The 55,418-nt window shown below is 73.2% G+C and carries 48 protein-coding genes and 1 pseudogene (1 of these 49 only partly in view); 25 read left to right on the top strand and 24 right to left on the bottom strand.

The genetic code is table 11. The annotated features are described in order from the left end of the window. Both AB0G84_RS09920 and AB0G84_RS09915 read right to left on the bottom strand, forming a co-directional pair. Positions 1 to 1,100, bottom strand: partial view of a glycosyltransferase gene (locus tag AB0G84_RS09920; protein WP_361318046.1) — the 5' portion only. The gene continues 163 nt to the left of window position 1, outside the view; only the first 1,100 of its 1,263 coding nucleotides appear in the window; its start codon is at positions 1,098 to 1,100; its stop codon lies beyond the left edge, outside the window. 56 nt (positions 1,101 to 1,156) lie between these two features. Then, on the bottom strand, positions 1,157 to 1,960 hold the full coding sequence (locus AB0G84_RS09915) for a MerR family transcriptional regulator (protein ID WP_361318044.1): 804 nt from the start codon (positions 1,958 to 1,960) through the stop codon (positions 1,157 to 1,159). 326 nt (positions 1,961 to 2,286) lie between these two features. Here AB0G84_RS09915 and AB0G84_RS09910 point away from each other — a divergent pair, with 326 nt between their 5' ends. Beyond that, complete coding sequence (locus AB0G84_RS09910) at positions 2,287 to 2,913, top strand: LysE family translocator (RefSeq protein WP_361318042.1); 627 nt, start codon at positions 2,287 to 2,289, stop codon at positions 2,911 to 2,913. Positions 2,914 to 3,160: 247 nt separating this feature from the next. Here AB0G84_RS09910 and AB0G84_RS09905 read toward each other — a convergent pair whose 3' ends face one another. The 4 genes from AB0G84_RS09905 to AB0G84_RS09890 all read right to left on the bottom strand — a co-directional run bounded on the left by AB0G84_RS09905 (position 3,161) and on the right by AB0G84_RS09890 (position 6,346). Then, the gene (locus AB0G84_RS09905; protein ID WP_361318040.1) at positions 3,161 to 3,556 is read right to left on the bottom strand and encodes a GntR family transcriptional regulator; all 396 of its coding nucleotides are present in this window, start codon (positions 3,554 to 3,556) and stop codon (positions 3,161 to 3,163) included. Between the two features lie 103 nt (positions 3,557 to 3,659). After that, positions 3,660 to 4,790 (bottom strand): ABC transporter permease, encoded by a 1,131-nt coding sequence (locus AB0G84_RS09900; RefSeq protein ID WP_361318038.1) that lies wholly within the window; start codon positions 4,788 to 4,790, stop codon positions 3,660 to 3,662. Then, on the bottom strand, positions 4,787 to 5,722 hold the full coding sequence (locus tag AB0G84_RS09895) for an ABC transporter ATP-binding protein (protein ID WP_361318036.1): 936 nt from the start codon (positions 5,720 to 5,722) through the stop codon (positions 4,787 to 4,789). The genes AB0G84_RS09900 and AB0G84_RS09895 overlap by 4 nt, the downstream gene beginning before the upstream one ends. Positions 5,723 to 5,836: 114 nt before the next feature. Continuing rightward, on the bottom strand, positions 5,837 to 6,346 hold the full coding sequence (locus AB0G84_RS09890) for a GNAT family N-acetyltransferase (RefSeq protein WP_361318034.1): 510 nt from the start codon (positions 6,344 to 6,346) through the stop codon (positions 5,837 to 5,839). 81 nt (positions 6,347 to 6,427) lie between these two features. Here AB0G84_RS09890 and AB0G84_RS09885 point away from each other — a divergent pair, with 81 nt between their 5' ends. Further along, the gene (locus AB0G84_RS09885) at positions 6,428 to 7,231 is read left to right on the top strand and encodes an exodeoxyribonuclease III (protein ID WP_361318032.1); all 804 of its coding nucleotides are present in this window, start codon (positions 6,428 to 6,430) and stop codon (positions 7,229 to 7,231) included. A 357-nt stretch (positions 7,232 to 7,588) separates the two neighbouring features. On the opposite strand, the gene AB0G84_RS09880 is transcribed toward AB0G84_RS09885, so the two are convergent. Continuing rightward, positions 7,589 to 8,098, bottom strand: a complete 510-nt coding sequence (locus AB0G84_RS09880; RefSeq protein WP_361318030.1) for a stress protein — start codon at positions 8,096 to 8,098, stop codon at positions 7,589 to 7,591. 344 nt (positions 8,099 to 8,442) lie between these two features. Here AB0G84_RS09880 and AB0G84_RS09875 point away from each other — a divergent pair, with 344 nt between their 5' ends. Beyond that, positions 8,443 to 10,473 (top strand): AfsR/SARP family transcriptional regulator, encoded by a 2,031-nt coding sequence (locus tag AB0G84_RS09875; protein ID WP_361318028.1) that lies wholly within the window; start codon positions 8,443 to 8,445, stop codon positions 10,471 to 10,473. A 60-nt stretch (positions 10,474 to 10,533) separates the two neighbouring features. Here AB0G84_RS09875 and AB0G84_RS09870 read toward each other — a convergent pair whose 3' ends face one another. Beyond that, positions 10,534 to 11,427 (bottom strand): MerR family transcriptional regulator, encoded by an 894-nt coding sequence (locus tag AB0G84_RS09870; RefSeq protein WP_361318026.1) that lies wholly within the window; start codon positions 11,425 to 11,427, stop codon positions 10,534 to 10,536. 207 nt (positions 11,428 to 11,634) lie between these two features. Here AB0G84_RS09870 and AB0G84_RS09865 point away from each other — a divergent pair, with 207 nt between their 5' ends. From AB0G84_RS09865 to AB0G84_RS09850, 4 genes are all read left to right on the top strand, one after another. Continuing rightward, on the top strand, positions 11,635 to 13,152 hold the full coding sequence (locus tag AB0G84_RS09865; RefSeq protein WP_361318024.1) for an NAD(P)/FAD-dependent oxidoreductase: 1,518 nt from the start codon (positions 11,635 to 11,637) through the stop codon (positions 13,150 to 13,152). Further along, positions 13,149 to 14,183 (top strand): alpha/beta hydrolase, encoded by a 1,035-nt coding sequence (locus AB0G84_RS09860; RefSeq protein WP_361318022.1) that lies wholly within the window; start codon positions 13,149 to 13,151, stop codon positions 14,181 to 14,183. The genes AB0G84_RS09865 and AB0G84_RS09860 overlap by 4 nt, the downstream gene beginning before the upstream one ends. Continuing rightward, complete coding sequence (locus tag AB0G84_RS09855; RefSeq protein ID WP_361318020.1) at positions 14,180 to 15,061, top strand: SDR family oxidoreductase; 882 nt, start codon at positions 14,180 to 14,182, stop codon at positions 15,059 to 15,061. The genes AB0G84_RS09860 and AB0G84_RS09855 overlap by 4 nt, the downstream gene beginning before the upstream one ends. A gap of 113 nt (positions 15,062 to 15,174) precedes the next feature. After that, positions 15,175 to 15,435: a hypothetical protein gene (locus AB0G84_RS09850; RefSeq protein ID WP_361318018.1), complete on the top strand. Its 261-nt coding sequence runs from the start codon at positions 15,175 to 15,177 to the stop codon at positions 15,433 to 15,435. 137 nt (positions 15,436 to 15,572) lie between these two features. Here the strand turns inward: AB0G84_RS09850 and AB0G84_RS09845 are convergent, their stop codons facing one another. Both AB0G84_RS09845 and AB0G84_RS09840 read right to left on the bottom strand, forming a co-directional pair. Then, positions 15,573 to 16,211, bottom strand: coding sequence for a hypothetical protein (locus AB0G84_RS09845; RefSeq protein WP_361318016.1), 639 nt, complete (start codon positions 16,209 to 16,211; stop codon positions 15,573 to 15,575). Between the two features lie 218 nt (positions 16,212 to 16,429). Beyond that, positions 16,430 to 17,059, bottom strand: coding sequence for a hypothetical protein (locus AB0G84_RS09840; protein WP_361318014.1), 630 nt, complete (start codon positions 17,057 to 17,059; stop codon positions 16,430 to 16,432). A 238-nt stretch (positions 17,060 to 17,297) separates the two neighbouring features. Between AB0G84_RS09840 and AB0G84_RS09835 the strand changes: the two genes are divergently transcribed. After that, positions 17,298 to 18,314: an XRE family transcriptional regulator gene (locus AB0G84_RS09835; RefSeq protein WP_361318012.1), complete on the top strand. Its 1,017-nt coding sequence runs from the start codon at positions 17,298 to 17,300 to the stop codon at positions 18,312 to 18,314. A 156-nt stretch (positions 18,315 to 18,470) separates the two neighbouring features. Here AB0G84_RS09835 and AB0G84_RS09830 read toward each other — a convergent pair whose 3' ends face one another. Both AB0G84_RS09830 and AB0G84_RS09825 read right to left on the bottom strand, forming a co-directional pair. Continuing rightward, complete coding sequence (locus AB0G84_RS09830; protein ID WP_361318561.1) at positions 18,471 to 21,818, bottom strand: S41 family peptidase; 3,348 nt, start codon at positions 21,816 to 21,818, stop codon at positions 18,471 to 18,473. Positions 21,819 to 22,087: 269 nt separating this feature from the next. Next, the gene (locus AB0G84_RS09825; protein ID WP_361318010.1) at positions 22,088 to 22,297 is read right to left on the bottom strand and encodes a DUF397 domain-containing protein; all 210 of its coding nucleotides are present in this window, start codon (positions 22,295 to 22,297) and stop codon (positions 22,088 to 22,090) included. A 439-nt stretch (positions 22,298 to 22,736) separates the two neighbouring features. On the opposite strand from AB0G84_RS09825, the gene AB0G84_RS09820 reads away from it, so the two are divergent. The 4 genes from AB0G84_RS09820 to AB0G84_RS09805 all read left to right on the top strand — a co-directional run bounded on the left by AB0G84_RS09820 (position 22,737) and on the right by AB0G84_RS09805 (position 26,818). After that, positions 22,737 to 23,894: an energy-coupling factor ABC transporter permease gene (locus AB0G84_RS09820; RefSeq protein WP_361318008.1), complete on the top strand. Its 1,158-nt coding sequence runs from the start codon at positions 22,737 to 22,739 to the stop codon at positions 23,892 to 23,894. Between the two features lies 1 nt (position 23,895). Beyond that, entirely contained in the window at positions 23,896 to 24,696 is an 801-nt protein-coding gene (cbiQ, locus tag AB0G84_RS09815) for a cobalt ECF transporter T component CbiQ (protein WP_361318006.1), read from the top strand. Then, on the top strand, positions 24,684 to 25,475 hold the full coding sequence (locus tag AB0G84_RS09810) for an ABC transporter ATP-binding protein (protein ID WP_361318004.1): 792 nt from the start codon (positions 24,684 to 24,686) through the stop codon (positions 25,473 to 25,475). Before cbiQ ends, AB0G84_RS09810 begins: the two co-directional genes overlap by 13 nt. A 128-nt stretch (positions 25,476 to 25,603) precedes the next feature. Further along, positions 25,604 to 26,818 carry a serine hydrolase domain-containing protein gene (locus AB0G84_RS09805; RefSeq protein ID WP_361318002.1) on the top strand — a complete coding sequence of 405 codons (1,215 nt, stop codon included), beginning with the start codon at positions 25,604 to 25,606 and terminating at the stop codon, positions 26,816 to 26,818. A gap of 142 nt (positions 26,819 to 26,960) precedes the next feature. Here AB0G84_RS09805 and AB0G84_RS09800 read toward each other — a convergent pair whose 3' ends face one another. The 4 genes from AB0G84_RS09800 to AB0G84_RS09785 all read right to left on the bottom strand — a co-directional run bounded on the left by AB0G84_RS09800 (position 26,961) and on the right by AB0G84_RS09785 (position 32,429). Continuing rightward, positions 26,961 to 27,743: an SDR family NAD(P)-dependent oxidoreductase gene (locus tag AB0G84_RS09800; RefSeq protein ID WP_361318000.1), complete on the bottom strand. Its 783-nt coding sequence runs from the start codon at positions 27,741 to 27,743 to the stop codon at positions 26,961 to 26,963. A gap of 52 nt (positions 27,744 to 27,795) precedes the next feature. Beyond that, a complete protein-coding gene (locus AB0G84_RS09795; protein ID WP_361317998.1) occupies positions 27,796 to 28,647 on the bottom strand; it encodes an EamA family transporter in 852 nt (283 codons plus the stop codon). Positions 28,648 to 28,822: 175 nt separating this feature from the next. Then, positions 28,823 to 30,478 (bottom strand): penicillin-binding transpeptidase domain-containing protein, encoded by a 1,656-nt coding sequence (locus AB0G84_RS09790; protein ID WP_361317996.1) that lies wholly within the window; start codon positions 30,476 to 30,478, stop codon positions 28,823 to 28,825. Positions 30,479 to 30,689: 211 nt separating this feature from the next. Then, a complete protein-coding gene (locus AB0G84_RS09785) occupies positions 30,690 to 32,429 on the bottom strand; it encodes a phospholipid carrier-dependent glycosyltransferase (RefSeq protein WP_361317994.1) in 1,740 nt (579 codons plus the stop codon). Positions 32,430 to 32,519: 90 nt separating this feature from the next. Here AB0G84_RS09785 and rsmI point away from each other — a divergent pair, with 90 nt between their 5' ends. The 6 genes from rsmI (at position 32,520) to AB0G84_RS09755 (ending at position 38,296) form a co-directional block, all read left to right on the top strand. Further along, positions 32,520 to 33,410 carry a 16S rRNA (cytidine(1402)-2'-O)-methyltransferase gene (rsmI, locus tag AB0G84_RS09780; protein ID WP_361317992.1) on the top strand — a complete coding sequence of 297 codons (891 nt, stop codon included), beginning with the start codon at positions 32,520 to 32,522 and terminating at the stop codon, positions 33,408 to 33,410. A 304-nt stretch (positions 33,411 to 33,714) separates the two neighbouring features. Then, positions 33,715 to 34,194 (top strand): hypothetical protein, encoded by a 480-nt coding sequence (locus AB0G84_RS09775; RefSeq protein ID WP_361317990.1) that lies wholly within the window; start codon positions 33,715 to 33,717, stop codon positions 34,192 to 34,194. Between the two features lie 33 nt (positions 34,195 to 34,227). Further along, positions 34,228 to 35,103, top strand: coding sequence for a TatD family hydrolase (locus AB0G84_RS09770; protein ID WP_361317988.1), 876 nt, complete (start codon positions 34,228 to 34,230; stop codon positions 35,101 to 35,103). A 219-nt stretch (positions 35,104 to 35,322) separates the two neighbouring features. Then, positions 35,323 to 36,477 carry a ubiquitin-like domain-containing protein gene (locus AB0G84_RS09765; RefSeq protein ID WP_361317986.1) on the top strand — a complete coding sequence of 385 codons (1,155 nt, stop codon included), beginning with the start codon at positions 35,323 to 35,325 and terminating at the stop codon, positions 36,475 to 36,477. Beyond that, positions 36,474 to 37,388, top strand: a complete 915-nt coding sequence (rsmA, locus tag AB0G84_RS09760; protein WP_361317984.1) for a 16S rRNA (adenine(1518)-N(6)/adenine(1519)-N(6))-dimethyltransferase RsmA — start codon at positions 36,474 to 36,476, stop codon at positions 37,386 to 37,388. Before AB0G84_RS09765 ends, rsmA begins: the two co-directional genes overlap by 4 nt. Then, positions 37,385 to 38,296 carry a 4-(cytidine 5'-diphospho)-2-C-methyl-D-erythritol kinase gene (locus AB0G84_RS09755; protein ID WP_361317982.1) on the top strand — a complete coding sequence of 304 codons (912 nt, stop codon included), beginning with the start codon at positions 37,385 to 37,387 and terminating at the stop codon, positions 38,294 to 38,296. The genes rsmA and AB0G84_RS09755 overlap by 4 nt, the downstream gene beginning before the upstream one ends. A 454-nt stretch (positions 38,297 to 38,750) precedes the next feature. On the opposite strand, the pseudogene AB0G84_RS09750 reads toward AB0G84_RS09755, so the two are convergent. Beyond that, positions 38,751 to 39,005: pseudogene (locus tag AB0G84_RS09750) on the bottom strand (Uma2 family endonuclease); the annotation flags it as partial. 56 nt (positions 39,006 to 39,061) lie between these two features. Then, a complete protein-coding gene (locus tag AB0G84_RS09745; protein WP_361317980.1) occupies positions 39,062 to 39,823 on the bottom strand; it encodes an alpha/beta hydrolase fold domain-containing protein in 762 nt (253 codons plus the stop codon). A gap of 147 nt (positions 39,824 to 39,970) precedes the next feature. Between AB0G84_RS09745 and AB0G84_RS09740 the strand changes: the two genes are divergently transcribed. Then, positions 39,971 to 41,770, top strand: coding sequence for an ABC-F family ATP-binding cassette domain-containing protein (locus tag AB0G84_RS09740; RefSeq protein ID WP_361318559.1), 1,800 nt, complete (start codon positions 39,971 to 39,973; stop codon positions 41,768 to 41,770). A 224-nt stretch (positions 41,771 to 41,994) separates the two neighbouring features. Here AB0G84_RS09740 and AB0G84_RS09735 read toward each other — a convergent pair whose 3' ends face one another. After that, on the bottom strand, positions 41,995 to 42,432 hold the full coding sequence (locus AB0G84_RS09735; protein WP_361317978.1) for an SMI1/KNR4 family protein: 438 nt from the start codon (positions 42,430 to 42,432) through the stop codon (positions 41,995 to 41,997). A gap of 727 nt (positions 42,433 to 43,159) precedes the next feature. Here AB0G84_RS09735 and AB0G84_RS09730 point away from each other — a divergent pair. Continuing rightward, positions 43,160 to 43,873, top strand: coding sequence for a LuxR C-terminal-related transcriptional regulator (locus AB0G84_RS09730; protein WP_361317976.1), 714 nt, complete (start codon positions 43,160 to 43,162; stop codon positions 43,871 to 43,873). 22 nt (positions 43,874 to 43,895) lie between these two features. Here the strand turns inward: AB0G84_RS09730 and AB0G84_RS09725 are convergent, their stop codons facing one another. Next, complete coding sequence (locus tag AB0G84_RS09725; protein ID WP_361317974.1) at positions 43,896 to 44,207, bottom strand: hypothetical protein; 312 nt, start codon at positions 44,205 to 44,207, stop codon at positions 43,896 to 43,898. Between the two features lie 30 nt (positions 44,208 to 44,237). Then, entirely contained in the window at positions 44,238 to 45,908 is a 1,671-nt protein-coding gene (locus AB0G84_RS09720) for a sodium:solute symporter family protein (protein WP_361317972.1), read from the bottom strand. Between the two features lie 281 nt (positions 45,909 to 46,189). Here AB0G84_RS09720 and galT point away from each other — a divergent pair, with 281 nt between their 5' ends. From galT to AB0G84_RS09700, 4 genes are all read left to right on the top strand, one after another. Next, on the top strand, positions 46,190 to 47,290 hold the full coding sequence (gene galT / locus AB0G84_RS09715) for a galactose-1-phosphate uridylyltransferase (RefSeq protein ID WP_361317970.1): 1,101 nt from the start codon (positions 46,190 to 46,192) through the stop codon (positions 47,288 to 47,290). Then, positions 47,287 to 48,267, top strand: coding sequence for a UDP-glucose 4-epimerase GalE (galE, locus tag AB0G84_RS09710; protein ID WP_361317968.1), 981 nt, complete (start codon positions 47,287 to 47,289; stop codon positions 48,265 to 48,267). Before galT ends, galE begins: the two co-directional genes overlap by 4 nt. Positions 48,268 to 48,290: 23 nt before the next feature. After that, positions 48,291 to 49,493, top strand: a complete 1,203-nt coding sequence (gene galK / locus AB0G84_RS09705; protein WP_361317966.1) for a galactokinase — start codon at positions 48,291 to 48,293, stop codon at positions 49,491 to 49,493. Between the two features lie 281 nt (positions 49,494 to 49,774). Further along, on the top strand, positions 49,775 to 50,548 hold the full coding sequence (locus AB0G84_RS09700) for a response regulator transcription factor (protein WP_361317964.1): 774 nt from the start codon (positions 49,775 to 49,777) through the stop codon (positions 50,546 to 50,548). A gap of 30 nt (positions 50,549 to 50,578) precedes the next feature. On the opposite strand, the gene AB0G84_RS09695 is transcribed toward AB0G84_RS09700, so the two are convergent. From AB0G84_RS09695 to AB0G84_RS09685, 3 genes are all read right to left on the bottom strand, one after another. Beyond that, positions 50,579 to 52,582 carry a beta-galactosidase gene (locus AB0G84_RS09695; RefSeq protein WP_361317962.1) on the bottom strand — a complete coding sequence of 668 codons (2,004 nt, stop codon included), beginning with the start codon at positions 52,580 to 52,582 and terminating at the stop codon, positions 50,579 to 50,581. A 64-nt stretch (positions 52,583 to 52,646) separates the two neighbouring features. Then, a complete protein-coding gene (locus AB0G84_RS09690) occupies positions 52,647 to 53,441 on the bottom strand; it encodes an SDR family oxidoreductase (RefSeq protein WP_361317960.1) in 795 nt (264 codons plus the stop codon). A 386-nt stretch (positions 53,442 to 53,827) separates the two neighbouring features. Beyond that, positions 53,828 to 54,325: a MarR family transcriptional regulator gene (locus AB0G84_RS09685; protein WP_361317958.1), complete on the bottom strand. Its 498-nt coding sequence runs from the start codon at positions 54,323 to 54,325 to the stop codon at positions 53,828 to 53,830. A 179-nt stretch (positions 54,326 to 54,504) separates the two neighbouring features. On the opposite strand from AB0G84_RS09685, the gene AB0G84_RS09680 reads away from it, so the two are divergent. Beyond that, positions 54,505 to 55,329: a trans-aconitate 2-methyltransferase gene (locus AB0G84_RS09680; RefSeq protein WP_361317956.1), complete on the top strand. Its 825-nt coding sequence runs from the start codon at positions 54,505 to 54,507 to the stop codon at positions 55,327 to 55,329. Positions 55,330 to 55,418: the final 89 nt, after the last annotated feature.

Genomic DNA, 55,418 nt, shown 5'->3' with positions numbered 1-55,418 from the left:
GCGAAGGGGACCGGGGCGGTGGCGACGCCCAGGGACGCCAGGCGGGCGGCCCAGAAGGGTTGGTCGGCGGTAACCGGGACGGGCACCGTGGGGACGCCCGCGCGCAGGCTCGCGGCGGCGGTGCCGGCGCCGCAGTGGTGGACCACGGCGGCGGTGTGCGGGAAGAGCAGGGCGTGCGGGACCTCGTCGACGGTCAGGAGGTCCTCCGACGGGTCCGCGGCGAGGCCGGCCCAGCCGGACTGCAGGATGCCGCGGAGCCGCGCGCGGCGGAGCGCGTCCACCGCCAGGGCGCTCAGCCGCTCGCCCGCACCGCCCGCCATGCTGCCGAACCCGATGAACACCGGAGGCGGGCCGGCGGCGAGGAAGTCCCGGATATGGGAGGGGAGTTGGGCGTCGGGGGCGTGCCACGGCCACCAGTTGCCGACGACGGTCAGGGCGTCGGGCCAGTCCGTGGGGCGGGGTAGCAGGACCTGGCTGAAGCCGTGCAGCACCGGCCGGCCGGCGGCCTCGGTGCGGCGGCGGACGGCCCGCGCGGTGGCGGGCGGCAGACCGAGCCGGGCGCGCAGGGCACGGGTGGCGTCCGCGTAGAGGCGGTCGACGATGCGCAGGGAGAGCCGGCCGATGGCGCGGTTCGCCCGGGGGCCGAGGGACCGGCCGCCGCTGACGATCGGGGGGAAGTCGCCGGTGGGTGCCTGGGGCACCACGGGCAGCTCCAGGGCGGGGATGCCCAGCGCCTCGGCGAGGTGCCGGCCGAGCGGCGCGGTGGTGGCGGAGAGCAGCAGCAGGTCGGTGTCGGGCTCCTCGGCCACCGCGTCGGCGAGGCCGTCGCCCAGCTCGTTGATGAAGGCGGTGGCCCGGCGCATCAGGGCGCGCCGGCTGGTCGGGGCGCCGTCGCGGGGCGCCGGGTCGCCGGGGCGCGCCGAACGGGGGTCGGCCGGCAGTCGGCGGAAGCCCAGGCCGGCGGCGCGGACCAGGGGTGCGTAGGCGTCGTGGGTGGCCAGGGTGACCTCGTGGCCGGCGGCGCGGAGGCGGGCGCCGAGGCCGGTGTAGGGGGCGACATCGCCGTGCGAGCCGGCGGCGGTGAGCAGGATTCTGGGCATGGCTGAGCCACCTCGGTGGGTCGGGAGGGAGGAGGGCGGGGCGTGGGGCGCGGGGGTCAGGCCCGGTCGGCCGGGGGCGGCGGGGCGGTCGCCGCCTGCCGTACGGCGTTGGCGTGCACGGCCGTGCGCAGGTACGCCGCGAGGCCGGGGCGCTGTTCACCGGGCGGGACGACCAGGGCGAAGGCGCGGGGGTCGGCGGCGAAGTCGTCGGCGATCCGGCCGTGCATATCGGTGGGGCACGGGGTGAACCAGCGGCCGATGTGCTGCCGGTGTTCCTCGGCGAGGTCCATCGCCCGCTCGCCGTCCGCCGGTGCCCCGGTGTCGAAGGCGGTGAGCAGCCGCCCGCGCCAGTCGGTTCCCTCGGCCATGATCTGCGCCCAGTCCTCCTTGGTGTGCGCGGCGGCCCGCGCCATCGAGCGCTGATGGCCCTCGTGGTGCTGCCACTTCAGATGGGCCTGGGTGGCGTAGGTGAGGTCGAAGGTCACCTCGCCGAAGACCTCGAACCGCTCCTCGGGGGTCAGCTCCACTCCGGTCTGCTGGACCTCCATGGCGTGCTCGGCGACCTCGACCAGCCGTTGCAGGGTGGCGATCTGGTCGGTCAGCAGGCGGTGCCGGGCGCGGAGGTGGTCCAGGGCGTTGGCCTGCGGGTCCGCAAGGATGGTGGCGATCTCGTCGAGGGGGAAGCCGAGCTCCCGGTAGAAGAGGATCTGCTGCAGCCGGGCGAGGTCGGCGTCGCTGTAGAGGCGGTAGCCGGCCGGGCTGCGGTCGCTGGGGGAGAGCAGGCCGGCCTTGTCGTAGTGGTGCAGGGTGCGCACCGTGATCCCGGCGAAGCCGGAGACCTGCCCGACCGAATAGCTCATCGCAGCGCCTTTCGTCCCTGTCGTCACGCCGGGGGCAGCCGGCTTCCGGCCGCGCCGGTGCCGTGCCGTCTCCCCCGTCCACGGCACGGCCCGGGCCCCCGTACGACGTTCAGGGTGCGGCCTGACGTTACGTGAGGGTCAAGCGGCCGGCTTCGTGCACTCCCGGTGACAGCGTGTGTCGGTGGATTCCAGTGTCCGGGACGGCCGGGTGTGGCCCTGGAGCCCTGGCCCAGGCGTCAGCCGCAAGGTGGTTGCCGGCTCTTTGTGACCGTGGTCCTCTGGACTCCCTTGCCTACCGACCCCTTGGGAGCCCCCGAACGCATACCATGATCACCGCCGGGCTGGCCTTTGCCGGCGTGGCCATGCTCATCAACATGGCACCCGGCCCCGACTCGCTGCTCGTTGTCCGAACGTCCGTGACCCAGGGCAGGCAAGGCGGACTGGCCGCCGCCCTGGGCATCCTCACCGGCTGCATGGGCTGGGGCATCGCGACCGCCGCCGGCCTGACGGCCCTGCTGACCGCATCCCACCTGGCGTACGACACGCTCCGCTTGGTCGGCGCCGCGTACCTCGTTCTCCTGGGGGCCATGGCACTCTGGCGTTCCAGAAAGCCGGCCGATCCCGAACCGGCCGCGCGGACCACCGCCCCGGCCAGCCGCTGGGTGGCATTTCGCGTCGGCGTGGGAACGAATCTCCTCAATCCCAAGGCGGGCGTGTTCTACCTGAGCCTGATCCCGCAGTTCGTCCCGCCAGACGCAGAGATGTTCAGTGCGACGCTGTTCTTCACCGCCATTGATGTGATCGAGCTGGCTGCTTGGTACTGGCTCCTCTCCCGTGCCGCATCGACGGTCAGCGAGCGCATCCAACGCCCCGCGGTCCGCCGCCGCCTCGAACAGATCACCGGCCTGGCCTTTTTCGGCTTTGCCGCCAACCTCCTCACCGACCGCTCGTAGATCTCCCGCCCCTTCCGCCCCGCAGTAGCGCTGGCCGGCGCCACCGGGCTAAGGAGATCTCCCCGTCGGCGCACGGGCCGTGGACCTCGGCACGGCTGACCCGCGGCAGCGTCATGGATGTGGGCTGCGGATTCGCATCAGGCACGGGAAGCCTCTGCCCGTTGCTGCCGGGGCCATGGTCGGCACGACCGATCCGGAAAGGGGAAGTGGGCCGCGGGAGGGTCCCTCGTCAACACGGTCAAGCGGCTCAGTCCCGTGTGTACCGCTCCTCCAGGACGGAGTTGACCAGCGCCTGGACGTCCTCGCGGGCCAGGCCCTGGTCCTGGGCGCGCGCCATCCAGGAGCGCAGCTCCTCGCGCAGCCGGGCGTCCGCGGCGGAATCGGGGCGGGCGAGGGTGCGGCTGACGAAGGTGCCCAGGCCGGGGCGCGGCTCGACCAGGCCCTCCCGCTCCAGCTCGCGGTAGGCCTTGAGGGTCGTATTGGGGTTGACCTTGGTCGTGGCGGCGACCTGCGCGGCGGTCGGCAGCCGGTCCCCCTCCACGAGGATGCCCAACCGCAGCGCCTGCTGGACCTGTTGGACGATCTGGAGGTAGGTGGCGACACCGCTGCGGCGGTCGATGCGGAACTCGACGACGCTCACCACCTCTCTGCTGCTTCCACCGGCGCGGCCGTGTGGCCCGACCGCTTGATGATCGGGCCGCCCGTGCCGGGTGTCAAAGCGCCGCCCGGGCAGCGGGCCCGGGGGTTCAGAGCGGCCGCCGGTGGGCCCGCCACACGACGAACGCCAGCACCGCGACGGCCAGCGCCAGCAGGATCCCCGCGCCCAGCCACTGCATCCCGGCCATCTGGGAGAGGTCGAAGTACTGGGTCACCCGGTTCACGATGCCGAGCCGGGCCCGGCAGGCGTCGCTGGCGCCGTCGACGCAGGTGCCGAAGCCGTAGAGCCGGCCGTCGGCGGTGGAGACCCAGTCGTCGATCCGTACCGAGCCGGGCGGCAGGGCGGGGCCTTCGCCGTCGTAGGGGTAGCTGGTGCTGCGGGGCGTGCCGAGCCGGGGGATGATCTTCTCCGTCCAGAGCACCGAGCCGACCGCGGTGAAGACGGCGGTGGCCGCCATCGCCGGCACCACCCGCCGGATCACGGTGCCGAGGGCGATGCCACAGGCGGTCAGGAAGAGGGTCATCGCGACCGGGACGGGCCCGGTGCCGTCGAACGCCCCGCTCTGCAGCCAGTCACCGCCGCCGACCAGGTTGCGGGCCGGTGACCACAGCCAGGTGAAGGCCGCCGACAGCAGGACGGCGCACCCCGCGGCGACGGTCAGCGGCAGGCCGAGCGCGGCCGTGATCCACCGGGCGCGGCTCACCGACTGGGTGGTGACCAGCCGGATTGTGCCCTGCTCCTGCTCACCCGCGATGAGCGGGGCGCCCAGGAAGATCCCGGCGAGCACCGGCAGGGACGTCACGAGCTGGAGGTCGCCACTGAACATCGGGCCGAAGAGGCTCTGGAAGTCGGCTTCCGCCCGCCCCCCGGGCTTCGGAGCGGCGCCGTGGGCGTGCAGGAAGTCCACCACACCGATCCGCTGGTACGCGAAGAGCGCGCAGCCCGCGACGGTCACCACCAGGGCGATCCACAGCAGCGTGCGGTGCCGGCGCCAGACCAGCCAGGGCAGTCCGCGCAGCGGGCCGCGGCGGGGTGCGGCGGTGCCGGTCCCGGCGGCGGGCCCGCCGCCCGCACCTGCCGTCACGGAGGGACCGTCCATCGCGGGGGTCCCCTCCGCCGCGGAGGAGCCGTCCTTCGTGGCCGCCCCGGCCGTGACCTCCCCGGTCCCGCCGGCCGCTCCGGTCCCGCCGGCCCCGCCGGCCATTCCGGTCCCGGTCATGCCGCCACCGCCCGGTCCGCGCCCCCGTCGACCCGGGCCTCGGCCGCGATCAGGGCCGGCGCCTGCGGCGAGCGCAGGCAGCCCAGCAGGACCTCCTCCATGCTGGGCACCATGCACTCCCAGCTGTCGGAGAGCGGTCCGCCGGGCCGGACCAGGGCGGTGAACTGCCGTCCGGTGACCCGGGACTCGACCACGGTGTGCTGCCGCAGCAACTCCTCCGGTACCCCGTCGGCCCCCTCCGCCACGCCCGTCACCAGCAGGTGCGCGGGCACCAGCTCCTCGGTCCGGCCGGCCATCCGCACCCGGCCCTCGGCAAGCACGACGAGGTAGTCACACATCTCCTCCATCTCGGAGAGCATGTGGGACGACATCAGCACGGTCGTGCCGTGCTCGGCGGCCTCGGCCAGCAGCAGCCCGGACAGCTCGTGCCGGGCCAGCGGGTCCAGGTCGGACATCGGCTCGTCGAGCAGCAGCAGCTCGGGCCGCTTGCCGAAGGCGAGGGCGAAGGCGATCCGGGTGCGCTGGCCGCCCGAGAGGCTGCCGATCCGGGCGGTCAGCGGCACGTTCCCGGACCGTACGATCCGCTCGGCCAGCTCCTGGTCCCAGCGCGGGTTGAGCTCGCGGCCCAGCCGCAGGGTCTCGGCGACCGTGAAGCGCGGATAGAGCGGCTTGTCCTGTGCGAGGAAGGCGACCCGCTCCAGGACGGCGGGGTCGTTGACCGGCACCCCGAAGAGCCTCAGGGTCCCGGTGGTGGGCTGCACCAGCCGGGTCGCGGTGCTCAGGAACGTGCTCTTGCCGGCGCCGTTGGGGCCGACCAGCGCACAGACGTGGCCGGCGGGGAGCCGGAAGGAGCAGTCCTGCAGCGCCCAGCCACCGCGGTACTTCTTCCCCAGTCCCGCGGCCTCGACGGCCCATGGGCTCGGGTTGCCCATCCGGATCCCCCCTTTAGCTAGTTGATTAGTGGAATGAGTATGGAGAGCGGCCCGGAATCCTGTCAACACGATCGGCGGGCCCGGGCCGGGTCGCGGCCGAGCGGCCCGGGCCGTTCAGCCGGCCGGCTCCGCCAGCAGCTTGGCCATGCACCGGCTGTCCTCGTAGGTCCGGTACAGCCCGAACTTCGTCACATGGACATAGCCGCTGGAGGCGTACAGCTCCAGCGCCTCGGGCTGCTTGATGCCGGTCTCCAGCACCATCCGGGTACGCCCCGCCGCCCGGGCGTCCGTCTCCAGCGCGGCCAGGATCCGCCGCGCCAGGCCCCGGCCCCGGGCCTGCGGCAGCACGAACATCCGCTTGATCTCGGCGTCCCCGGCCGCATAGCCCTCGGCCGCGTCCTCCTGCACCCGCCACCCGCCGGTGGCCAGCGGCCGGCCGTCCTCGTAGGCGATCAGGTACGCCCCGCGCGGCGGGGTGAACATCTCCGGATCCAGCGGCGTCATATCGCCGTCGCCGTAGCGCTGGACGTACTCCTGCTGAACCAGGCCGTCGAGCGCCACCGCATCGGGGTGGTCATAGCGGACGGCGCGGATCTCGACGGAGCGGATTTCGAGAGGGTCCATTCCACGAAGCGTACGGGGCGACGGGGCGGGGGCGGAGGGACGGGAAAGCGATCACGGGGTGGGGCTGGGTATCGTGCCCGGATGCTCACCGTGACCTCTGTGAATGTGAACGGGCTGCGCGCCGCGGCCAAGAAGGGCTTCGTCCCGTGGCTGGCGGAGACCGAGGCCGATGTGCTGTGTCTGCAGGAGGTACGGGCCGAGACCGCTCAGCTCCCGGAGGAGGTGCGCGAGCCCGCCGGCTGGCACACCGTGCACGCGCCGGCCGCCGCCAAGGGTCGGGCCGGGGTCTCGCTCTACACCCGCCGGGCGCCGGACCGCGTACGGGTGGGGTTCGGCTCGCCGGAGTTCGACGACAGCGGCCGCTACGTCGAGGCCGACCTGCCCGGGGTGACCGTCGCCAGTCTCTACCTGCCCTCCGGCGAGGTCGGCACCGAGCGCCAGGGGGAGAAGGAGCGCTTTATGGCGGAGTTCCTCCCCTACCTCGTCGACCTGCGCAAGCGCGCGGCGGCGGACGGCCGTGAGGTCGTGGTGTGCGGCGACTGGAACATCGCCCACCGGGAGGCCGACCTGAAGAACTGGAAGGCCAACCAGAAGAAGTCCGGCTTCCTCCCCGAGGAGCGGGCCTGGCTCACCGACGTCCTCGACGAGGACCGCGGCGGCTATGTGGACGTGGTCCGCGGGCTGCACCCGGACACCGAGGGCCCGTACTCGTGGTGGTCCTACCGTGGCCGCGCCTTCGACAACGACGCGGGCTGGCGCATCGATTACCACATGGCCACCCCGGGCCTGGCCCGGCGGGCGGTGAAGGCGTATGTGGAGCGCGCGGCGGCGTACGACCAGCGGTGGAGCGACCATGCGCCGGTGACGGTGGTGTACGAGCGGTAGGGCGGGCTGCCCTGGGGCTGTGTGAGGGCGTTGCGCCTTGGGACTGTGTGGGGGCGTTGCGCCCTGGGGTCGGGGCAGGCTCCGGGCGTCCGGCCGGGGGCTCGCTCTGCGGGCCCGTCTGATCGGTGGTGGGTCTCGTTCCCGGGGCCGGTCTGACCGGTGGGTGGGTCTCGTTCCCGGGGCCGGTCTGATCCGGGGCGTGTGCCGTGGCGGAGAAACCGCAGCCCCGAGGGGGCGCCCTCCCGGGGGAGTGGACGAGGGCGCCCCGGTTCGGGGGACGGCCCGCCGGGGGTGGTGGCGGGCCGTCACCGGCCGTTAGGGGAAGGCCGGTTGTGCCGTGGTGGGCTCAGGGGCGGTTCAGGGGCGGTAGAACTTCACGTAGCCGCCGTTGTCCGGGCGGTCGAACCAGCCGCGGAAGGCCCAGTTGATGTAGCCGCCGTCGCCCTGGTTGGTGAACTCGCCGTCCTCGAAGACCCAGATGCCGTAGATGACGCCGTCGTAGGTGGCCGAGCCGTAGGCCTTCACGCCGTTGAGGTGGTCCTCGTAGCCCTGGCTGAGGTTGTGCACCATGACGTTGTACTGGCCGCCGGCGGCGTAGAACGCCGACTCGCGCAGGTTCTTGACGAAGCCCTCGCGGTTCTGGGCGGTCTTGATCGACGCCTCGATCTTGTTGGCGATGCCGAGCACGTCGATGTTGAAGTTCACGTTGGCGTTGGCGCCGACGCTGACCGGGGACTCGCCCGCCGCCGCGGCGGCAGCGGCCGGAGCGGCCATCGCGGTCGACGGGAAGGCGGCGCCGGCCGCGGTGAGCGCGGCGCACAGGGCCGCCGTCGCCACGCTCTTCTTCAGGATGCCCGTACGGGACATGGTTCTCCTCGATGAGTGGGGGTGTCTCGCCTCCGCAAGCACGGAGCGCCGGCCGGGGCGGCGGGAAGAACCGCGGCTCCGGCACGGACTCAAGGCTCGGCGGTGCCGCTCATGATCGGCTCATATCGCGCTCATGCGGCCTGTTTTCCGCATCGGAGGGCATCCCGCCGACATCCGGTAGCACCCGGACGCACCGGTAATGTCCACATAGTGAGAGCGGGGGAGGGGCTCGCAACCCGGTTCCGGCGTCCATGGTCTTTACTTGCGCAAGGGCGTTCAGGGCGCGCCCGGTTCGGCAGTACGCACCAGAGGGCACGATGGTTCAGTTGCGGCTCCTAGGGCCGGTGGAGATCGAGACGGACCAGGGCCTGTCACTGGCTCTGGGGGCGGGCCGCATCCGTACCGTGGCCGCGGTGCTGATCAGTGAGGTCAACCGGGCGGTGGGGGTGAACCGGCTGATCGACCTGGCGTGGGACGGGGATCCGCCGGCCCGCGCGCGGGGCGTGGTCCACAACCATGTGCACCGGCTGCGGCGGCTGTTGGCGGGACACGCCGAACTCGCCACGCGGGGGCAGGGGTACGTCCTGCGCGCCGATCCGGAGGCGGTGGACGTCCACCGGTTCCGGAGCCTGGTCGCCGGCGCCCGGGGTGCCGAGCCGTGGACGGCGGTCGTGATGCTGCGTCAGGCCCTGGGGCTGTGGCGGGGCGAGGTGCTGGCGGACGTGCCCGGTGAGCGGGTGCGCCGGACGCTGGGCGTCGGCCTGTCCCAGGCGCGGCTGGCCGCGCTGCAGGAACTGGGCGGCACGCTGTTGCGGCTCGGCCGGCACGGGGAGTTGGTCACGGAGCTGACCGGGTGGATCGCCGAGCACCCGCTGCACGAGGAGCTGACCGCGCTGCTGATGCGGGCCCTGCAGGCCGGCGGCCGGCAGGCCGAGGCCCTCGACCACTACCACCGGGCCCGCCGGCACCTGAAGGACCAGCTGGGCATCGACCCCGGACCGGCGCTCCGCGAGGCCCACTTGGCGGTTCTCGGCGGGGGCCGCACCCCGGCGCCGCCCACCGCCCGCCCGCCGGCCACCCCGACGTACGCGGCGCCGTCCGGCTCGTCGTACCCCGCACCTTCGGCCCCGTCGCATTCCGCACCTCCGGCCCCGCCGTACCCCGCGCCCTCCGCCCCGGCACCGTCGTACGCGGTCCCCTCCGCCCCGTCGTACCCCGCGCCCCCGGCCCCGTCGTACGCGGTGCCGCCCGCGCCGCCGTATGTCGCGCCCTACGTCTGCGACCACCGGCCGGGTCCCCCGCCGCGGATCGCCCAACTGCCGCCCGCCATCGCGGACTTCTGCGGACGGGAAGGTGAACTGGCGGTGCTGGACCAGCATCTGGAGCGGGTGCCGCGGCCGGACTGTGTGGTGCTGGCCGGCGGCGGCGGGACCGGTAAGACCACGCTCGCGGTGCAGTGGGCGCACCGCCGCAAGGAGGAGTTCCCCGACGGCCAGCTCTTCGCCGACCTGCGGGGTTTCGAGCGTCCCCCGATGCGGCCCGGCACCGTCCTGGCGGCGTTCCTGCGCACCCTGGGCGTCCCGGAGGCGGAGATCCCCGACTCCGTGACGGAGGGGGCCGCGCTCTACCGTTCGCTGCTCGCCGGCCGCCGGATGCTCGTCCTGCTGGACAACGTCGGCACCGCCGAGCAGGCCCGCCCGCTGCTGCCCGCCACACCCGGCTGCCTGGCGGTGGTGACCAGCCGGCGGCGGTTGAGCGGGCTGGTGGTCCGCAACGGCGCCGCCCTGGTCAGGGTGGGGCCGCTCACCTCAGCGGAGGCGCTCCAACTGCTGGGCAATGCGCTGGGACGGCAGCGCATCGCGGCGGACGAGGCGGCGGCCGGGGCGCTCGTCGAGTGGTGCGACCGGCTTCCGCTGGCGCTGCGGATCGCCGCGGCCCGGCTGATGGCGCACCCCGAGTGGTCGCTGGAGTGCTGGGCGAAGAAGCTGGCCGATGAGCGCCGTCGGTTGCAGGAGCTGTCCGCCCACGACGCCGATCTCGCCGTGGAGGCCTGTCTCTACCTCAGCTACCGCGCCCTGTCGAGCGGCGCGGCCCGGCTCTTCCGCGCCCTCGGGCTGCACCCCGGCCCCTGTGTGCAGGCCCAGGACGCGGCGGCGCTGGCCGGCCGGGACATCGAGCACACCCGCCGCCACCTCGCCGAACTCTGCGACGCCCACCTGTTGGAGGAGCAGGTCCAAGGCCACTATGTGCGGTCGGAGTTGGTACGCATCTACGCCGCGCAGCGGGTCGTGGCGGAGGAGCCCCGGGCCGCCCAGGACGCGGCCGTACGGCGGCTGCTGGAGCACTTCGCCCGGCACCGGCCGTCGCCCTGCTGAGCCGCGGACCGGGCGGGGCGGGCGGGCTGGCTAGGGGGACCGGACGGGCCGGGGCGGGCGTCAGGCCGGCTGGTCGCCGGGCCCCTGCTCGGGCTCGGGCGCCCCGGCCTCCTGCTCGGGCTGAGGCATGCCGGCCTCCTGCTCCTGCCGTGGTGCCCCGGTCTCCTGTTCCCGGAGCCAGGTTTCCAGCTCCGCCCGTACCCGGCGGTCCATTGCCATGGAGAGCTCCGCCTCCACCACGCCCTTGGTGAGCGGGCGGAGCTTCTCGATGGTTCCGGCCAGGCGCTCGACGTCGTCCGGGGTGGGGCAGCCGCCCTCGCCGCGTTCCAGGAGGTCGGCAAAGAGGTGGCTGCGGACGAGGGTGGTGAAGATGTCGGCGAGGGCGTCGGCGTGCGCACGTACCTTGCGGCCCGCCTCCAGGACGGTGGCCAGCGGGATGCCCCGGTCGACGAGGTCGGTGGAGGCGTCCAGGAGCCGCCGGCTGATGTGGACGAACTCCTCGCCGTCGACGGCGAGATAGCCGATGTCCAGGGACGTGCTGAGGTTCTCGGCGGTGATGTCCCGGCTGAAGTGGTCGGCGAGCTGCTCCGGGGTGAGGCGGACCGGGGTCTCCTCGGACCAGGGCGGCAGCAGGGGCGTCGGCAGGCCGAGCAGTTCGCCCACGTCGCGGCCCGCCTCGAAGGCGGCGAGGAGGTCGGCGATGCCGCCGAGGGTGTGGCCGCGCTCCAGGAGGGCGCCGATGGTGCGCAGCCGGGCGAGGTGGTGCTCGTTGTACCAGGCGATCCGGCCCTCCCGGCGCGGCGGCGGGATGAGCTTGCGCTCGCGGTAGAAGCGCAGCGTACGGACCGTGATGCCGGCCTCCCCGGCCAGGTCGGCCATGCGGAATTCGCGCGCGGGCCGGCCGTGCTGCGGGGCCGGGGCGGGCGCGTCCTCGGGGGTCTCGTTGGCTGCCACGGGGCCAGCCTATGCCGGGGGGTGGGGCGGCGGGATGCCGTGCGACCGGCGGTAACTTCCTGCCGCCGGACCCCTACCGCTCGGTACGTGGCTGCCCTACTCTCCCAGTGGGCCCAACCATGCCAGTGATTACTGGCGCGGTTGGCCGATCCATGGCTGCCAGGGCCGTGGACCGTGGTGCAGGGCGTCGGACTCGGGAGGCGGCGGATGGCCGGGCGCGAGCGTAGGCATGTGCGGGTGGCGGTGATCGGATCGGGCTTCGGTGGGCTGGGGGCGGCCGTACGGCTGCGCCGCGAGGGCATCACCGACTTCGTGGTCCTGGAGCGGGCCGGTGCGGTCGGCGGCACCTGGCGGGACAACAGTTATCCCGGGTGCGCCTGCGATGTGCCGTCGCACCTGTACTCCTTCTCCTTCGCGCCCAACCCCCAGTGGCCGCGGAACTTCTCCGGGCAGCGGCACATCCGCGCGTACCTGGAGGGGGTCACCGACACCTTCGGGCTCCGCCCCCATCTGCGCCTGAACGCGGAGGTGCGCAGCCTGCGGTGGAACACCACCGGGCTGTACTGGGAGATCGAGACCGCGGACGGGCCGCTCACCGCGGACGTGGTGGTGTCGGCGACCGGCCCGCTGTCCGACCCCAAGCTGCCGGACGTGCCCGGGCTCGACACCTTCCCTGGCAAGGTCTTCCACTCCGCGCGCTGGGACCACGACTTCGACCTGCGCGGCCGGCGGGTGGCCATGATCGGCACCGGTGCCTCGGCGATCCAGATCGTGCCCGCCATCGCGCCGGAGGTCGAGCGGCTGACCCTCTTCCAGCGCACCCCGCCCTGGGTGCTGCCGCGCGCCGACCGCCGGATCACCGCGGCCGAGCAGTGGCTGCACACCAAAGTGCCGGCGACCCGGGCCGCCCGCCGCGGGCTGCTCTGGGGCATCCGGGAGATGCAGGTCAGCGCCTTCACCAAGCGGCCCGAGCGGCTGGGGATGCTCGAGATGCTGGCGAAGAACCACCTGCGGAAGGCGATCAAGGACCCCGGGCTGCGGGCCGCGCTCACCCCGGACTACCGCATCGGCTGCAAGCGGATCCTGCTCTCCAACACCTACTACCCGGCGCTGGCCCGGCCGCATGTGGACCTGGTGCCGGCCGGGCTGAAGGAGGTGCGCGGCAGCACGCTGGTGGCGGCCGACGGGAGCGAGACGGAGGCCGATGCGATCGTCTTCGGCACCGGGTTCCACGTGACCGACCTGCCGATCGCCCAGCGGGTCACCGGGGCCAACGGCACGACGCTGGCCGAGGAGTGGAAGGACGGGATGGCCGCGCTGCGCGGCTCCACCGCGGCCGGATTCCCCAACTTCCTCACCGTCATCGGCCCCAACACCGGGCTGGGGAACAGCTCGATGATCCTGATGATCGAGGCGCAGCTGAACTACCTCGCGGACTACATGCGGCAACTGGACCTGCTCGGGGGCGGGTTCGCGCTGAGCGCCCGGCAGTCCGCGGTCGACGAGTGGACGCGGAAGATCCAACGGCGGATGGAGCGGACGGTGTGGAACACCGGCGGGTGCGACAGCTGGTATCTGGACGCGAATGGGCGGAACACCACCGCCTGGCCGGGCACGACCGCGGAGTTCCAGCGGGTGACCCGGCGGGTCGACCTCGCGGAGTACGAGGTGCTGCGGCCGGCGGACCGGCGCTCCGCGGGCGCCGGGACGGAGGTGGCCGTATGAGCCGCCGGCCCGGACACCTCACCAGCGGTCGCTACGCCCCGCCGGTGCCGCGCGCGAGCCGGGAGCTCACCTCGGCCGACGGAGCCCGTCTGTACGCCGAGCTCCACGGCCCCGAGGGCGCCCCGGCCGTGGTGCTGGCGCACGGCTGGACCTGCTCGACCGCCTTTTGGGCCCCGGTCGTCCGCGACCTGGCCGTAGACCACACGGTCGTGGTCTACGACCAGCGCGGCCACGGCCGCAGTCCGGCCCCCGGACCGGCCGGCTACAGCACCACGGCGCTCGCCGACGACCTGGTCGCCGTCCTGGAGGGCACCCTGGCGCCGGGCGAACGGGCCGTGCTGGGCGGCCACTCCATGGGCGGCATGACGATCATGGCCGCTGCCGAGCGGCCACAGCTGCGCGCCCGGGCCGCCGCCGTCCTGCTGTGCAGCACCGGAGGCGCCGAACTCCCCGAGGAATCACGGGTGTTCCCCTTCCGCAGCCCGGCCGCCCGGCGCGCCGCCCACCGCCTGCTGCTGGGCTCCCGCGCTCCCCTCGGCCCGGTCTCACCGCTCACCCGGCGCGCCCTGAAGTACGCCACGATGGGCGCCGGCGCCACCCCGGAGCAGGTCGAGGCCTGCGCCCGCATCGTGCACTCCTGCCCGCCCGGCGTACGGGCCCGCTGGGGCGCGGTGCTGTCCGGGCTCGAACTCACCGGCGGGCTGGCCCGGCTGGAGGTGCCCACCGCGGTCGTCGTGGGCACCGCGGACCGGCTGACGCCGCCGGTGCACGCCCGCCGGATGGCCTCCGTGCTCCCCGACTTCCGCGGGCTGACCGAGCTGCCCGGACTCGGCCATATGACACCGGTCGAGGACCCGGACGCGGTCGCCGGCCGGTTGCGCGCCCTGGTCGCCGACCACCTGTGTCCGGCCGACGCCGATGCCGACGGTGGGCCGGCCGCCCCGGCGGACGTTCCCGCACAGTCCGACGCCCCCGCCCCGGCGGGCACCCGGCAGAAGAAGGACCGGCAGAAGAAGGAGCGGACGGCATGAGCGGGCACCGGACCCTTCAGGGGCAGGTCGTCGTGGTGACCGGCGCCGCGCGCGGCATCGGGGCGCTGCTGGCCCGCAAGCTGTCGGCGCGCGGTGCGGTACTGGCCCTGGTCGGACTGGAGGCCGAGGAGTTGGCGAAGGTGGCCGCCTCCCTGCACGGCCCGGCCCACCACTGGTACGCCGACGTCACCGACCACGAGGCGCTGGCCCGGGTCGCGGCCGAGGTCAAGGAGCGGTTCGGCAAGGTGGATGTGGTGGTCGCCAACGCCGGGGTGGCCAGCGGCGGCCCGTTCGTCGACTCCGACCCGGTCGCCTGGAAGCGGGTCATCGAGGTCAACCTGATGGGCGGCGCGGTCACCGGCCGGGCCTTCCTGCCCGTCCTGATGGAGTCCCGCGGCTACTTCCTGCAGATCGCCTCGCTCGCCGCGATCACCCCGGCGCCGATGATGACGGCGTACTGCGCCTCCAAGGCGGGCGTCGAGGCCTTCGCCCACAGCCTGCGCGCCGAGGTCGGTCACCGGGGCGTGCGGGTTGGCGTGGGCTACCTCAGCTGGACCGACACCGACATGGTGCGCGGGGCCGACCGCGACGAGGTGATGCGCGAACTGCGCGCCCGGCTGCCCTGGCCGTCGAACAAGACCTATCCGCCGGGCCCCGCCGTCGACCGGATCGCGGCCGGCATCGAGCGCCGCTCCGCCCATGTCTACGGGCAGTGGTGGCTGCGCGGGATGCAACCGCTGCGCGGGTACCTCCCCTCGCTCATCGGCACGGTGGGCCGGCGCCAGGTGCGGCGGTTCGGCGACCGGTTGGAGGGGACGCGGATCGGGCTGGTCGGCGCGGGCGGGGAGGCGGACGAGAAGGCGCGGGCGGACCGCTGACGCCACCCCGCACCTCACGTACCGTAGCCATTCGTGATCGAAATGCGACGAATGTCCGATCGTGTCACGCTGGTCGAGGCCCAACCCCCTACACCCCGCTAGGAGTGACCAGCATGGGCATCAAGGACCAGTTCCAGGACAAGGCCAACGAGCTCAGGGACCAGGCGCAGCAGGCCGCCGGCCGTGGCCGCGGCGAGGCTCACGAGCGCGCTTCGCAGCGCCGCGAGTCCGGCCGCGAGCAGGGCCGTGAGCCGGGCCGCGAGCCGGGTCGTGAGCGTGGCCAGCAGGACCGTGAGCGTGGTCAGCAGGGCCGTCGTCCCGCGCCGGACCCGATGGACGAACTGCGCGACGAGCGGGACCGCTTCCGGAGCTGATCCGGCAGTCCTGAACGGCACGTGGGGCGACGTACGCGCCCAGCGTGAAGGGGCGCACCCGGTCGACCGGGTGCGCCCCACCGCTGTCCCCGCTGTGCCCCAACCTCCGTGCCGGCGGGGTCAGTCGGCGCCTGTGGTCAGCTGACGACCTTGAGCTTCGTCGGCCAGCCGTCGCGCTCGGCCTTGGTGAAGAGGTCGTTGATGTCGGCCGGGCTCAGCTTGATGCAGCCCAGCGAGCGGTAGTCATCGGAGCTGTCCCAGCGGTAGGGGTTGTCCTTGCCGGGCTGCGCGTCGGCCTGGCTGCCCTCGGGCCACATCTCGCTGTGCACGAACAACTCGGCGCGGGTGGTCCGGCCGTTCTCGCACACCTTGTCCTGGACGTGTATCACCTTCCCGTTGACCCCCACGTCCCCGCCGTTGTAGTGCGCGTCGTGGGCCAGCACCTGATAGGTGCCGTTCGGCAGCCAGCCCTGCGAGGTGGCGCACTCGTTCTTGCCGTTGGGGCCGTTGTCACCGGAGCCGGCGCGGTACTTGGCGAGCACCTTGTCCTTGGCGTGCGGGATGCTCTCCATCAGGTAGAGCCGTGAGTTGAGCGGGTCGCTCTGGTTCTTGTTGAAGTAGAGGTACGTACCGTCGGCCGCGGCGGTCTTGGTGGTCTCGGTGGTCTTCCCGGACGCCGGCTGGGCGGCCAGCGCGGGGGCGGCTGCGGTGGCGGCCAGACTGCCGGCCAGCGCCAGCACAGCGGCCAGCGGCGCGATCCGGTGACGGATTCCCATGGGTGTTTCTCCGTTGCGGTGGGGGTGTTGCCGGGGCTCGTGGGGATGCCCCGGTCGGGAACCCTAGGACCCTCATGTGATGAGTACGTAACCGGAAGATGATCGGTTGTCTCGAACCGGCACCCGGCTGTCCGTGCAGGTCAGTTGGGGTGCCGGTCCGGTCGTGCGGTGTGGGTCAGACGGCGGCGGTCAGTGCCGCCGGCCGCCGGGGCGTCCGGTCAGCTGACGACCTTGAGCGTCGTCGGCCAGCCGTAGTGCGCGGCCCTGGAGAAGAGGTTCTTGATGTGGGCCGGGGTGAGCTTGATGCAGCCCAGTGAGTAGTAGTCCCGGACGCCGTCCCAGCGGTAGGGGTTGTCCCGTCCGGGCTGCCGGGCGCCCTGGGTGCCGTTGACGTTCATCTCGCTGTGCACGAACAGCTCGGTGCGGTTGGTCCGGTGGTTCTTGCACACCTTGTCCTCGACGTGGATGGCATAGCCGTTGATGCCCCGGGAGCCGCCGTTGTGGCGCGTGGTGTGGCCCAGCACCCGGTAGCTGCCGTTGGGCAGCCAGCCCTGCATGCTCGCGCACTCGTTCTTGCCGTTGCGCCCGCCGTTTCCGGAGCCCGCGCGGTAGGTGGCCAGCACCTTGTCCTTGGCGTGCGGGACGCTCTTCATCAGGTAGAGCCGTGAGTTGCTCGGGTTGCCCTGGTTCTTGTTGAAGTAGAGGTACGTACCGCCCGCGGCGGACGGCCGGGCAGACGGTCCGGACGCCGGGTGGGCGGCGAGCGCGGGGGCCGCCCCGGTGGCGGCGAGGCTGCCGGTGAGCGCCAGTGCGGCGGCGAGCGGAACGAGACGGTGACGGATTCCCATCGGAGTATCTCCCGTGGTGTGAGGACTCGTTGCGGTGTGGGGCGATGCCGGCCGGGCAGCACATGACCCTGCTGGGAGCGCGGCTGTCCGGCAAGGGGAATCCGCCGTCCCGGACAGGCCGGGGACGTCCGGGCTGGTCGGACGGGGCCGGCGGCATGTCCGGAGGGGGGAAGGGGCGCTGTCCGGGGCGTCGGGGACGGTGTTGTGGCACCGGCCCGGCGGCGGTTCAATGGCCCGCATGAAGAGCACGGGGGGCTCCGGCGGATTATCTCCGGCGGCGGCCGGTGACGCGGCCGCACTCATCGGCCTGATGCAACAGCTCAAGGAACAATCAGGATTGACCTACCGTCAGCTCGAACAGCGGGCGGCGGAACGGGGGGAGACGCTCGCCCGCAGCACGCTCGCCGACGTCCTGCGCAGACGGACCCTGCCGCGGGCCGAACTCCTCGCTGTGTTCCTCCGGGCCTGCGGCTGTACGGACGGCGAGGTCGGCGTGTGGCTCGCGGCGCGGCAGGGCATCGAGGAGCGGGCGGCGGCGGTGGCCGAGGAGCCGACGGACGCCGGACCGCAGCCGGACGCCGGACCGCAGCCGGACGCCGGACCGCAGCCGGAGGCCGGGGAGGTGCCCGGTGTCGCCGCCGTACCCGACACCCGGCGCCGGCGCCCGTACCGCGGACGGGCGCTGCTGAGTGGCGCCGTCACGCTGGTGGTGCTGTCGCTCGCCGTCGGCGTACCGCTGCTGACCGGGGGCGGCGCCGCCCGGCACGAGGCCGTGGCGGAGGCGCCGCTGCCCACGGGCGAGGTCCGCATCCGTCCGCTGCGGGCTCCGGACCTGTGTCTGACGGACGGGCGGGTGCTGCGGGTGCGCCGGTACCGCACGGTCGCCGTGCAGCGGCCCTGTGTGGAGGCCGTACCGCCGCAGACGCATCTGACGGCGGCCGGTGCGGGGCACCACCGCATCCAGTGGACCCATCGTGACGGCGACAAAGGCTGTCTGGTCCTGCTGCGCGAGCCCGGCCTGACGGGGCTGCTGGAGCCGTGGGACGACTGCACGGCGGGCGGGCCCGCGCAGTTGTTCCGGGTCGAGCCGGCCGAGCGGCGGGCGGGCGCCGGCGGGACGGCGTACCGGCTGCGGCTGAGCGGTGACGGCGCCGGGCAGTGCGTCACCCTCGGCCGCGAGGGCCCCGGCGCCACCGCCCTCGCCCGGCCCTGCACGGGGGCGGACGACCAGACCTTCCTGATCGGCCCGGGGTGAGGCGGGCGGGCCCACCGGCGTCCGGGTCCACCGGCGGGCGGGCCCACCGGCGAACGGGCCCACCGGCGTCCGGGCCCGCGGACGACCGGGCCCAGGCGACGGAGCCCAGGCGACGGGGCCGGCCTGAGGCGGCCCGCCGCCTCCGGACGGGCCGCGTCAGGCCCCGGCCGCCTCCGCCGTCCCTCCGTTCCGCGGCGGCAGCGCCGGGCGGGTCCGGTCCGGCACGTCCGACAGGTCCGGCGGGGTGGCCGCCGGGTGCCGCTCCAGCAGCTCCAGCGCGGTCCGCACCGCCACACCCAGCGTCGGGTGCCGGCCCTCGGCCCAGTGCAGCGGGGAGCGCAGCGCCTCGATGTCGACCTCGACGCCGTGGTTCTCCACGCCCCAGCCGTAGAGCCGGAACCACGCGGCGTTCATCGGCACCGTGATCGCGGTGCCGTCGGCGAGCCGGTGCCGGCCGGTCATCCCGACCACCCCGCCCCAGGTGCGCATCCCGACCACCGGGCCGATGCCCTGGAGCTTGAACGCCGCGGTGATCATGTCGCCGTCGGACGAGGTCATCTCGTCGGCGACCGCGACGACCGGGCCGCGCGGGGCGTTGCCGGTGTACGAGACCGGCTCGGCGTCCCGGGTCAGGTCCCAGCCGATGATGGTCCGGGTCAGCTTCTCGATCACCAGCTCGGAGATGTTGCCGCCGGCGTTGCCCCGTACGTCGACGATCAGCGCCGGGCGGGAGACCTCCTTGCGCAGATCGCGGTTGAACTGCGCCCAGCCGGAGCCGCCCATGTCGGGGATGTGCAGGTAGCCGCAGCGTCCGCCGCTCAACTCCTGCACCACGGCCCGGCGTTTGGCCACCCAGTCCTGGTAGCGCAGCGGACGCTCGTCGATCAGCGGGACCACCGCGACCCGGCGGGCGCGGCCGCCGTCGTCGTCGGGCGGCGAAAACGTCAGCTCGACGGTGGTGCCGCCGGCCGCGGCCAACAGCGGGGACGGGCCGGTGACCGGGTCCACCGGGCGGCCGTCGACATGGGTCAGCGCGGAGCCCTCGCGGATGCCCGTACCGGCCAGCGGTGAGCGGGCCTTGGAGTCCGAGGACTCGCCGGGCAGGATCCGTTGCACGATCCACCGGCCGTCCCGGCAGACGAAGTTGGCGCCGAGCAGACCGATCGCCCGCTGGTAGTGCGGCGGCCCCTCATTGCGCCGGGCGCCGGTGACATACGCGTGCGAGGTGCCCAGCTCGCCCAGCACCTCGCGCAGGAGGTCGGCGAACTCGTCGGGGGAGGCGACCCGTTCGACCAGCGGCCGGTACTGCGCCAGCACCGCGGCCCAGTCGATCCCGCACATCCGCGGCTCCCAGAAGTACGCCCGGATGATCCGGCCCGCCTCGTCGAAGCCCTGCCGCCACTCCGCGCCCGGGTCGACGTCGTGCAGGATGCGCCGCAGGTCCAGATAGACGGTGGAGTCGCTGTCCGACGACTCGGTCGCCGGCACCGCCCGCAGCTCCCCGTCGTCGTTGACCACCAGCCGGGTGCCGTCCCCGCTGAGCGCGAACCCGTCCAGCGAGCTGGTGAGTTCGGTGCGCCGCGCCTTGGTGAGGTCGAAGTGTTCGAGGGTGGGCTTGCCGGAGGTGTTGTCGGGGTTGGCGAAGGTCTCGCCCAGCGCGCCGGAGATCGGCCAGCGCAGCCACACCAGCCCGCCGCCGCTGACCGGCTTCAGCGAGGAGTACTTCGACGCCGGCACCGGGAACGGCGTGACGCGGTTCTCCAGCCCCTCCACCTCCACCAGCACCGGCCCCTCACCGGCGGGCGGAGGATTCTCGTCCGGGTCCAGCCCGCCCGCCGCCGGCCGCCCCTCCGGGGACAGCGCGAAGGGCGACGGGGTCGCCGACGACAGCGGTACGAGGTAGGGGCGGCAGCCCAGCGGGAACGACAGATCGCCGGTGTGCACGTCGTAGACCGGGTCGAAGCCGCGCCACGACAGGAACGCCAGGTAGCGCCCGTCCCGCGTGAACACCGGCTGCTCGTCCTCGAAGCGCCCGTTGGTGACGTCCACGATGTGCCGGTCGGCGAGCCGGGCCATCCTGATCTGCCGCAGTGAACGGCCGATGCCCGGGTGCGACCAGGTCAGCCACCGTGAGTCCGGGGAGAACGCCAGGTCGCGGACCGGCCCGTTCGCGGAGCGGACCAGCTCGATGACCCCGCCGGGCCCGGCCGCCGCCTCCTCCGCGCTGCGGTCCTCCTCCGTCGAGCCCTCGTCGGGGCGGGTGACGTCCACCAGCAGCAGCCGGCCGTCGTGCGCGGCCACCGCCAGGCGTTCGCCGTCCGGCGAGGAGGCCATCTCATGGACCCGGCCCAGCTGCCCGGCCGCCAGCCGGCGCGGCTCGCCCGGCGCGCTGGCCCGCGGCAGGTTGGTGATCTCGACGGCGTCCTCGCCCTCGGCGTCGGTGACGTACGCGATCCGGCCGCTCGCGCCCAGCATCTCCGGCAGCCGGACGCGGACGCCCGGGGCGTCGTGGATCGTCCGGGCCGGGCCGTCGCGGTGGGTGAGCCAGTACAGGCTGCCGCGGACCCCGAGGGCGCTGGCCCGCCCGGTGGCGTCCACCGCGACCGAGGTGACGTGCGAGGCGGCCGGGACCTGGTAGCTGCGGCGGCCGGCCCGGGGGCCGCCCAGTCGCACCGCCAGCTTGCGCGGGACGGCGTCCGGGCCCAGGTCGTCCACTAGCCAGAGATCACCGGCGCACTGGTAGACGATCCGCTCCCCGTCGGTCGAGGCGTGCCGGGCGTAGAAGTCGGCGTGATCGGTGTGCCGGCGCAGATCGGTGCCGTCCGGCAGACACGAGTACACATTGGCGACACCCTCGTGGTCGGACAGGAACGCGATCCGCCCGCCGACGAACATCACCGAGTCCAGGTGCCCGCCCAGATCCGGCAGCAACCGGGTACCGTGCAGCCACAGCCGGCCCATCGCACCGCCCCGGTAGCGCTTCCAGGAGGCGGGCTCGTGCGGCGGTTTGCCGGTCAGCAGCAGGGTCTTGTGCTCCCCGTCGACATCGGCGACCGCGATGTCCGACACCGGCCCCCAGGGCAGCTTCCCGCCCTGACTGCCGTCGGTCGCCAGCTTGTACGCCCACGAGTAGTACGAGAACGGCTGGCCGTGCGAGGACACCGCCAGGATGTGCCCATCCGGCATCCACCCGCAGACCCGTGCGTCCGTACTGCCCCAGTACGTCAGCCGGCGCGCCGGACCGCCGTCGACCGGCACCAGGTGCACCTCGGGGTCCAGGCTGCGCCAGCTGGTGAAGGCGAGGTGCTGTCCGTCGGGGGAGAAGCGGGGATGGCCGATCCGGGTGCGGTCGACGGTCAGCCGCCAGGCCCGGCCGGGCTCCTGCCCGTCCGGGGCGATCGGCGCCACCCACAGGTCGTCCTCGGCGGCGAAACAGAGCAGCTCGCCGTGCAGGTGCGGAAAGCGCAGATACCCTCCGTGCGGCGCGCCGGACCCGGCCGGCATACGGCGCAGCCGACCCTGCGATCCAGCGGCGGCGCCCGCCTCCCGGCGCGGCCCGTCGGCCTCGGGTGCATCGCTCACCCATCCATGGTTCCGGCCGGGAGTGGGCGTGGCAACTCGGACTGACGGGTCTCGGACACGGTGCGCGGCACTGCCGTCACCCACAGCCTCCACAGCTCCCACAGCCTCACCCGTCACACGCGAGGCCGTTCGCCGCCGCACCGCGTAGGGGGCAGGCTCCGGCCACTACGTCACGCCGTACGGGGTGGCTGTCAGCCGCCGTGCCGTACGTCGTCGACGAACGAGGCGAATGCCGTGGCCGGAAAGAGCAGCACCGGTCCGTGGGGGTCTTTGGAGTCCCGCACGGCGACTCCCGCAGCGGTGCGGGCGATCTCGACGCATTCGTTGTTGGCTGCGCTGTAGCTGCTCTTGATCCAAGCGGTGGCGGATATCTCGGCCCGGGACGGCGGGCGCTCAGTCATGGGACAGCTCCTGGCGTGCGGTGGCCAGCAGCCGCAACGACGCTGAGGTGTCGGCTGCTTGCGAGCGAAGGTAGTCGAACGTGAGCTGAGAAGCCGCCACTTCTCCGCGTCGTCGAGAAACCCGCCACGCCGGCGCATCCCGGACGTCGGCGACGGACCCGATGATCCGGACGGCGCGGATGACGACGCACACGTCTGACCGGTGGGTGGGGTCGGCGGGAGCTGGTCGGTGGCTTCGCCGTATGGGCCGAGGTGCGCGGCTGATCATGGGGGAGGGGGCGCCGCCGGGGGCGTGTTTCTACGGGGCGTACAACTGGTGGCGGTGATCCTCGACGTTCCGCACGACGGGCGCTCTTGCAAGTTCTTCGCAAGAGGCACCACCATTGGCTGGTTGTCAGCGCCCTTGGCCTGTTGTAGTGCCCGAAGCGGAGAACCCCAGATGCACGTACCCGATGGATTCATCAATGCGCCGGTGTCGGTGGCGGCCGGTGCGGTCGCCGCCGCCGCGGTGGCGGTCAGTCTGCGTGGTGCCCGGCGGGAGCTGGCGGGTGCGGGGCAGGAGGCCGGCGCGGGCGCCGAGCGTACGGCGCCGCTGGCCGGGCTGGTGGCGGCGTTCATCTTCGCCGTGCAGATGCTGAACTTCCCGGTCGCGGCCGGCACCAGCGGGCACCTGCTGGGCGGTGCGCTGGCCGCGATACTCGTCGGCCCCTACACCGGGGTGCTCTGCGTCTCGGTGGTGCTGCTGATGCAGGGGGTGCTGTTCGCCGACGGCGGTCTGACCGCGCTGGGCGTCAACATCACCGATATGGCGATCGTGACGACCGTGGTCGCCTACGGCCTGTTCCGGCTGCTGGTGAAGGTGCTGCCGCGGCGGCGCCGCTCGGTCACCGTCGCCTCGTTCGTCGCCGCGCTGATCTCGGTGCCGGCCGCCGCCGTCGCCTTCACGGCGATGTACGCGCTGGGCGGTACCGCGGACGTCCCGATCGGCAAGGTCTTCACTGCCATGGTCGGGGTGCATGTGCTGATCGGGATCGGTGAGGCGGCGATCACCGCGCTGACCGTGGGTGCCGTGATCGCCGTACGGCCCGACCTGGTGTACGGCGCGCGGGGGCTGGCCCAGCCGCTTCAGCTGCGGACCTCGCCGCTGGCCGGACCCGGTACGGACGGGGCGCCGGCGGCCGCCGACGCCCCCGCCGCACCCGCACCCGCGCCCGCGCCCGCATCCGCACCCGCTCCCGCCGCGGCCCCCGCCACCGGCCGCCGCTCCGTCCGCCCCGTCTGGCTGGCCGGGCTCGCCGCCGCCCTGCTGTGCGCCGGCGGCCTCAGCTACTACGCGTCGGCCAGCCCCGACGGCCTGGAGAAGGTCGCCCACGACCAGGGCATCGACGCCAAGACCAAGCCGCACGCCTCCGAGGACTCCCCGCTCGCCGACTACAGCGTCAAGGACATCGCCGACGCGCGGCTGTCCGGCGGCCTGGCCGGTGTCATCGGCGTCGGCGCGACCCTCGCCGTCGGCACCGGGGTCTTCGTGGTGCTGCGCCGCCGCCGGGGCGCCAAGACCCGTCCGGCCGCCGACACCGCGCCGGAGCGGGGCTGAGATGGGCGCCGATGGGGGTACCTCCCTGCTCGAGCGAAGCCGAGAGCTCGGGGGAGCGCACAAGCTCTACCGCCACGGGCACTCGCCGGTGCACGCGCTGCCCGCGCACTGCAAGATCGCGGCGGTCTTCTGCTTCGTCCTGATCGTCGTCTCCACCCCGCGCGAGGCGGTCTGGGCCTTCGGGCTCTACGCGCTGCTGATCGCCGCGACCGCCGCCGCGGCCCGCGTCCCGGTCGGCTTCCTGCTCAAGCGGCTGCTGATCGAGGTGCCGTTCGTCGCCTTCGCGGTCCTGATGCCGTTCGTCGCCGAGGGCCCGCGGATCGACGTCGCCGGGCTGGAGCTGAGCGCCTCCGGCCTGTGGGGCGCCTGGAACATCCTCGCCAAGGGGACGCTGGGCGTCGCCGCGTCCGTCCTGCTGGCCGCCACCACCGAGCTGCGGGAACTCCTGCTGGGCCTACAGCGCCTGCGGATGCCCCCGCTGCTCGTCCAGATCGCCTCGTTCATGATCCGCTACGGCGATGTGATCACCGACGAGATGCGCCGGATGCGGATCGCCCGGCTCTCCCGTGGCTTCGAGGCGCGCGGCGTACGGCACTGGGGGGTGCTCGCCAAGTCCGCGGGCGCGCTGTTCATCCGCTCCTACGAGCGCGGTGAGCGCGTCCACCTCGCCATGGTCAGCCGCGGCTACACCGGCACCATGCCGGTGTACGACGCGGCCACCGCCACCCGCACACAATGGACCCGCGCGGCCGCCCTGCCGGTCGCCGCGCTCGCCGTCTGCCTCCTGGGATGGACCCTGTGAGTACCACCACGCCCGCACCCGCCCCCTCGCTGCAGGTCTCCGGCCTCGCCTACGCCTACCCCGACGGCCACCAGGCCCTGTTCGGGGTCGACCTGACCGTCGGCCGCGGCGAACGCGTCGCCCTCCTCGGCCCCAACGGCGCCGGCAAGACCACCCTCGTGCTGCACCTCAACGGCATCCTCGCGGCGGGCGCCGGCAGCGTCGCGGTGGCCGGACTCCCGGTCGCCAAGGACACCCTGGCCGAGATCCGCCGCCGGGTCGGCATCGTCTTCCAAGACCCCGACGACCAGCTGTTCATGCCCACCGTGCGGGAGGACGTCGCCTTCGGCCCGGCCGCCGCGGGGCTGCGCGGCGCCGCACTGGACGCCCGGGTCACCGAGGCGCTCACCCGGGTCGGGATGGCCGAGTTCGCCGACCGTCCGCCGCACCACCTCTCGTTCGGCCAGCGCCGCCGGGTGGCGGTGGCGACCGTCCTCGCCATGCGCCCCGAGATCCTCGTGCTGGACGAGCCGTCGTCCAACCTCGACCCAGCCTCCCGCCGTGAACTCGCCGACATCCTGCGGTCGTTGGACGTCACCGTGCTGATGGTCACGCACGACCTCCCGTACGCGCTGGAGCTGTGCCCGCGCTCTGTGGTGCTCTCCGGGGGCGTGCTGGTCGCCGACGGCACCACCCAGGAGCTGTTGTGCGACGAGGAGCTGATGCGCAGCCACCGGCTGGAGCTGCCGTTCGGCTTCGACCCGCGGTCGGTGACCGTCCCGGACGGCCGCCTCCGGTAGCGCCCCGGGTCCCGTTCCCCATCGCCTCGTTCACCCTCGCCCCGGTGTGACGAACACCACCGGGCGCCGACCCTGGTCATCAGCACCGATCCGCGCGTTGCACCATTGAGGGGTCACGAAAGCGACGGATGAGTGGGAAGCGGGAGACAGTGGTGGACGTCCAGGGCACGGTCGAGGACGGCTTCGAGCCGGTCCGGGACGCCTTCCTGGCCAACTTCGCGCGACGCGGAGAGCGGGGGGCGGCGGTGGCCGTCTACCGGCACGGGCGGAAGGTCGTCGACCTGTGGGGCGGCACGAAGGACGGGGACGCCCCCCTGGACGGCACGGCCGCGCCCTGGGAGGCCGGCACCGCACAGGTGATCCGGTCCGCGACCAAGGGCATCGCCGCCGTCGTCCCGCTGCTGCTGCACCAGCGCGGCCAGCTCGACCTGGACGCACCGGTCGGCACCTACTGGCCCGAGTTCAAGGCGGCCGGCAAGGAACGGGTGCTGGTCCGCCACCTGTTGTCGCACCGCGCCGGACTGCCCGTCCTGGACACCCCGCTCACCCCGGCGCAGGCCATCGACGGCGTCAGCGGCCCCGCCGCGGTCGCCGCGCAGGCCCCCGCCTGGGAGCCCGGCACCGACCACGGCTACCACGCCCAGACCTACAGCTGGCTGCTCGGCGAACTGGTGGCGCGGGTCACCGGACGCACCCTCGGCAGCTGGATCGCCGAGGAGGTCGCCGGACCGCTCGGCCTGGACCTGTGGCTCGGCCTCCCGCCGGCCGAGCAGTCCCGCACCGGACGCCTCGCGGCCGTCGAGACGCCGGCCCCGCCCGCGTCGTCGGGCCTGCGGGTACGCCCCAAGCAGGCGGTCGCCGACGCCTACGCGGACCCCGCCTCGCTGACCAACCGGGCCTTCGGCGCCATCGCCCCGGCGCCGGACGAGAACGCACCCGAGTACCGGGCCGCCGAGCTGCCCGCCTCCGCCGGTGTGGCCACCGCCCGCGCCCTGGCCCGGTGTTACGCGGCGCTGATCGGCGCCGTCGACGACCGCCCCCGGCTGTTCGCCCCCGCCACCCTCACCCTCGCCCGTACCGAGGAGTCCGCGGGCCCGGACCGCACCCTCCAGGTCAGCACCCGCTTCGGCCTGGGCTTCATGCTGCACGGCCCGGCCGCACCGCTGCTGGCGCCCGGCTCCTTCGGGCACCCCGGTCGGGGCGGGGCGCTGGCCTGCGCCGACCCCGAGAGCGGGATCGCCTTCGGCTACGTCACCAACGGTATGCAGCGCAATGTGACCGCCGACCCCCGCGCCCAGGCGCTGCTGCGCGCGGTGGCCGGGTCGTCCCCGGTGGCCGGCTGACCGGCCGCGGGGGCAGCCGCCCGCGGTGATCCGCCCCGGCGGAACGGGCCGTTGGGCCCGCACCCGCCCGGGCACGGCCGCGCCCGCCTGCGCCCGTCCGCCTGCGCCCGTCCGCCTGCGCCTGTCCGTCTGCGCCCGCCCGTCAGTCGTTGCGCAGCGCGGTGAGCAACTCCGGGTTGGCGACCAGCAGTCCGCCGTCGACCGGCAGGGTGATCCCGGTGACCCAGGCCGCGTCGGAGGAGGCCAGATAGGCCACCGCCGCCGCGATGTCCGCCGGCCGGCCGACCCGGCCCAGCGGATACGCCGAAGCGGCGCGCCGTAACCCCTCCTCGTGGCCCTTCCAGTTGGGGGTGTCGACGGTGCCCGGCGCCACCAGGTTGACCCGTACGCCGCGCGGGGCGGCATGGCCGGAGAGGGTGCGGGTCAGGCTGGCCAGGCCCGCCTTGGCGGCGCTGTAGGCGTGGTTGCCGAAGTTCTGGATGCCGTTGACCGAGCCGATGTTGACGATGGCGCCCCGGCCCCTGGCGGCGGCCAGGTGCGGCAGCGCGGCCTTGGCGCAGCGGAAGGCGCCGCCGAGCGTGATGTCGAGGTCCGCCGCCCAGCCGTCGTCCGGCTCGTCCTCGAAGCGCAGGGCGTCCGGATGGCACCGGTAGGCATTGTTGACCAGTACGTCCAGCCCGCCGGAGAACTCCACCGCGTGTGCGACGGCCGCCTCGACGGCCTCCCGGTCCCCGACGTCGCAGGCCCGCGCCGCGGCCGTGCCGCCGGCCTCCCGGATCCGCTCGGCCGCCCGCTGGGCCCGCCCGCCGTCGAGGTCGGTGACCACCACCCGCGCGCCCTCCTCGGCGAGCCGTCGCGCGGTGGCCTCCCCGATGCCGCGTCCGGCCCCGGTGATCAGCACGCTGTACCCCTCGAACCGTTTCATGGACCGAGTCTGCCCGGCACCGCGGCGCGGTATCTCCGACGGTCGCGAACGGTCAGCCGTTGTACAGCATCAGACTGATCCCGAGCACCATCAGACCCGCCGCGGCGATCCGCGGTACACCGAAGCGCTCCTTGAAGAAGACCGCCCCGATCGCGGCGCCGACGATGATGGAGGACTCCCGCAGCGCGGCGATGGGGGCGAGCGGGGCCCGGGTCTGGGCCCACAGCACCAGCCCGTAGGCGAAGACCGACAGGACGCCGCCGGCCAGCCCGCGCAGCGCGAACGGCCGCAGCTCGCCGAGGAGCCGGCCGCGGCGGACGGCCAGCGCATAGAGGGGGATGACGAGGCCTTCGAGGATCATCAGCCAGGCGATGTAGCCGACGGGGGTGCCGGAGGCGCGGACGCCGAGGCCGTCGACGGTGGTGTACGAGGCGATGGCCAGCCCGGTGGCGAGCGCGGCGGCCAGGGCCGGCCAGTGGGTGGGGGTGCCGGAGCCGCGGATGCCCCACAGGGCGACCCCCACCAGCCCGGCCGAGGCCAGGGCCACCCCGGCCAGCGCCCAGGGGCCGGGGACCTCGTGGACGAAGACGGCGGCCAGGACCGTGACGACCAGGGGCGCGGTGCCGCGGGCGATGGGGTACATCTGCCCGAAGTCGCCCAGCCGGAACGACTGCATCAGCAGCGCCTGGTAGACGATGTGCAGCACCGCCGAGCCCAGGAGGAAGGGCCAGCAGCCGGCGGCGGGCAGCGGGGTGGCGGCGGCCATCACCAGTCCGCACAGCGCCCCGCCGCCGCCGACCAGGGTGAAGGCCAGCAGCTGGTCACGTATGCCGTGGGCGATGGCGTTCCAGCTGGCGTGGGTGACGGCGGCGGCCAGGACGGCCGCGACGACGAGCGGGGTCACGCGGGACGCTCCCGGAGGGCGGCGGCCGTGCCGCGGGGGTGGGCCGGGGAGCCGCCGGCCGGTGCTGCGATGGGCGCTGAATCGGTCATGGCCCGCACGCTAACGAAGGATGTACGGGCCATGCGAAGGGAAATCCCACTGCCGGGACGGCGGGGCGCCTCCGCCCCGCCGTCGCTCAGTGCGCGGTGAGGATGGCGCGGACCACCGGGCCCGCGTTGGAGCCGCCGTGACCGCTGGCCGGGACGACGGCCGCCGCGGCCATGTCGTCGCGGTACGCGCTGAACCAGGCGTTGGGCTTCTTCTGGTTGTCGACCTCGGCCGAACCGGTCTTGGCGCCGACGTCACCGCTGACCCCGGCCATCGCCTCGGCGGCCGTACCGGAGGTCGCGGTCAGCTTCATCAGCGACCGCAGACCGCTGAGGGTCGACGGCTTCATCGTGCGGGGGGCCTTGGCCAGCGTCCGGTTGTCCAGCGACGGCGCGACGATGTACGGCTGGTGGAAGGAGCCGGCGCGGACCGTCGCGGCGAGCGTGGCGACGTTGAGCGGGTTCATCCGCACCCCGCCCTGGCCGATCAGCGAGGCCGCCATCTGCGCGTCGTGCTGCACCGGTACCGCGCCGTCGAAGGTGGGGATGCCGGTCTGCCAGTTCAGGCCGATGCCGAAGACGTCCCGGGCCTCGTTGGTCAGGTCGTCGTCGCTGAGGTCCTTGGCGTGCGAGATGAACGCGTTGTTGCAGGACGCGGCGAAGCTCTGGGCGAAGGTGCCGTCCTTGATCTCGGACTTGTTGAGGTTCTGGAACTTCCAGCCGCCGACGGTCACGTACTTGGGGCAGGGGTTCTTCTTGCCAGGCGAGGTCAGGCCCTTGTCCATCAGCAGCGCCGAGGTGACGATCTTCATCGTGGAGCCGGGCGCCAGCGAGCCCTGGGTGGCGAGGTTGAAGCCCTTCTCCGGGGCGTTGGCGAGCGCCAGGATCTCCCCGGTGCTGGGCTTGACGGCAGCGGCGGCCGCTGACTTCTTGCCCTTGACCGCGCGCTCGGCCGCCGACTGCAGCGTGGCGTCCAGCGTGGTCTTCAGGGTGCCGGGGGTGCCCTTGGCGAGCACCTTCAGCGTCTTGTCGGGCAGCTGCTCGGCGGGCTTGGCGCTCTTGGCGCGCTGGATGAACAGCTCCACGCCGGGCTTGCCGTCGGTCTTGTCGCCGTACTTGTCGCGCAGGCTGTCCAGCACCCCGGCCAGCGTCGGGTGCGCCTGGGCGGTCAGTGCCTTGCCGTTGCGGTCCACGGCCTTGATCGGGGGCGCCTCGGCCTCGCCGGTGCGCAGCACGTCACCCTTGGCCAGACCCGGGTGGAGCACCGCCGGCTGCCAGGCGATCCGCGGCTTTCCGGTGCTCTTCTCACGGTGCACTGTCGCCGAGGCGCGGTAGCTGTACGGGGCCTTGGTGCCCTTGTAGTCGATCTGCGCGGCGACCGTGTAGGGGACCTTGTCGCCGGCCGGTGTGCCCGGCGTCACCGTCACCTTCGAGAACTTCGCCTGCTGGGTGAAGCCCGCCAGTGCGGTCTTGGCCGCTGCCGGGTCGTCCGTCAGCCCCGCTGCCTTGGCGGCGTCGCCGGACTGCCAGGCGGTCAGGAACTGCTGCGCGGTCGTCTGCACTTCCTTGGCCGACAGGGGACCGGTGGGAATGCGGGGGCCGTCCTGGCCGCCCTTGCCGTCGGCCGACGTGACCTCGGTGGGCGAGGCGTCGTCGGAGCCGCCGAACAGCGCGATGCCGCCCACGATGCCCGCAACCAGGGCCGCCGATCCACCGATCAGCCCGTACTTCACCTCGCGGCGCATTGCCACCGATTCCCTCCCAGGAGCCTCGTCCTTGAATACGCACACAAGAACGTGCCTCGCACTCTAAGGGACACGGGGAGGGCACCGAGTCTCGATCCGGGCACGGTCCGGTGACGCGCTGTTGTATGGCTGTTACGGAACTGTCGTACTCCGCTGCCCGGTCGCACTCCGTCGCCGGACGAACTCCGCCGCCGTCGGCGCGGGTTGCCGCCTACACCCAGGTGTCGAACCACATCCGGTGGTGCCAGGCGCTCTTCGGGATCGGCATGCCCGTATAGAGGGGATAGAAGTAGATGAAGTTCCACACGATCAGGAGGACCAGGACGCCGGCGCCCACCGCGCCGGCGGTCCGGCGGCGCTCGGTCGACCCCGGGGGCCCGATGAGCGCGCCGATCATCATGGCCAGCGCCAGGCACAGGAACGGGACGAACACCACCGCGTAGAAGAGGAAGATGGTCCGCTCCTGGTAGAGGAACCACGGCAGATAGCCGGCGGCCACCCCGCAGGCGATCGCCCCGGCCCGCCAGTCCCGCTTGAACAGCCAGCGGTAGAGCACGTAGAGCAGCGCGAAGCAGGCCGCCCACCACAGCAGCGGGGTACCCAGCGCCAGCACTTCGCGGGCGCAGCCCTCGGCCGCGGTGCAGCCGTCCTGGCCGGCCTTGGGGTCCTCGTAGAAGTACGAGACCGGGCGGCCCAGGACCAGCCAGCTCCAGGGGTTGGACTGGTAGGTGTGCGGGGTGGTCAGGCCGGTGTGGAAGGCGTAGACCTCGGTCTGGTAGTGCCACAGGCTGCGCAGCCAGTCCGGCAGCCAGGTCCAGGCGCCGGTGCGGCCCTCGGGGGTGGTCGCCCAGTCGCGGTAGTAGCCGCCCTTGGTGGCGATCCAGCCCGACCAGGACGCGAGGTACGTGGCGAGCGCCACCACGACCGTCGCGCCGAAGGCCGGCAGCACGTCGCGGCGCAGCACCGCGCGGAACGGGCGGTGGGCCCCGGCCGTACGGCGGGCCGCGACGTCCCACAGCACCGACATCAGGGCGAACGCCGCCAGGAAGTACAGGCCGTTCCACTTGGTGGCCGCGGACAGCCCCAGGCACAGCCCGGCCGCGATCCGCCAGGGCCGCCACCCCAGCCGCAGCGCCCCGCCGACCGCGCCGTCGGGGCGGGCGGCGCCGTCCGGGCCGAGCGGCAGCGCGGCCGCCAGCCGGGCCCGGGTGCGGTCCCGGTCCACCAGCAGACAGCCGAACGCGGCCACCACCCAGAACATCACGATCAGGTCGAGCAGGGCGGTGCGGCTCATCACGAAGTGCAGCCCGTCCACCGCGAGCAGCGCGCCGGCCAGGCAGCCCAGCGCCGTCGACCGCAGCAGCCGCCGCCCGATCCGGCAGACCAGCAGCACCGACAGCGTGCCGAGCAGGGCCACCATGAAGCGCCAGCCGAACGGGTTCATCCCGAACGCCCACTCACCCAGCGCGATCAGCCACTTGCCCATCGGCGGGTGCACCACGTACGAGTGCTCCGGCGAGAGCAGGATCTGCGGATGGTGGGCGACCAGCGCGTCATTGGCGTTCTTGGCCCAGGTGCCCTCATAGCCGTACTGCAGCAGCGACCAGGCGTCCTTGGGGTAGTACGTCTCGTCGAATATCACCTTCCGCGGGCTGCCCAGGTCCCAGAACCGCAGCACCCCCGCGAACAGCGCCACCAGCAGTGGACCGGCCCAGCCTGACCAGCGCGTCAGCCGGGCCGCGAGGTCCGGGCCGGCCCCGAACACCGCCCACATCCGGCCACTGGGCTCCGGAAAGGCGGGCACCAGCCGCGCCCGGACATCGTCCTGGGCGCGCACGGGGTACCCGAAGCGGCGCAGTCGCCGCTGCCACACGGGCGGCGGTCCGGCCTCGTCCGGGGCGCGGTGCGCGGCGGCGTCGGTCGCGGTGGTCTCACTCGTCACCCGGCCCATCGTAGGGAAACTGCCTGTGGACCCGCGCGGAGCGCCACCGGGGGGATGCCGACCGGTCGGGGCGCACCGGTGTCCTGGGAGGATGGGCGGGTGACTGGAACGCTGGTACTTGCAGGGACGCCGATCGGCGAGATCGCGGACGCGCCGCCGCGGCTCGCCGCCGAGCTGGTGGCCGCCGATGTGATCGCGGCCGAGGACACCCGGCGGCTGCGCCGGCTGACCCAGGCGCTGGAGGTCCAGCCCGCCGGGCGGATCGTGTCGTACTTCGAGGGCAACGAGGCGGCCCGGACCCCGGAGCTGGCCGACGCGCTGTCCGGCGGGGCCAGGGTGCTGCTGGTCACCGACGCCGGGATGCCGTCGGTCTCCGACCCCGGCTACCGCCTGGTCGCCGCGGCCGTCGAGCGCGGCATCACGGTCACCGCCGTACCGGGGCCCAGTGCGGTGCTGACCGCGCTGGCGGTCTCCGGGCTCCCGGTGGACCGCTTCTGCTTCGAGGGGTTCCTGCCCCGCAAGGCCGGTGAGCGGCTCACCCGGCTGCGCGAGGTCGCCGAGGAGCGCCGCACCCTGGTCTACTTCGAGGCCCCGCACCGCCTGGACGACACCCTGGCCGCGATGGCCGAGGTCTTCGGCGCGGACCGGCGCGCGGCGGTCTGCCGCGAGCTGACCAAGACGTACGAGGAGGTCAAGCGCGGCCCGCTGGGCGAGCTGGCGTCCTGGGCGGCCGAGGGCGTCCGCGGTGAGATCACCGTCGTGGTGGAGGGGGCCGCGCCGGGCGGGCCGGGCGAGCTGGACGCCGCGGAGCTGGTGCGCCGGGTGCACATCCGCGAGGAGGCCGGGGAGCGCCGCAAGGAGGCCATCGCCGCGGTCGCCGCGGAGGCGGGGCTGCCCAAGCGGGAGGTCTTCGACGCGGTGGTCGCAGCGAAGAACGCAGAGAAGGCCGAGCAGGCAGACAAGGCGAACAAGGGGAACAAGGGCGGATAAGACGGGCAGGTTGGCGGCCCGGATCCGGCCGCCGGCGCCGGTGGGAATCCGGCCGCGAACACCGCCCCGAACCGGTCCGTCGGCGATTGATGCGCAGGACAGAGCGAAAACCGACTCATCAGAAGGTAAACGGCCGGCCGAAAAGGTAAAGCGCAGGCCGGGGCATTGGGGTGATTTTCCTACTGCCGGCCAAATCTGGGCCAATAGCGTCGGCGATCTGCTGCATTGCGACGGGGAAGGGCGTCCACTGGGGGAGGGACGAACGGTTCCCGAAGACCTTGTCCAGCGGACAAGAGGAGCGCACATGAGCGAGATCGCGAAGACCACGGGCGCACCCACCGGCGGCGACGTCCACTCCTTCCCCCGGCCCGAGCCGGACGCACATGAGGCCTACAGCTTCGCCTGCATGAAGTGCGGCCACGGCTGGGAGCAGGCGTACGAGATAGTCCACCAGGCCGACACCAAGGGCGATGTGCACGCCGTCTACTACGCCGACGACGAGCGGGTGCCCTCCCCGCTGACCCACCCCGGCTGCCTCAACTGCGGCAGCACCGTCGTCCGCATCATGCGGTCCGGCCAGGTCTCGATGGTCTCCGACGCGATCGCGCACCTCCATCAGCGCCGTCCCGACGGCGCCAAGGGCGACAAGCAGGACCGGAAGAAGGCGCCGGCCGCACGGGCCGAGGCGCCCGGCGGCAGCACCGCCGAGGGTGGCGCGGAGAGCGGCCGGCACCACTGGCACCTCTCCGACCTGCTGCACCCCTTCCAGCACCACCGCAAGTGAGGCCCCGGCCGCGGTCCTCGTAGGATCGCGGCCATGGCTCCGCAGGACAAGAACACCCCGCCGCCGCTGCCCGAACCGCTTCGGGTGGCGGTCGCGGATTCGCACACCCACCTGGACATGCAGGACTCCACCGTCGAGGAGGCGCTCGCCAAGGCCGCCTCGGTCGGGGTGACCACCGTCGTCCAGGTGGGCTGCGACCTGGCCGGCTCGCGCTGGGCCGCGGACACCGCCGCCGCCCACGACGCCGTGCACGCCACGGTGGCCCTGCACCCCAATGAAGCGCCGCGGATCGTGCTGGGCGACCCCGACGGGTGGTCGCGGCAGGGGGCTCGCGAGCCTGGCGGCGACGCCGCGCTGGACGCCGCCCTCGCGGAGATCGACCGGCTCGCCGGCCTCCCGCAGGTCCGCGGCGTCGGCGAGACCGGCCTGGACTACTTCCGCACCGGACCCGACGGCATGGCCGCCCAGGAGCGGTCCTTCCGCGCCCATATCGAGATCGCCAAGCGGCACGGCAAGGCCCTGGTCATCCATGACCGGGAGGCGCACGCCGACGTGCTGCGGATCCTGCGCGAGGAGGGCGCGCCGGAGCGCACCGTCTTCCACTGCTATTCCGGCGACGCCGCGATGGCGAAGGAGTGCGCCGAGGCCGGCTACTTCCTGTCCTTCGCCGGCAACGTCACCTTCAAGAACGCCCAGCCGCTGCGCGACGCCCTCGCCGTCGCCCCCGCCGAGCTGGTCCTCGTCGAGACCGACGCCCCCTTCCTCACGCCCGCGCCGTACCGCGGACGGGCCAACGCCCCGTACCTCATTCCGGTCACCCTGCGGGCGATGGCCGAGGTCAAGGGGAGGACCGAGGACGCCCTGGCCACCGCCGTCGCGGCGAACACGGCACGGGCCTTCGCCTACTGAGCCCGGCGCCGGGCCGGAGCCGGGGACGGAGCCGGGCCGCGACGGCGGTCCGCCGCCCCGGCCCGCGCCCGTCCGGGAGTCCGACGCCCCCAAGCGGCCACCCGGCCCCCTTCCCCTCGGCGCCCATGGGCACTCTCCGTAGCGAAGTGAATTTGGAGAGTCACCAACCCTCCGCTACCCTCCGGCCGTCAACCGCATCCGTGGCATGGGGAGCGCGCCGTGAGACCGTCATCGAGCAGTCACCGTGCCGCGCGCGGCCGTCGCAGACGCCGCGCCGAACGCCCCGACGCGCTGCGCCGCCTGGTGCCCCGGGCCCTGGTCGTCGCCTTCCTCGCCGGCGGCACCACCGCGTTCGTCGCACACGACAAGGCGATCCGGCTCAGTGTCGACGGCACCCCGCGCACCCTGCACACCTTTGCCGACGACGTCGATGACCTGCTGGCCGACGAGCACCTCGCGGTCGGTGCCCACGACATCGTCGCGCCCGCCCCGGGCACCGAGCTGAGCAGCGGCGACGAGGTCGTCGTCCGGCACGGCCGGCCCGTCCAGCTCACCGTCGACGGGCAGCGCCGCACGGTGTGGACCACCGCCGGCACCGTCGACGCCGCGCTCCAGCAGCTCGGCGTCCGCGCCGAGGGCGCCTACCTGTCGGCCTCCCGCTCCCGCCGGATCGAGCGGCACGGCATGGAGCTGGCGGTCCGCACCGAACGCTCGGTGGTCTTCGTCGCCGACGGCCGCGAGTACCGGGTGCGCACCAACGCCGCCACCGTCCGGGAGGCCCTGGCCGAGGCCGGGCTCGGGCTGCGCGACCAGGACACCACCTCGGTGCCGCCGGACAGCTTCCCGCGCGAGGGCCAGACCGTCTCCGTACTACGGATCACCGGCTCCAAGGAGGTCCGCGAGGAGCCCATCCCGTTCCGTACGGTCAACCGGGCCGACGCCGGGCTCACCCGCGGCACCGTCGCCGTCGTCCAACAGGGGCGGCCCGGCCTGCGGCGGGTCACCTACCGGCTGCGCACCGTCAACGGCGTCCGGCAGAAACCCAAGCGGCTGCGCAGCGAGGTGGTGCACGCCCCGCGCCCGCAGATCGTGCACCTCGGCACCCGGGCGCTGCCCACCTCCGTCCGCGGCGCCGACCACCTCCACTGGGGCGCCCTGGCGCACTGCGAGGCGGGCGGCCGGCCCGATGCCGTCGACTCCTCGGGCACCTACGGGGGCCTCTACCAGTTCGACGTCACCACCTGGCACGCCCTCGGCGGCCGCGGCCGCCCCCAGGACGCACCCGCCCAAGAACAGACCTACCGGGCCAAGAAGCTCTACCTCACCCGGGGGGCGAGCCCCTGGCCGGTGTGCGGCCGTAAGCTTCACGGGTGAGCAACAGCAGCACCGACGACTCCGGCCCCCTCCTCGGGCCCGCCGACATCCGCGAACTGGCCGGCGCGCTGGGGGTCCGTCCCACCAAGCAGCGCGGCCAGAACTTCGTCATCGACGCCAACACCGTCCGCCGTATCGTGCGCACCGCCGAGGTCCGGCCGGACGACGTGGTCGTCGAGATCGGGCCGGGACTGGGCTCGCTGACCCTGGCGCTGCTGGAGGCCGCCGACCGGGTCACCGCGGTCGAGATCGACGAGGTGCTGGCCGCCGCACTGCCCGGCACCGTGGCCGCCCGGCTGCCCGCCCGCGCCGACCGGTTCGCGCTGGTGCACAGCGATGCCATGGACGTCACCGAGTTGCCGGGCCCCGCGCCGACCGCGCTGGTCGCCAACCTGCCCTACAACGTCGCGGTGCCGGTGCTGCTGCACATGCTCGCGACCTTCCCGAGCATCGACCGCACCCTGGTGATGGTGCAGTCCGAGGTCGCCGACCGCCTCGCCGCCCGCCCCGGCAACAAGGTCTACGGCGTGCCGTCGGTCAAGGCCAACTGGTACGCCGAGGTCAAGCGGGCCGGCGCCATCGGCCGCAACGTCTTCTGGCCCGCCCCCAACGTCGACTCCGGCCTGGTCTCCCTGGTCCGCAGGGAGAAGCCGGTCGAGACCACGGCGAGCCGCCAGGAGGTCTTCGCCGTCGTCGACGCGGCCTTCGCCCAGCGCCGCAAGACGCTGCGCGCCGCCCTGTCGGGCTGGGCCGGCTCGGCCGCCGCCGCGGAGGCCGCGCTGGTCGCCGCCGGCATCTCGCCGCAGGCCCGCGGCGAGGCGCTGACCGTCGAGGAGTTCGCGCGGATCGCCGAGCACAAGCAGCCGGGCGGGACGCCCGGCATCCGTCAGGCAGGGGGAGCCACCGCATGACCGCCACGACCGCCGCCTCGGTCACCGTCCGGGTGCCGGCCAAGGTCAACGTCCAGCTGGCCGTGGGCGCCGCCCGCGCGGACGGCTTCCACGACCTGGCCAACGTCTTCCTCGCGGTCGGCCTCTACGACGAGGTCACCGCCACCCCCTCGGACACCCTGCGGATCACCGCCGAGGGCCATGACGTCGACCAGATCCCGCTGGACCGGACGAACCTGGCGGCCCGCGCCGCCGAACTGCTCGCCGCCCGCTACGGCCTGGCCCCGGACGTCCACCTCCACATCACCAAGGACATCCCGGTCGCCGGCGGCATGGCCGGCGGCAGCGCGGACGCCGCCGGGGCCCTGCTGGCCTGCGACGCCCTCTGGTCGACGGGTGCCTCGCGCGAGGAACTCCTGGACATCTGCGCCGAGTTGGGCAGCGACGTCCCGTTCAGTCTGGTTGGCGGGGCGGCCCTGGGCCGCGGCCGGGGCGAGCTGCTGACCCCGCTCCCCGTCGGCGGCACCTTCCACTGGGTCTTCGCCGTCGCCGACGGCGGCCTGTCCACCCCGGCTGTCTATGGGGAGTTCGACCGCCTGACGGCGGACACGGACGTCCCCGAGCCGGAGGCCGCCCCCGAGCTGCTGGCCGCCCTGGAGTCCGGTGACGCCACCGCGCTGGCCGCGGCCCTCACCAACGACCTCCAGCCGGCCGCGCTCTCGCTGCGCCCGTCGCTGACCGAGACCCTGGCCGCCGGCACCGCCGCCGGCGCCCTGGCCGCGCTGGTCTCCGGCTCGGGCCCGACCACGGCCTTCCTGGTCAAGGACGCGGACGCGGCCGGGGTCGTCGCGTCGGCACTGATGGAGTCGGGGACGTGCCGGCAGGTACGGGTGGCGGATTCGCCGGCGGTGGGGGCTACGGTTCTCTGATCCGGGGGCGGTCGGCGGACGGCCCGCTCGGGCGGACGGGTCGGGCCGGTTGGCCGGACGGGTCCGCCCCGGTGCCTCCCGCCTCGCGCCCCCACCCCGACCGGGGGCGGGGGCCCTTGGGGGGTGTGGGAACAGATCCAGTAGGGGGCACACGCGCCCCCGCGGGGCCACAACGGCGGTGGGGAAGGCGGCATTCCCACGGGCTACGCGCGTGCGGAGTTGCTCAGGGAGCGCCCGAAAATCCTCGGGAGCCCCGGCCGCCCGCCGCCCCGGCCGCCCGCCGCCCCGGCCGCCCGCCGCCCCGGCGCGGCGGCGCCTGGTCCGGGTGCGCCGGGTGTCGCCCGGGTATTCCGCCGTGCGAGGACGGAAGCGGCCCGGTGCAGCCGCCCGTCGCCGCCGACGACCGGTGGCGGGCGGCTCAGGGCGCCCGGCGCCAGGAGCCGGAGGAGGCTGTGCGCCGGTCCAGCACCACGGTCATCTCGCGAGCGACCTTGAGGTGAGGGGGCAGGGTGCGGCGCAGTCCACTCGCCAGCAGGTCGATCGCGCTGAAGTGGAAGTAGCCCTGCGGACTTACGAGGACCAGGCTCCCGTCGATCAGCTCGGTGTGCGGCGGGAGATCCGGCAGTGTGAGCAGGTCGTCCACTGTGTACCCGTCCAGCGGGGGCATCCGCCAGTGATGCTGCTCGATGGACTCGGCGGTTCCTCCCATGGGCGGGATTCTTCGGCCTGCTGGTCCACGGTAGCGGCCCTATCCCGATCACGTCATCACAAAGAGTGACCAGGGCGTGCCGCGCCGCAGGCCACCGCCAGCACCCCTGCCACCAACCGGCCCGCCGCCACCGCGCGTTCGTCGGCCGTCGGGACGCAGCGGTCCGCCGCCGGGTCGTACGCGGTCATGATCACGCCGGCGTGGTCGGTGTCCGACTCCTGGAGCGTCACCGCTCGGCCCGCGGTGCGCAGCGCCTGCGCCAGGTCGCGGGAGTGCTCGGGCGGCAGCACGGTGTCCCGAGTGCCGTGGACGAGGTGGACCGGGACGCCCGGGTCCCGGCCCGCGGCGAGGTCGGCCAGCGGCGCGCTCCCCGTGGTGCGCGCCAGCAGGTCGTAGCGGCCCGCCACCCCGACCACCGCGGCCGGCCGCCGGCCCCCGGTGTCCTCGGGCCGCAGTGCGACCCCCAGCGCGGCCCCGGCACCCGCCGACCACCCGGCCAGGACGAACGACTCCCCGTCGCCGCCCAGCCCGCCCGCTTCCCCGCGGACGAAGGCCAGCGACTCCAGCAGCTGCGCCCGGCCCCCGTCCGCGGCGTCCGAGCGCCAGTCCGGTACGAGCACCAGCAGCCCGTGCGCCGCCGCGGTGTGCGCCAGGGGCGCGAGGATGTCCCGCTCGTCGGGGCCGATGCCGTGCCACAGCAGCACGGTCGGCGCCGGCCGGGATCCTTGCGCCGGCCGGTACGCGTCCAGCTGCTTGCCGCCCGGGCCGTAGACCAGCCCGCGTTCCACCCGTACCGCCGCACCTGTGTCCGAAGTCATGGCGGTGACGCTATCCAACCGGGCCCGGAGCCGGCGGCTGCGGTGGCGGGCCGTACCGCATCCGCCGGACCGGGCGGGGGCCGTCCGCGCGCCGACTAGGCTGGCAAGGTCGATCGATATGAAGTGCATGTGAAGTGCAGGAGTGAGATGGCCGTCAACCTCGTCAATCTGGAAGCCGTCGGCAAGGTCTACGGGACCCGTGCCCTGCTCGACGGTGTCTCGCTCGGCGTCAACGAGGGGGACCGGATCGGCGTCGTCGGCCGCAACGGCGACGGCAAGACCACCCTGATCCGGATCCTGGCCAAGCTGGAGAGCGCGGACGACGGCCGGGTCACGCACAGCGGCGGCCTGCGCCTCGGCGTGCTCACCCAGCACGACTCCCTCGACCCGGCCGCCACCATCCGGCACGAGGTCATCGGCGACCTCGCCGACCACGAGTGGGCCGGCAACGCCAAGATCCGCGACGTGCTGACCGGCCTCTTCGGCGATCTGCACCTGCCGGGCTTCACCCAGGGCCTGGACACCGTCATCGGTCCGCTCTCCGGCGGTGAGCGCCGCCGTATCGCGCTGGCCAAGCTGCTGATCGCCGAGCAGGACCTGATCGTCCTCGACGAGCCCACCAACCACCTGGACGTCGAGGGCATCTCCTGGCTCGCCCGCCACCTCCGGGCCCGCCGCTCCGCCCTGGTCGTGGTCACCCACGACCGGTGGTTCCTCGACCAGGTCTGCACGCGGATGTGGGACGTCCAGCGCGGCGATGTCCACGAGTACGAGGGCGGCTACAGCGACTACGTCTTCGCCCGGGCCGAGCGGGAGCGGATCGCGGCCAGCGAGGAGGTCAAGCGGCAGAACCTGATGCGCAAGGAGCTGGCGTGGCTGCGGCGCGGCGCCCCGGCCCGTACGAGCAAGCCCCGCTTCCGCATCGAGGCGGCCAACGAGCTGATCGCCGACGTCCCGCCGCCCCGCGACAACGCCGAGCTGATGAAGTTCGCCAGCTCCCGCCTGGGCAAGACCGTCTTCGACCTGGAGGACGTCAGCATCCAGGCCGGGCCGAAGGTGCTGCTCAAGCACCTGACCTGGCAGCTGGGGCCCGGCGACCGGATCGGCCTGGTCGGCGTCAACGGCGCCGGCAAGACCTCGCTGCTGCGGGCGCTCGCCGAGGCCGCCCGCACCCAGGGCGAGACGCAGCCCGCGGGCGGCCGGGTGGTGGTCGGCAAGACCGTCAAGCTGGCCTACCTCTCCCAGGAGGTCGGCGAACTCCCCCCGACGCTGCGGGTGCTGGAGGCCGTCCAGCAGGTGCGCGAGCGGGTCGACCTGGGCAAGGGCCGGGAGATGACCGCCGGGCAGCTGTGCGAGAAGTTCGGCTTCACCAAGGAGAAGCAGTGGACGCCGGTCGGCGACCTCTCCGGCGGTGAGCGCCGCCGCCTCCAGATCCTGCGCCTGCTGATGGACGAGCCCAACGTCCTCTTCCTCGACGAGCCCACCAACGACCTCGACATCGAGACCCTGACCCAGCTGGAGGACCTCCTCGACGGCTGGCCCGGCTCCCTCATCGTCATCAGCCACGACCGCTACTTCATCGAGCGCACCACCGACCGGGTCCAGGCGCTGCTGGGCGACGCCACGCTGCGGATGCTGCCGCGCGGCCTGGACGAGTACCTGGAGCGCCGCCAGAAGGTCATCGAGGCCGCCACCCCGGCCCCCGCACAGCAGACCGCGGCCCCCAAGAAGGCCGCCGCGGTCAACCGCGCCGCCCAGAAGGAACTCCAGAAGATCGAGCGCCAGTTGGACAAGATCGGCGCCAAGGAGGCCACCCTCCACGCCCAGATCGCCGAGAACGCCACGGACTTCGAGAAGGTCGCCGGCCTGGACGCCCAACTGCGCGAGCTGAACGGGGAGAAGGACGAGCTGGAGATGCGGTGGCTGGAGCTGGCGGAGGAGGCGTAGGGGGCGGGGCAGCTCTCGGCGGGCGCACAGGGCTGGCTGGGATCAGCGATGTGCGCGCCGTGGCAGGAGTCCCGGATTCGCTGTCGTCGATCTTCCAAGGTGGAGTGGCGCGGAACCGAAATGCAGAGCTGGATGAGGTGGGGATGCGTCAGGGAGGCCTCGCCACCCACCGCCGGTCACCGCGTCGCGGCTGCTGCACCAGGATGCCGATATGAGTCGCCTCGTTACGTGCGATACCAATCTTCGCCTTCGGCCTGAACGGACCGCTGAAGATAATCTTCCAGAGAAGTCGACACCCAGTTCCGGGCGTCCGTCTCGTGATCCCACACGAATACGTCATTTCGTTTCGGATTGCGCACGAAGGCGAACTGGTCTCCTCCTCCATTGTCCCCGAAGAAGATTAGGTCATCGAAGGGCATATAGAGATCCCTGAAAGATTCCTCGGCGCGAAACTGTTTGTTATCTTCGAGGATTCGCTGCGCGCTCCAGACGACTTCTGTTCCGAATTCATCATCCAGGCCATCGGTCTCCAGCAGGAGTTGCTTCAGGGGGTGCGGGAGCGGTTGGCCAAGCTGCTGTTCGATCTGATCCAAGATTTGGTCATCCACAGGGTTGTGAAAGTCGACGTGTCCACCGAATCCAGCAATCATTTCGCGCCACATGGCGCCTCCTTAGCTGTGTTGGTAATGAAGGTGTCATCGACCGTCGGGAGCAGAACGTGGGTGCGACGGAACTCCCCCACCAACGCTGCAGGATTCGGCTGTCCGGCATGAACTGCCGCTACTTCATCGGCCAATGACATGACGGGCCGACCCCTCCCCGATTTCAGCTCAACTGTCGAACCTACTTTCGCATACGTCGCTGACAAGGCAGACAATGGCGCTCCAGCAGAAAACCGTCCGCTGGTTCCTTTTGACTTCAATCAAATTGGAGTGAAGCGGAGTTCCAAGAGCGACCATGGCGGTGGACGCGCTCGGTGTAGCGGTCGAGACTGCTCGCCCGTGGCATCGCGTCAGGGCGCACCGTCCTCAACTCTGATACGGAGCCGCCGGATTGCGCCGATGCACCCCTGGGGCGAGGTGCCGTCCGCCCCCGTCCGCCAGCCAGGCCCGGTTCGTGAGTCTCTTGCCGATGCCAGGGAAACCACCCGGAACCCCGCCTTCACCCCGGCCTTCACCCCCGCCTTCGCCCCAGGCCCCGCACCCCCTCAGCGAGCCCCGGACCCCGCCCCCACGGCGCCAATCGGCCCCGAATGGCCGGGATTCCAGCATTCCGGGGGGCTTCTCCCCGGTAGGGGGCGCGCTCGGGCAGCCGAGCGTGTAGCTTCCCGGGGACGAGCGGCCCGGTCGGGGCCGCGCCGGGGCCCGCCGGAGTGGAGGGGGTTGCTCGATGGGCGTGCGGCTCATGGTGCTCGACGATCACCGTCTGCTCGCGGAGGCGCTCGCCTCGGCGTTGAAGCTGCGCGGGCACCGGGTGCTGGCCGCCGCCGCGCCCAGCGCCGGGGCCGCGGACCTGGTGGTCAGCCGGGCGCCGGAGGTGTGTCTGCTGGGTACGGCGGCGCCGGCCCGGCCGGGGACCTTCGACCCGGTCGTACGGATCAAGAAGGAGCGGCCGCAGGTCGCGGTGGTGGTGCTGGGGCCGGTGCCCAGCCCGCGCGGGATCGCCGCCGCCTTCGCGGCCGGGGCCTCCGGCTACGTCCGTAACGACGAGCGGATCGAGGGTGTGGAGCGCGCCATGATGAAGGCGCGGGCGGGGGAGTCGGCGGTCTCGCCGCAGCTGCTGCAGCAGGCGTTCGAGGAGCTGCTGCACCCCGCGGCGCAGCCGGACGACGAGGGCGCGCGGCTGCTGGAGCTGCTCACCCCGCGCGAGGTGGAGGTGCTGATGCGGGTCGCGGACGGTGAGGACACCCGGCTGATCGCGGCGGGGATGGAGATCGCGCCGAGCACCGCGCGGACGCATGTCCAGCGGGTGTTGATGAAGCTGGAGGTCGGCTCGCGGCTGGAGGCCGCCGCGCTGGCGGCGCGTACCGGCCTGCTGGACCGGGCGGGCGGCCGGGCCGCGCGACTGGCGGCGGAACCGGGGGAGCCGGTCCCGCCGCAGTAGGCCGCGGGGCGGGAGCCGCGGCTCAGCCCTTCGCGGGGCTGTCCTCGGCCGTGGCCGCCTGGAGTTCGGCGGCGGTCGGCGGGACGGTCGGCCGCAGTTTCAGCCAGATCAGGAAGAACAGTCCGAGGGCCAGCATGCCCAGTCCGGTCCACAGGTTGATGTTGATGTCCTGGGCCTTGCGCAGGTCCGCGTCGCTGGCGGTCAGGCCGGCGATGGTGACGATCACGCCGTAGACGACGAACAGGCCGCCGATGATGCGCCGTACGTCGAAGAGTCGCGCGGCGGTGGCCGACTCGCGCTCCAGCTCCTCGACCTCGTGCTGGTGGTCACTCATGGTGGGTCAACTCCGCTGGTTCGGAAGGGTTCAGAGGGAGAAGGGCACGTAGCAGACGGCGGCCAGGACGAGCGCGCCCCAGCCCAGCAGGGCCGGCTTGCGGTACCAGGCGTCGTCGCCCTCGGCGGGCAGCTCGGCCATGCCGGGCGAGGTGGTGCCGTAGACCAGGCCGGCCAGCGACTCGGCGGGCTTGGGCTTGGTGACCATGGTGACCACGACCATCACCAGTGCGCCGACGACGAAGGCGACGATCGAGGAGACGAAGTTGGCGCCCTGGTCGGAGGGGATGGCGATGATGCCCTGCTTGTAGAACCAGAAGTAGTTGACCATCGCGGCCACGGTGCCGGAGAGCAGCCCCCAGAAGCCGGCCGCGGCGCTGGTCCGCTTCCAGAACATGCCGATGATGAAGACGACGAACAGGGGGACGTTGAAGAAGGAGAACAGCGTCTGGAGGTAGTTCATGATGTTGCTGAAGGACGAGGCGATGAAGGCGGTGCCCATGCCGATCAGCACGCCGACCGCGGTGACGACGCGGCCCGTCTTGAGGTAGTGCGCGTCGTCGCGGCCCTTCTTCAGGTACGCGGCCCAGATGTCGTTGGTGAAGACCGTGTTGAAGGACGACACGTTCGCGGCCATACCGGCCATGAAGGCGGCCAGCAGACCGGTCACGGCGATGCCCAGCACGCCGTTGGGCAGCAGGTCCCGCATCAGGACCGGGATCGCGTCGTTGTACTGCAGTCCGTCCGCGGACTTGCCCAGGGTCGGCTCCATGACCAGCGCGATCAGGCCGGGGACGACCACCACCATCGGGATGAAGATCTTGGGGAAGGCGGCGATCAGCGGGGTGCGCTTGGCGGCGGAGAGGTTCTTCGCGGACAGGGCGCGCTGCACCTCGGCGAAGTTGGTGGTCCAGTAGCCGAAGCTCATCACGAAGCCCAGCCCCAGGACGATGGTCAGCCAGTTCGCGCCGAGCGGGTTGGCCTCGCCGATGCCGGTGCCCTTCCAGGCGGTCAGGAAGTCGCCGCCGTGCGAGGAGGTCAGGGAGTGGGTCAGACCGTCCCAGCCGCCGACCCGCTTGAGGCCGACGACCGTCAGGGGTATCAGCGCGGCCAGGATGACGAAGAACTGCAGCACCTCGTTGTAGATCGCCGAGGACAAGCCGCCGATGGTGATGTACGCCAGGACGAAGAAGCCGGCGACCACGATGGCCACCCACTGCGGCCAGCCCAGCAGCGCCTGCAGCACGATCGCCATCGCGTAGAGGTTCACGCCGGCGATCAGGACGGACGAGACGGCGAAGATGACCGACGAGAGCAGGTGCGACGAAGGCCCGAAGCGGTGCAGCAGGAACTCGGGCACCGAGCGGACCTTGGAGCCGTAGTAGAACGGCATCATCACCAGGCCGAGGAAGACCATCGCCGGGATCGCGCCGATCCAGTACCAGTGCACGGTGTAGGCCCCGTACTGCGCGCCGTTGGCGGCCATGCCGAGGATCTCGGTGGCGCCGAGGTTGGCGGCGACGAAGGCCAGGCCGGTGACCCAGGCGGGCAGCGACCGGCCGGAGAGGAAGAAGTCCAGGCTCGTCCTCACGCTGCGCCGGGCCGCGAAGCCGATGCCGAGGACGACGATGAAGTAGAGGGCCAGGATGGTGTAGTCGAGCCCGTTGGTGGGGAGCCGTAGCCCTTCGGCCAAGGTGATCATGTCGAAGCTCACTTCCGGGGGTCTGGGGGTCGCTCCCCAGAGGACGCAGCGGTGCGTGCGATGAACGCACAGAAAGCTACGCTCGGGCGGTCAGAAACTGAACACTTTTGTTCGGTTCAGTTGTTGGATCGTGACCGACGCAGCCCTGAACTGCCGTGACGCCCCTTGCGAACCCGTGGCGAACCCGCGCCGCGGAGCGACATTGACGCAACTGTTTAGTTGTGCTTCATTGTGTTTGTTTGTGTTCGGTCGGTCGGTCGTGGTGTGGTGAGGAGCTCCCGGTGAAGAAGACGACGACCCGGCTCGCGGACGGCCGGGAGCTGATCTACTACGACGCGCGGGAGGGCGCCGTCCGCGACGCCGTCGACCGGCGTCCCCTCGACCCCGTCGCCACCGCCGCCGAGATCCGCCACGACCGCCTGCTCGGCGACCGCGTCGCCATCGCCTCGCACCGCCAGGGCCGCACCTACCACCCGCCCGCCGACGAGTGCCCGCTGTGCCCCTCCCGCGAGGGCCGGCACTCCGAGATCCCCGCCGCCGACTACGACGTCGCCGTCTTCGAGAACCGCTTCCCCTCCCTCGCCGGCGACCACGGCCGCTGCGAGGTCGTCTGCTTCACCTCCGACCACCACGCCTCCTTCGCCGACCTCACCGAGGAGCAGGCCGCCCTGGTCCTCGCGGCCTGGACCGACCGCACCGCCGCGCTCTCCCGGCTCCCCGGCGTCGAGCAGGTCTTCTGCTTCGAGAACCGGGGCCAGGAGATCGGCGTCACCCTCGGTCATCCGCACGGCCAGATCTACGCCTACCCCTTCACCACCCCCCGCACCGCGCGGATGCTGGCCTCGCTCGACGCCCACCGGGCGGCCACCGGCGGCAACCTCTTCGACGACGTCCTCGCCGACGAACTCGCCGACGGCCGCCGCATCGTCCTGGAAGGCGAGCACTGGGTGGCCTTCGTCCCGTACGCCGCCCACTGGCCGTACGAGGTGCACCTCTACCCCCGGCGCCGGGTCCCCGACCTGGTCGCGCTCGATGACGCCGCGCGCACAGAGTTTCCACAGGTCTACCTGGAAGTCTTGCGCCGCTTCGACCGGATCTTCGACGAGGAGTACGACGGGAGCGGGGGCGGGACCGGGAGCAGGAGCGGGAGCGCCGGGGGGAGCGTGCCGCCCACGCCCTACATCGCCGCCTGGCACCAGGCCCCGGTGCACGCCGGGCAGCGCGCCGATTTCGCCCTGCACCTTGAGCTTTTCACCATTCGAAGGACTTCCGGCAAGCTGAAGTTTCTCGCGGGTTCCGAATCCGGCATGAACGTGTTCATCAATGACGTGCCGCCGGAGGCCGCGGCCGAGCGACTGCGAGAGGTAGCGAGCGAGCGATGAGCAAGGCTGAGTCGGGCAAGTACCTGGTGACGGGTGGGGCCGGTTACGTCGGCAGCGTGGTGGCCCAGCACCTGCTGGAGGCCGGACACACGGTGACTGTCCTCGACAACCTCTCCACCGGCTTTCGCGCGGGGGTCCCGGCGGGCGCCGAATTCATCGAGGGCGATATCCGCGACGCCGCGAAGTGGCTGGACCCCTCGTACGACGCGGTGCTGCACTTCGCCGCGTTCTCGCAGGTCGGCGAGTCCGTCGTGAAGCCCGAGAAGTACTGGGACAACAACGTCGGCGGCACCATGGAGCTGCTGGCCGCGATGCGCGCCGCGGGCGTGCGCAAGCTGGTCTTCTCCTCCACCGCCGCGACCTACGGCGAGCCGGTGAGCACCCCGATCACCGAGGCCGACCCGACCGCCCCCACCTCCCCCTACGGCGCCAGCAAGCTCGCCGTCGACCACATGATCACCGGGGAGGCGACCGCCCACGGCCTGGCCGCCGTCTCGCTGCGCTACTTCAACGTCGCCGGCGCCTACGGCAGCTGCGGCGAGCGGCACGACCCCGAGTCGCACCTGATCCCGCTCGTCCTCCAGGTCGCCCGGGGCACGCGCGAGGCGATCTCCGTCTTCGGCGACGACTACCCCACCCCCGACGGCACCTGCATCCGCGACTACATCCACGTTGCCGACCTCGCCGACGCCCACCTGCTCGCGCTCGGTGCGGCCACCCCCGGCGAGCACCTGATCTGCAACCTCGGCAACGGCAACGGCTTCTCCGTGCGCGAGGTCATCGAGACCGTCCGCGCGGTCACCGGCCACCCGATCCCGGAGGTCGTCGCCCCGCGTCGCGGCGGCGACCCCGCGGTCCTGGTGGCCTCCGCCCAGACCGCCATGGACCGCCTCGGCTGGCGGCCCCGCCGCGCTGACCTGGCCGGGATCGTCGCCGACGCCTGGGAGTTCACCCAGCGCCTGGACCAGCAGAGCTGAACACACCGGACAAAGGAGTCCCGATGGCAGGTCACCCAGCCGCCGCCCCGACCACCGGGCGCCCGCACGGTGCCCGGTACACCGCGGAGCGGTTCACCGCGGTGCACGGCGCCGCCCCCGCGGGCGTCTGGGCGGCGCCCGGCCGGGTCAACCTGATCGGTGAACACACCGACTACAACGACGGCTTCGTGATGCCCCTGGCCCTCCCGCACACCACGCTCGCCGCCGCCGCGCCCCGCACCGACGGCGTGCTGCGGCTGCACTCCGGTGACGTCGACGGCGGGGTCGTGGAGCTGCGCCCGGACGCGCTGCACCCGGTGCCCGGTCCGGCCGGCGGCTGGGCCGCCTACCCGGCGGGCGTGGTCTGGGCGATGCGGGCGGCGGGGCTGCCGGTGGGCGGTGCGGACCTGCACTTCGACAGCACGGTGCCCACCGGCGCCGGGCTGTCCTCCTCCGCCGCGCTGGAGGTCGCCACCGCGCTCGCGCTCAACGACCTCTACGGGCTCGACCTGGAGCCGCAGCGGCTGGCGAGCCTCGCCCAGCGGGCCGAGAACGCCTTCGTCGGGGTGCCCTGCGGGATCATGGACCAGACCGCGGCGGCCTGCTGCACCGAGGGCCACGCCCTGTTCCTCGACACCCGCGATCTCACCCATCGCCAGGTCCCGTTCGACATGGCGGGGGCGGGGCTGCGACTGCTGGTGGTGGACACCCGGGTCAAGCACGAGCTGGGGGACGGCGCATACGCCGAGCGGCGCGCCGGTTGTGAGCGTGGCGCGCGGGCGCTTGGGGTGCAGGCACTGCGCGACGTGGACCGTACGCACCTGCCCGAGGCCCTCGCGCACCTGTCCGACGAGCCCGTCGTCCAGGCCCTCGTCCGGCACATCGTGACCGAGAACCACCGCGTCGAGGAGGTCGTCGCCTGCCTGGACGCCGGCCGCCCCCGCGCCATCGGACCGCTGCTGACCGCCGGCCACGCCTCGCTCCGTGACGACTTCGCGATCTCCTGCCGGGAGCTCGACCTGGCCGTCGACACCGCCTGCGCGGCCGGCGCCCTGGGCGCCCGGATGACCGGCGGCGGCTTCGGCGGCTCGGCGATCGTGCTGGTCGAGGAGGCGGACGCGGCAGCCGTCGGCGCGGCGGTCACCGAGGCGTTCGCCGCCGCCGGACACACCACCCCGCGGATCTTCGAGGCCGTACCGAGCGCAGGGGCACACCGGGTCGAGTAGGGGCGCGTCCGGGGGAACGGCGGGCGTGCGTCCACCGCACATCCGCCAAATGGCCCTGGTGGGGGAGGAGTTTCGCCAATCACCTTCCCTTGTCGCGGCCCGTCCGTACGCTGAGACCCTGCACCGGTGGGGGCCGGTGCCGATCAGGGGGCGAGACCGTTCGGGTACGGCGTTCCGGGTGGGGGTAGTGATGTCGGCGCGGCGGCGGTCGCGCGGCTGACGCGATCTTCAATCCGGGCGCCCTGCCCGCTATGGTCCGTTCACCGAGACAGGGGGTCTCTGTGCAACGCATCCGGGTTCTGGTGGTCGACGACCACCGCATCTTCGCCGAATCCCTGGCAGCCGCGCTCGCCGCGGAACAGGACGTGGACGTCGCCGCCGCCGGCAGCGCGCCCGCAGCCCTGCGTACGCTGGACCGGGCGGCCACCGACGGCCGCCGGTTCGATGTGCTGCTCGTCGACGCCGACCTCGCCGCGCCGCTCCTCGCGGTGCCCGCGCAGTCGGCGGGACCGGCCCGGGAGGCCGTCCCGAGGGCCGTCCCCAGGGACGGCATTGCGCTGGTCGCCGGCCTGCGCACCAGCCATCCCTCCCTGCGCACGGTCGTCCTCGCCGACCGCGACGACCCGCGCCGCGCCGCCGCCGCACTGCAGGCCGGCGCCTCGGGCTGGGTCGCCAAGGACTGCTCGCTCTCCCGGCTGCTCGCGGTGATCCGCGGTGTGCTGCGGGACGAGACGCACCTGCCGCCGGCGCTGCTGACCGGTGTGCTGCGGGAGTTGACGGCCGCCCGCAAGCACCGCTCGGAGAGCGAGCGGCTGGTGGAGTCGCTGACCCCGCGCGAGCGCGAGGTGCTGCGCTGCATGGTGGCGGGCCTGGGCCGCAAGGCGGTCGCCGAGCGGCTGTTCCTCTCCCCGCACACCGTCCGTACCCATATGCAGAACGTCCTGGGCAAGCTCGGGGTGCACTCGACGCTCGCGGCGGTGGCGCTGGCCCGGCGGGCCGGGGTCGGCCCGGTCGAACTGGAGGCCGCCGCCGCGGCGTCGGTACCGGTGCCCTGAGCGAACCCCGGTACGCCGTCGGCTGCCGCCTCACGCCTCGGTCAGCACGGCCACCCCACGGGCCGCCAGCGTGATCCGCCGCCCGGCCGGCGCCCGGTCCCCGCCCTCGGCGCCCCGCGCCAGCACGTCCCGCATCGGCCCCGGCAGCGCCACCTCCACCGCCGTCGCCCCGTGGTTGAGCAGGAAGAGGTACCGCCCGCCGGCGCCCTCGCGGACCGTGGCCTGGACACCGGCCGGCAGCCCCGGCAGGACGGGTGCCACCCCGGCCGCCTCCCGTACGTCGTCCAACAACGCCCGCAGCAGCGCCGGCTCGGGCCGGGTGGCGAGGTACCAGACCTCGCCGCGCCCGTAGCGGTGCCGGGTGAGGGCGGGCCGCCCGGCCAGGTCGCCGTCGGTGAAGCGGGCGAGCGCCTCGGCCCCCTCCAGGACCAGGGCCTCCGACCACAGGTCGGCCCGCCCCGTATAGACCCCGTCGCCGACCGCCACCGACCGCCCGGCGGCCAGCGGCCAGAACTCCTCCACCCACAGCCCCAGCAGCTCCCGCAGCGGTGCCGGGCAGCCCCCGGGGTGCACCCGGTCGTGCTCGTCGACGATCCCGGAGAAGAACGACACCACCAGCCGCCCGCCGGCCCGTACGTACGCCGCCAGCCGCGCGGCGTCGCGCGCGGTCAGCAGGTAGAGGTTGGGTACGAGCACCAGCCGGTAGCCGGACAGGTCGCGCTGCGGCGGCACCACGTCGCACGCCACCCCCGCCTCGAACAGCGGCCGGTAGTGGTCCAGTGCGATCCGGGAGTGGTCCAGCGCGGTCGACGGTTTGGAGTCCAGCTCCAGCGCCCACCAGCTGGGCCAGTCCGACAGCAGCGCCACCCCGGCCCGCGACCGGGTCCCCTCGATACCCGGAACCGACGCCAACTCCCGCCCCAGAGCCGCGACTTCACGGAAGACGCGGGTGTCGGTCCCGCCGTGCGGCAGCATCGCCGAGTGGAACTTCTCCGCACCGCCCAACGACTGCCGCCACTGGAAGAACAGCACCGCGTCCGCGCCCTGGGCGACCGCCTGCCAGCTCCACAGCCGCATCGCGCCGGGCGGCTTGGGGCCGTTGCGGGGGCGCCAGTTGACCGCGCCCGGCGCCTGTTCGAGCAGCAGCCAGGGCTGTCCGGAGCGCGCCGCCCGCATCAGGTCGAAGGCGTAGCCGGCCCGGAGGTGGTCGTCGGGCACATGGGGGTCCTGGTAGAAGTCCAGCGCCATCACGTCCATGTGCGCCGACCAGGCGAAGGCGTCGACCGGCTTGTGCTGCGGCATCAGATTGGTGGTGACCGGCACCCCGGGGGTCAGCCGGTCCAGGACGGCCTTCTCGGCGAGGTAGCAGGCCCGCAGCGCCTCGTCGCCGAAGCGCAGGTAGTCCAGCTGCTGGGCGGGGTTGGGGAAGGTGGGGGCGGTGCGCGGCGGCAGCACCTCGGCGAAGTCGCCGTAGCCCTGCGACCAGAAGGCCGTCGACCAGGCGGCGTTCAGCGCCTCGACCGAGCCGTAACGCGCGCGCAGCCAGCGCCGGAAGTCCTCCGCGGAGACGTCGCAGAAGCACTGCCGGGTGTGGCAGCCGTACTCGTTGCCGATGTGCCACAGGGCGAGCGCCGGATGGCCGGCGTAGCGGGCGGCGAGCCGCTCGACGAGGCGTACGGCGTGTGCGCGGTAGACGGGGCTGGAGGGGCAGTAGTGCTGCCGGCCGCCCGGCCAGCGGCGCTGCCCGTCGGGGCCCTCGGGCAGGATCTCGGGGTGCGCGCGGGTCAGCCAGGGCGGCGGCGAGGCGGTCATCGTCGCCAGGCAGACCGCGATCCCCGCGCCCGCCAGCCCGTCCATCACACGGTCGAACCAGCCGAAGTCCCACTGTCCGGGCCGGGGTTCGACCTTCGCCCAGGAGAAGATCCCGGCGGTGACCATGGTGACGCGGGCCGCCTTCATCAGCTCCAGGTCCTCGGCCCACACCTCCTCGGGCCACTGCTCGGGGTTGTAGTCGCCGCCGAAACGGATGCCCATGGATCCCCCTACGGATCGCGGACCGGGTGGGGCACCACCGCGCCCCGCCACGGACCGGCTCGGCTCAGGAAGAGTTCTTGTACACGCTCCAGCCGCCGTCCACGACGAGGCTCGCCCCGGTGACGAAGGACGCCTCGGGGGACAGCAGGAAGACGATCACGGCGGCGATCTCCTCCGGCCGCCCCAGCCGCCCCAGGGCGGTCTCCGCGGCGCTGGCCCGCCGCCGCTCCTCGTCGATGCCGTCCCAGGCGGCGGTCAGCACCGGGCCCGGCAGCACGCTGTTGACCCGTACCTCCGGCCCGTACTCCACGGCGAGTTGGCGCCCCAGACCGGTCAGCCCGGCCTTGGCCGCGGCGTAGGCGGGCCGGCCCGGCAGCCCCACCAGCGCATGCACGGACGAGGTGAGGACCACCGCGCCGCGCCGCTCCCGCAGATCGTCCAGGGTGGCCCGGACGCCGAGGAAGGAACCGGTCAGATTGACCGCGAGCTGCCGCTCCCAGTCCGCCACCGGGGTCTTGTCGGCCGCCGCCTCATACGGCAGATAGGCGTTGCTGACCAGCCCGTCCACCGGACCGTAGCGACGGTGCGCGGCCTGGACCGCCCGCCGCCAGTCGTCCTCGCCCGCCACATCACAGTGCTCGTACGAGGCCCGGCCGCCGCCCGCCCGGATGCGCCGGGCGAGGTGCTCACCGCGCGCGTCGTCGATGTCCAGCAGCAGGACGCGGGCCCCCTCGGCCGCCAGCCGGTCGGCGGTGGCCGCCCCGATCCCGCCGGCGGCCCCGGTCACCAGGACCGTACGGCCCTCGAACCGCCGGCCGTACGGGGCATGCGCCGGGTGGGGTGCGTGCTGCTGGCTCATGGCGCGATCCAAGTGCACGGCGCGGGTGGCGACAAGGGCACATCGGCCCCCGAGGGGTGCACGTCGGCCCGGAGCGCCACACAGGGGGGCGTGCATGAAAGACAGGGGCGCACGAACCAGTCACACGCGCCGTCAATTCACGCATGAGTCACCGTGTTGCGCGCCGTTGTGTGCGGCATCGGCGGTGAGTGCACCCGGCCCTACGAGCTGGGCCGGCGGCGCCCGCGCCGCGTGCCCGGTGGTGCACGCCCCTCACCTGCCCCGGAAAAGAGCGAACGCCCGGCTCGGACGGTACCGATCACCGTCCCTCGCAGGGCGTCGGCGCGCCTGCTCCGCACCTGCCCCGGGCACCCGTAACGGGCCAAATGCCCGCGATCCGGCGGTCGTTACCCCGGGGTGTTGTCGAACGGGCCGGTCAGCTGCCGCAGCAGCGCGGCTAGTTCCCGGCGCTGCTGGGGGGAGAGTTCGGCCAGAATGGCGCGCTCCTGGACGAGCAGCCCGGCCAGCGACTGGTCGGCCCGGTCGCGGCCCTCGGCGGTCAGCCTGACCAGCACTCCTCGCCGGTCACTGGGGTCGGGCAGCCGCTCGACCAGGTCCTTCTTGGCCAGCCGGTCGATACGGTTGGTCATCGTCCCGGACGTGACCAGGGTCTGGGTCAGCAGGGCTCCGGGAGAGAGCTGGTACGGCGCCCCGGCCCGGCGCAGCGCCGTCAGCACGTCGAACTCCCAGGGCTCCAGCCCCACCTCGGCGAACGCCATACGGCGGGCCCGGTCGAGGTGTCTGGCCAGCCTGGAGACGCGGCTGAGGACCTCAAGCGGTTCCACGTCGAGGTCCGGGCGCTCACGGCGCCATGCAGCGACCAGTCGGTCGACCTCGTCCTCCATGACGATCAGTGTAGAGGGTTTGTCGACATGAAGTCTCTTGACGTCGAGATATATTTCGCTGGACTATGGGGCATCGTCGGCGGAGGCTCGGTTTCCGGCCGCGTCGGCCCGAACCAGACCGTGCAACCACACCGTGCCAGCCTTTGTGCCAGCCCCGCACAGCGAAAGGGTTTACGACCATGCACGACGCACCGACCTGGGATCCGCAGCAGTACCTTCGTCACTCCGGGCACCGCACCCGCCCCTTCCACGATCTGCTCGCACGGATACCCGAGCTCCCTCGGCAGGGCCGCCCCGCCCGCATCGCCGACCTCGGCTGCGGCCCGGGCAATGTCACCGCCGAACTCACCCTGCGCTGGCCCGACGCCCACATCACCGGCTACGACAACTCCCCGGAGATGCTCAAGGAGGCCGAGAGCTACGCCGGCCCCACCGCCGCCGGCGGCCACCTCGACTTCGCCCCCGCCGACGCCGCCGACTGGGCCCCCGACGAGCCCTACGACCTGATCGTCTCCAACGCGGCACTGCAGTGGGTCCCCAACCACCCGGACTCCTTCGCCCGCTGGATCGACGCCCTCACCCCCGGCGGCACCTTCGCCTTCCAGATCCCCGGCAACTTCACCTCGCCCAGCCACGCCCTGCTCGGCGAGCTCTGCGACTCCCCGCAGTGGCGGGACCGCCTGAACACCCACGGTCGGCGCTTCATCCACATCCTCGAACCCGCCGACTACCTCGAACGCCTCACCGACCTCGGCTGCACCTCCGACGTCTGGGAGACCACCTACGTCCAGCTGCTACAGGGCGACGACCCGGTCCTCGACTGGGTCAAGGGCACCGCGCTGCGCCCCGTCCTGACCGCGCTGGAGGACGACCCGGCCGCCCGCGAGGCCTTCCTCGCCGAATACCGCGACGCCCTCCGCAAGGCCTACCCCACCGGCCACCACGGCACGGTCTTCCCGTTCCGCCGCATCTTCGCCGTCGCCCGCAAGCCCGCGGCCGGCTGACCGACCGGCCGCGCTCGCCGGCCTCGACCGCGTCCAGCCCGCCGCCGGCCTGGGGAGGTCCGGGAAGGCTGCCGGTCCGAGGCCGGAGC

This window comes from Streptomyces sp. NPDC020742, assembly GCF_040641675.1.
Taxonomy (GTDB): domain Bacteria; phylum Actinomycetota; class Actinomycetes; order Streptomycetales; family Streptomycetaceae; genus Streptomyces.
The sequence above is the reverse complement of the archived record's forward strand: the minus strand, read 5'-3'. Positions and strand labels throughout refer to the sequence as shown.

What these genes read in the sequence shown, in the direction of transcription:
- AB0G84_RS09820 (WP_361318008.1), top strand. Translation starts at nt 22,737, where the DNA reads ATGCACGTACCCGATGGATTCATCAATGCGCCGGTGTCGGTGGCGGCC.
- AB0G84_RS09915 (WP_361318044.1), bottom strand. Translation starts at nt 1,960, where the DNA reads ATGAGCTATTCGGTCGGGCAGGTCTCCGGCTTCGCCGGGATCACGGTG.
- AB0G84_RS09810 (WP_361318004.1), top strand. Translation starts at nt 24,684, where the DNA reads ATGGACCCTGTGAGTACCACCACGCCCGCACCCGCCCCCTCGCTGCAG.
- AB0G84_RS09855 (WP_361318020.1), top strand. Translation starts at nt 14,180, where the DNA reads ATGAGCGGGCACCGGACCCTTCAGGGGCAGGTCGTCGTGGTGACCGGC.
- AB0G84_RS09755 (WP_361317982.1), top strand. Translation starts at nt 37,385, where the DNA reads ATGACCGCCACGACCGCCGCCTCGGTCACCGTCCGGGTGCCGGCCAAG.
- AB0G84_RS09735 (WP_361317978.1), bottom strand. Translation starts at nt 42,432, where the DNA reads ATGTGGCGCGAAATGATTGCTGGATTCGGTGGACACGTCGACTTTCAC.
- AB0G84_RS09895 (WP_361318036.1), bottom strand. Translation starts at nt 5,722, where the DNA reads ATGGGCAACCCGAGCCCATGGGCCGTCGAGGCCGCGGGACTGGGGAAG.
- galK (WP_361317966.1), top strand. Translation starts at nt 48,291, where the DNA reads ATGGCAGGTCACCCAGCCGCCGCCCCGACCACCGGGCGCCCGCACGGT.
- AB0G84_RS09770 (WP_361317988.1), top strand. Translation starts at nt 34,228, where the DNA reads ATGGCTCCGCAGGACAAGAACACCCCGCCGCCGCTGCCCGAACCGCTT.
- AB0G84_RS09725 (WP_361317974.1), bottom strand. Translation starts at nt 44,207, where the DNA reads ATGAGTGACCACCAGCACGAGGTCGAGGAGCTGGAGCGCGAGTCGGCC.
- AB0G84_RS09880 (WP_361318030.1), bottom strand. Translation starts at nt 8,098, where the DNA reads ATGTCCCGTACGGGCATCCTGAAGAAGAGCGTGGCGACGGCGGCCCTG.
- AB0G84_RS09850 (WP_361318018.1), top strand. Translation starts at nt 15,175, where the DNA reads ATGGGCATCAAGGACCAGTTCCAGGACAAGGCCAACGAGCTCAGGGAC.
- AB0G84_RS09720 (WP_361317972.1), bottom strand. Translation starts at nt 45,908, where the DNA reads ATGATCACCTTGGCCGAAGGGCTACGGCTCCCCACCAACGGGCTCGAC.
- AB0G84_RS09900 (WP_361318038.1), bottom strand. Translation starts at nt 4,790, where the DNA reads ATGACCGGGACCGGAATGGCCGGCGGGGCCGGCGGGACCGGAGCGGCC.
- AB0G84_RS09830 (WP_361318561.1), bottom strand. Translation starts at nt 21,818, where the DNA reads ATGCCGGCCGGGTCCGGCGCGCCGCACGGAGGGTATCTGCGCTTTCCG.
- AB0G84_RS09690 (WP_361317960.1), bottom strand. Translation starts at nt 53,441, where the DNA reads ATGAGCCAGCAGCACGCACCCCACCCGGCGCATGCCCCGTACGGCCGG.
- galE (WP_361317968.1), top strand. Translation starts at nt 47,287, where the DNA reads ATGAGCAAGGCTGAGTCGGGCAAGTACCTGGTGACGGGTGGGGCCGGT.
- AB0G84_RS09805 (WP_361318002.1), top strand. Translation starts at nt 25,604, where the DNA reads ATGAGTGGGAAGCGGGAGACAGTGGTGGACGTCCAGGGCACGGTCGAG.
- AB0G84_RS09890 (WP_361318034.1), bottom strand. Translation starts at nt 6,346, where the DNA reads ATGGACCCTCTCGAAATCCGCTCCGTCGAGATCCGCGCCGTCCGCTAT.
- AB0G84_RS09845 (WP_361318016.1), bottom strand. Translation starts at nt 16,211, where the DNA reads ATGGGAATCCGTCACCGGATCGCGCCGCTGGCCGCTGTGCTGGCGCTG.
- AB0G84_RS09790 (WP_361317996.1), bottom strand. Translation starts at nt 30,478, where the DNA reads ATGCGCCGCGAGGTGAAGTACGGGCTGATCGGTGGATCGGCGGCCCTG.
- AB0G84_RS09885 (WP_361318032.1), top strand. Translation starts at nt 6,428, where the DNA reads ATGCTCACCGTGACCTCTGTGAATGTGAACGGGCTGCGCGCCGCGGCC.
- AB0G84_RS09745 (WP_361317980.1), bottom strand. Translation starts at nt 39,823, where the DNA reads ATGACTTCGGACACAGGTGCGGCGGTACGGGTGGAACGCGGGCTGGTC.
- AB0G84_RS09835 (WP_361318012.1), top strand. Translation starts at nt 17,298, where the DNA reads ATGAAGAGCACGGGGGGCTCCGGCGGATTATCTCCGGCGGCGGCCGGT.
- AB0G84_RS09910 (WP_361318042.1), top strand. Translation starts at nt 2,287, where the DNA reads ATGATCACCGCCGGGCTGGCCTTTGCCGGCGTGGCCATGCTCATCAAC.
- AB0G84_RS09865 (WP_361318024.1), top strand. Translation starts at nt 11,635, where the DNA reads ATGGCCGGGCGCGAGCGTAGGCATGTGCGGGTGGCGGTGATCGGATCG.
- cbiQ (WP_361318006.1), top strand. Translation starts at nt 23,896, where the DNA reads ATGGGCGCCGATGGGGGTACCTCCCTGCTCGAGCGAAGCCGAGAGCTC.
- AB0G84_RS09785 (WP_361317994.1), bottom strand. Translation starts at nt 32,429, where the DNA reads ATGGGCCGGGTGACGAGTGAGACCACCGCGACCGACGCCGCCGCGCAC.
- AB0G84_RS09730 (WP_361317976.1), top strand. Translation starts at nt 43,160, where the DNA reads ATGGGCGTGCGGCTCATGGTGCTCGACGATCACCGTCTGCTCGCGGAG.
- AB0G84_RS09685 (WP_361317958.1), bottom strand. Translation starts at nt 54,325, where the DNA reads ATGGAGGACGAGGTCGACCGACTGGTCGCTGCATGGCGCCGTGAGCGC.
- AB0G84_RS09680 (WP_361317956.1), top strand. Translation starts at nt 54,505, where the DNA reads ATGCACGACGCACCGACCTGGGATCCGCAGCAGTACCTTCGTCACTCC.
- AB0G84_RS09695 (WP_361317962.1), bottom strand. Translation starts at nt 52,582, where the DNA reads ATGGGCATCCGTTTCGGCGGCGACTACAACCCCGAGCAGTGGCCCGAG.
- AB0G84_RS09860 (WP_361318022.1), top strand. Translation starts at nt 13,149, where the DNA reads ATGAGCCGCCGGCCCGGACACCTCACCAGCGGTCGCTACGCCCCGCCG.
- AB0G84_RS09825 (WP_361318010.1), bottom strand. Translation starts at nt 22,297, where the DNA reads ATGACTGAGCGCCCGCCGTCCCGGGCCGAGATATCCGCCACCGCTTGG.
- AB0G84_RS09740 (WP_361318559.1), top strand. Translation starts at nt 39,971, where the DNA reads ATGGCCGTCAACCTCGTCAATCTGGAAGCCGTCGGCAAGGTCTACGGG.
- AB0G84_RS09775 (WP_361317990.1), top strand. Translation starts at nt 33,715, where the DNA reads ATGAGCGAGATCGCGAAGACCACGGGCGCACCCACCGGCGGCGACGTC.
- AB0G84_RS09840 (WP_361318014.1), bottom strand. Translation starts at nt 17,059, where the DNA reads ATGGGAATCCGTCACCGTCTCGTTCCGCTCGCCGCCGCACTGGCGCTC.
- AB0G84_RS09800 (WP_361318000.1), bottom strand. Translation starts at nt 27,743, where the DNA reads ATGAAACGGTTCGAGGGGTACAGCGTGCTGATCACCGGGGCCGGACGC.